General features: G+C 33.6%; 60 protein-coding genes, 1 pseudogene and 1 riboswitch (1 of these 62 running past the window's edge). Of the genes and pseudogenes, 9 read left to right on the top strand and 52 right to left on the bottom strand.

Annotated features, from left to right (window positions below; genetic code table 11):
- Positions 1-709, bottom strand: partial view of a potassium-transporting ATPase subunit KdpA gene (kdpA, locus tag IDG65_RS07605; RefSeq protein WP_000402661.1) — the 5' end (the start) only. It extends 968 nt beyond the left edge of the window; the window shows 709 of its 1,677 coding nt (coding positions 1-709); it begins with the start codon at positions 707-709; the stop codon falls past the left edge of the window.
- A 23-nt stretch (positions 710-732) separates the two neighbouring features.
- The gene (gene kdpF, locus IDG65_RS07600; RefSeq protein WP_001789641.1) at positions 733-843 is read right to left on the bottom strand and encodes a K(+)-transporting ATPase subunit F; all 111 of its coding nucleotides are present in this window, start codon (positions 841-843) and stop codon (positions 733-735) included.
- A gap of 137 nt (positions 844-980) precedes the next feature.
- Between kdpF and IDG65_RS07595 the strand changes: the two genes are divergently transcribed.
- The gene (locus IDG65_RS07595; RefSeq protein ID WP_000072270.1) at positions 981-3,638 is read left to right on the top strand and encodes a sensor histidine kinase; all 2,658 of its coding nucleotides are present in this window, start codon (positions 981-983) and stop codon (positions 3,636-3,638) included.
- Positions 3,638-4,333, top strand: a complete 696-nt coding sequence (locus IDG65_RS07590) for a response regulator transcription factor (protein WP_001190841.1) — start codon at positions 3,638-3,640, stop codon at positions 4,331-4,333. The genes IDG65_RS07595 and IDG65_RS07590 overlap by 1 nt, the downstream gene beginning before the upstream one ends.
- Before the next feature lie 368 nt (positions 4,334-4,701).
- Here the strand turns inward: IDG65_RS07590 and cshA are convergent, their stop codons facing one another.
- The 3 genes from cshA to IDG65_RS07575 all read right to left on the bottom strand — a co-directional run bounded on the left by cshA (position 4,702) and on the right by IDG65_RS07575 (position 9,181).
- Positions 4,702-6,222 (bottom strand): degradosome RNA helicase CshA, encoded by a 1,521-nt coding sequence (gene cshA / locus IDG65_RS07585; protein ID WP_001178942.1) that lies wholly within the window; start codon positions 6,220-6,222, stop codon positions 4,702-4,704.
- Positions 6,223-6,737: 515 nt separating this feature from the next.
- Positions 6,738-8,096, bottom strand: coding sequence for a UDP-N-acetylmuramoyl-tripeptide--D-alanyl-D-alanine ligase (locus tag IDG65_RS07580; RefSeq protein ID WP_000611469.1), 1,359 nt, complete (start codon positions 8,094-8,096; stop codon positions 6,738-6,740).
- Between the two features lie 14 nt (positions 8,097-8,110).
- Positions 8,111-9,181: a D-alanine--D-alanine ligase gene (locus tag IDG65_RS07575; protein WP_000159632.1), complete on the bottom strand. Its 1,071-nt coding sequence runs from the start codon at positions 9,179-9,181 to the stop codon at positions 8,111-8,113.
- A 317-nt stretch (positions 9,182-9,498) separates the two neighbouring features.
- On the opposite strand from IDG65_RS07575, the gene IDG65_RS07570 reads away from it, so the two are divergent.
- Positions 9,499-10,701, top strand: coding sequence for an FtsW/RodA/SpoVE family cell cycle protein (locus IDG65_RS07570; RefSeq protein ID WP_001109944.1), 1,203 nt, complete (start codon positions 9,499-9,501; stop codon positions 10,699-10,701).
- Positions 10,702-10,964: 263 nt separating this feature from the next.
- Here the strand turns inward: IDG65_RS07570 and IDG65_RS07565 are convergent, their stop codons facing one another.
- From IDG65_RS07565 to csoR, 3 genes are all read right to left on the bottom strand, one after another.
- A complete protein-coding gene (locus IDG65_RS07565) occupies positions 10,965-11,102 on the bottom strand; it encodes an Lmo0850 family protein (RefSeq protein ID WP_000828354.1) in 138 nt (45 codons plus the stop codon).
- Between the two features lie 127 nt (positions 11,103-11,229).
- Positions 11,230-11,439 carry a putative copper chaperone CsoZ gene (csoZ, locus tag IDG65_RS07560; protein WP_000581792.1) on the bottom strand — a complete coding sequence of 70 codons (210 nt, stop codon included), beginning with the start codon at positions 11,437-11,439 and terminating at the stop codon, positions 11,230-11,232.
- Positions 11,440-11,450: 11 nt separating this feature from the next.
- Positions 11,451-11,744, bottom strand: coding sequence for a copper-sensing transcriptional repressor CsoR (gene csoR / locus IDG65_RS07555; protein WP_000138928.1), 294 nt, complete (start codon positions 11,742-11,744; stop codon positions 11,451-11,453).
- Between the two features lie 165 nt (positions 11,745-11,909).
- Between csoR and cls the strand changes: the two genes are divergently transcribed.
- Complete coding sequence (gene cls, locus IDG65_RS07550; RefSeq protein ID WP_000571551.1) at positions 11,910-13,394, top strand: cardiolipin synthase; 1,485 nt, start codon at positions 11,910-11,912, stop codon at positions 13,392-13,394.
- A gap of 27 nt (positions 13,395-13,421) precedes the next feature.
- Positions 13,422-14,069 (top strand): HD domain-containing protein, encoded by a 648-nt coding sequence (locus IDG65_RS07545; RefSeq protein ID WP_001187617.1) that lies wholly within the window; start codon positions 13,422-13,424, stop codon positions 14,067-14,069.
- 477 nt (positions 14,070-14,546) lie between these two features.
- Here the strand turns inward: IDG65_RS07545 and yidC are convergent, their stop codons facing one another.
- The 7 genes from yidC to IDG65_RS07510 form a co-directional block, all read right to left on the bottom strand.
- Complete coding sequence (gene yidC / locus IDG65_RS07540) at positions 14,547-15,419, bottom strand: membrane protein insertase YidC (RefSeq protein ID WP_000725802.1); 873 nt, start codon at positions 15,417-15,419, stop codon at positions 14,547-14,549.
- An 85-nt stretch (positions 15,420-15,504) separates the two neighbouring features.
- Positions 15,505-16,146 carry a thiamine phosphate synthase gene (gene thiE, locus IDG65_RS07535; protein WP_000483153.1) on the bottom strand — a complete coding sequence of 214 codons (642 nt, stop codon included), beginning with the start codon at positions 16,144-16,146 and terminating at the stop codon, positions 15,505-15,507.
- 1 nt (position 16,147) lies between these two features.
- A complete protein-coding gene (gene thiM / locus IDG65_RS07530) occupies positions 16,148-16,939 on the bottom strand; it encodes a hydroxyethylthiazole kinase (RefSeq protein WP_001108482.1) in 792 nt (263 codons plus the stop codon).
- Entirely contained in the window at positions 16,923-17,753 is an 831-nt protein-coding gene (thiD, locus tag IDG65_RS07525; RefSeq protein WP_000594959.1) for a bifunctional hydroxymethylpyrimidine kinase/phosphomethylpyrimidine kinase, read from the bottom strand. Before thiD ends, thiM begins: the two co-directional genes overlap by 17 nt.
- Positions 17,746-18,435, bottom strand: a complete 690-nt coding sequence (gene tenA, locus IDG65_RS07520) for a thiaminase II (protein WP_000396069.1) — start codon at positions 18,433-18,435, stop codon at positions 17,746-17,748. The genes thiD and tenA overlap by 8 nt, the downstream gene beginning before the upstream one ends.
- A 79-nt stretch (positions 18,436-18,514) precedes the next feature.
- Positions 18,515-18,617: riboswitch (TPP riboswitch) on the bottom strand.
- A 204-nt stretch (positions 18,618-18,821) separates the two neighbouring features.
- Positions 18,822-19,517, bottom strand: a complete 696-nt coding sequence (gene sceD, locus IDG65_RS07515) for a lytic transglycosylase SceD (protein ID WP_000752002.1) — start codon at positions 19,515-19,517, stop codon at positions 18,822-18,824.
- A 388-nt stretch (positions 19,518-19,905) separates the two neighbouring features.
- Positions 19,906-20,301, bottom strand: coding sequence for a single-stranded DNA-binding protein (locus IDG65_RS07510; RefSeq protein ID WP_000932694.1), 396 nt, complete (start codon positions 20,299-20,301; stop codon positions 19,906-19,908).
- 193 nt (positions 20,302-20,494) lie between these two features.
- On the opposite strand from IDG65_RS07510, the gene IDG65_RS07505 reads away from it, so the two are divergent.
- Positions 20,495-20,935 (top strand): YwpF-like family protein, encoded by a 441-nt coding sequence (locus IDG65_RS07505; RefSeq protein WP_000846750.1) that lies wholly within the window; start codon positions 20,495-20,497, stop codon positions 20,933-20,935.
- A 57-nt stretch (positions 20,936-20,992) separates the two neighbouring features.
- Here IDG65_RS07505 and fabZ read toward each other — a convergent pair whose 3' ends face one another.
- From fabZ to fdaB, 28 genes are all read right to left on the bottom strand, one after another.
- Complete coding sequence (fabZ, locus tag IDG65_RS07500; protein WP_000447678.1) at positions 20,993-21,433, bottom strand: 3-hydroxyacyl-ACP dehydratase FabZ; 441 nt, start codon at positions 21,431-21,433, stop codon at positions 20,993-20,995.
- Positions 21,434-21,466: 33 nt separating this feature from the next.
- Positions 21,467-22,732: a UDP-N-acetylglucosamine 1-carboxyvinyltransferase gene (gene murA, locus IDG65_RS07495; protein WP_000358006.1), complete on the bottom strand. Its 1,266-nt coding sequence runs from the start codon at positions 22,730-22,732 to the stop codon at positions 21,467-21,469.
- A 110-nt stretch (positions 22,733-22,842) separates the two neighbouring features.
- Entirely contained in the window at positions 22,843-23,076 is a 234-nt protein-coding gene (locus IDG65_RS07490; protein WP_000384523.1) for a DUF1146 family protein, read from the bottom strand.
- A 131-nt stretch (positions 23,077-23,207) separates the two neighbouring features.
- Positions 23,208-23,300: a hypothetical protein gene (locus tag IDG65_RS07485; RefSeq protein ID WP_031789435.1), complete on the bottom strand. Its 93-nt coding sequence runs from the start codon at positions 23,298-23,300 to the stop codon at positions 23,208-23,210.
- Between the two features lie 451 nt (positions 23,301-23,751).
- Positions 23,752-24,156: a F0F1 ATP synthase subunit epsilon gene (locus IDG65_RS07480; protein WP_001094394.1), complete on the bottom strand. Its 405-nt coding sequence runs from the start codon at positions 24,154-24,156 to the stop codon at positions 23,752-23,754.
- Positions 24,157-24,175: 19 nt separating this feature from the next.
- A complete protein-coding gene (gene atpD / locus IDG65_RS07475; RefSeq protein ID WP_000511135.1) occupies positions 24,176-25,588 on the bottom strand; it encodes a F0F1 ATP synthase subunit beta in 1,413 nt (470 codons plus the stop codon).
- Positions 25,589-25,609: 21 nt separating this feature from the next.
- Positions 25,610-26,476: an ATP synthase F1 subunit gamma gene (gene atpG / locus IDG65_RS07470; protein WP_000157603.1), complete on the bottom strand. Its 867-nt coding sequence runs from the start codon at positions 26,474-26,476 to the stop codon at positions 25,610-25,612.
- 30 nt (positions 26,477-26,506) lie between these two features.
- Positions 26,507-28,015, bottom strand: coding sequence for a F0F1 ATP synthase subunit alpha (gene atpA / locus IDG65_RS07465; RefSeq protein WP_000974881.1), 1,509 nt, complete (start codon positions 28,013-28,015; stop codon positions 26,507-26,509).
- Positions 28,016-28,036: 21 nt separating this feature from the next.
- Entirely contained in the window at positions 28,037-28,576 is a 540-nt protein-coding gene (locus IDG65_RS07460) for a F0F1 ATP synthase subunit delta (RefSeq protein WP_000241353.1), read from the bottom strand.
- A complete protein-coding gene (locus IDG65_RS07455) occupies positions 28,576-29,097 on the bottom strand; it encodes a F0F1 ATP synthase subunit B (RefSeq protein WP_000140679.1) in 522 nt (173 codons plus the stop codon). Before IDG65_RS07455 ends, IDG65_RS07460 begins: the two co-directional genes overlap by 1 nt.
- Before the next feature lie 197 nt (positions 29,098-29,294).
- Positions 29,295-29,507 (bottom strand): F0F1 ATP synthase subunit C, encoded by a 213-nt coding sequence (gene atpE / locus IDG65_RS07450; RefSeq protein ID WP_001048816.1) that lies wholly within the window; start codon positions 29,505-29,507, stop codon positions 29,295-29,297.
- A 43-nt stretch (positions 29,508-29,550) separates the two neighbouring features.
- Positions 29,551-30,279, bottom strand: a complete 729-nt coding sequence (gene atpB, locus IDG65_RS07445) for a F0F1 ATP synthase subunit A (protein ID WP_052997663.1) — start codon at positions 30,277-30,279, stop codon at positions 29,551-29,553.
- 20 nt (positions 30,280-30,299) lie between these two features.
- Positions 30,300-30,752, bottom strand: a complete 453-nt coding sequence (locus tag IDG65_RS07440; RefSeq protein ID WP_001825751.1) for an ATP synthase subunit I — start codon at positions 30,750-30,752, stop codon at positions 30,300-30,302.
- A 67-nt stretch (positions 30,753-30,819) separates the two neighbouring features.
- A complete protein-coding gene (gene wecB, locus IDG65_RS07435; RefSeq protein WP_000723421.1) occupies positions 30,820-31,947 on the bottom strand; it encodes a non-hydrolyzing UDP-N-acetylglucosamine 2-epimerase in 1,128 nt (375 codons plus the stop codon).
- A gap of 23 nt (positions 31,948-31,970) precedes the next feature.
- Positions 31,971-32,600: a uracil phosphoribosyltransferase gene (gene upp / locus IDG65_RS07430; protein WP_000048712.1), complete on the bottom strand. Its 630-nt coding sequence runs from the start codon at positions 32,598-32,600 to the stop codon at positions 31,971-31,973.
- 27 nt (positions 32,601-32,627) lie between these two features.
- The gene (glyA, locus tag IDG65_RS07425) at positions 32,628-33,866 is read right to left on the bottom strand and encodes a serine hydroxymethyltransferase (protein ID WP_000120501.1); all 1,239 of its coding nucleotides are present in this window, start codon (positions 33,864-33,866) and stop codon (positions 32,628-32,630) included.
- Positions 33,867-33,892: 26 nt separating this feature from the next.
- Positions 33,893-34,417 carry a TIGR01440 family protein gene (locus IDG65_RS07420; protein WP_000654186.1) on the bottom strand — a complete coding sequence of 175 codons (525 nt, stop codon included), beginning with the start codon at positions 34,415-34,417 and terminating at the stop codon, positions 33,893-33,895.
- A 106-nt stretch (positions 34,418-34,523) separates the two neighbouring features.
- Positions 34,524-34,943 carry a low molecular weight protein arginine phosphatase gene (locus IDG65_RS07415; protein ID WP_000697331.1) on the bottom strand — a complete coding sequence of 140 codons (420 nt, stop codon included), beginning with the start codon at positions 34,941-34,943 and terminating at the stop codon, positions 34,524-34,526.
- Positions 34,940-35,986, bottom strand: coding sequence for an L-threonylcarbamoyladenylate synthase (locus IDG65_RS07410; RefSeq protein ID WP_000379886.1), 1,047 nt, complete (start codon positions 35,984-35,986; stop codon positions 34,940-34,942). The genes IDG65_RS07415 and IDG65_RS07410 overlap by 4 nt, the downstream gene beginning before the upstream one ends.
- An 83-nt stretch (positions 35,987-36,069) precedes the next feature.
- Positions 36,070-36,906, bottom strand: a complete 837-nt coding sequence (prmC, locus tag IDG65_RS07405) for a peptide chain release factor N(5)-glutamine methyltransferase (protein WP_000248735.1) — start codon at positions 36,904-36,906, stop codon at positions 36,070-36,072.
- Positions 36,893-37,969, bottom strand: coding sequence for a peptide chain release factor 1 (prfA, locus tag IDG65_RS07400; protein WP_000460242.1), 1,077 nt, complete (start codon positions 37,967-37,969; stop codon positions 36,893-36,895). The genes prmC and prfA overlap by 14 nt, the downstream gene beginning before the upstream one ends.
- Positions 37,970-38,569 (bottom strand): thymidine kinase, encoded by a 600-nt coding sequence (locus tag IDG65_RS07395; RefSeq protein WP_000273356.1) that lies wholly within the window; start codon positions 38,567-38,569, stop codon positions 37,970-37,972. It lies immediately after the preceding gene.
- A gap of 345 nt (positions 38,570-38,914) precedes the next feature.
- Positions 38,915-39,169: a type B 50S ribosomal protein L31 gene (locus IDG65_RS07390; protein WP_000808968.1), complete on the bottom strand. Its 255-nt coding sequence runs from the start codon at positions 39,167-39,169 to the stop codon at positions 38,915-38,917.
- Between the two features lie 117 nt (positions 39,170-39,286).
- Positions 39,287-40,603 (bottom strand): transcription termination factor Rho, encoded by a 1,317-nt coding sequence (rho, locus tag IDG65_RS07385; protein ID WP_001115101.1) that lies wholly within the window; start codon positions 40,601-40,603, stop codon positions 39,287-39,289.
- Positions 40,604-40,849: 246 nt separating this feature from the next.
- Complete coding sequence (locus IDG65_RS07380; protein WP_001206099.1) at positions 40,850-42,277, bottom strand: aldehyde dehydrogenase family protein; 1,428 nt, start codon at positions 42,275-42,277, stop codon at positions 40,850-40,852.
- A 237-nt stretch (positions 42,278-42,514) separates the two neighbouring features.
- Positions 42,515-42,850 carry a winged helix-turn-helix transcriptional regulator gene (locus tag IDG65_RS07375; RefSeq protein WP_052997664.1) on the bottom strand — a complete coding sequence of 112 codons (336 nt, stop codon included), beginning with the start codon at positions 42,848-42,850 and terminating at the stop codon, positions 42,515-42,517.
- Positions 42,851-42,938: 88 nt separating this feature from the next.
- Positions 42,939-44,198 (bottom strand): UDP-N-acetylglucosamine 1-carboxyvinyltransferase, encoded by a 1,260-nt coding sequence (locus IDG65_RS07370; RefSeq protein ID WP_000046602.1) that lies wholly within the window; start codon positions 44,196-44,198, stop codon positions 42,939-42,941.
- A 465-nt stretch (positions 44,199-44,663) separates the two neighbouring features.
- A complete protein-coding gene (gene fdaB / locus IDG65_RS07365; RefSeq protein ID WP_001131841.1) occupies positions 44,664-45,524 on the bottom strand; it encodes a class IIb fructose-bisphosphate aldolase FdaB in 861 nt (286 codons plus the stop codon).
- 217 nt (positions 45,525-45,741) lie between these two features.
- Between fdaB and IDG65_RS07360 the strand changes: the two genes are divergently transcribed.
- Positions 45,742-46,263 carry a DUF2529 domain-containing protein gene (locus tag IDG65_RS07360; RefSeq protein ID WP_000034998.1) on the top strand — a complete coding sequence of 174 codons (522 nt, stop codon included), beginning with the start codon at positions 45,742-45,744 and terminating at the stop codon, positions 46,261-46,263.
- Positions 46,264-46,371: 108 nt separating this feature from the next.
- Here IDG65_RS07360 and IDG65_RS07355 read toward each other — a convergent pair whose 3' ends face one another.
- The 3 genes from IDG65_RS07355 to IDG65_RS07345 form a co-directional block, all read right to left on the bottom strand.
- The gene (locus IDG65_RS07355; protein ID WP_000159960.1) at positions 46,372-47,982 is read right to left on the bottom strand and encodes a CTP synthase; all 1,611 of its coding nucleotides are present in this window, start codon (positions 47,980-47,982) and stop codon (positions 46,372-46,374) included.
- A gap of 335 nt (positions 47,983-48,317) precedes the next feature.
- On the bottom strand, positions 48,318-48,848 hold the full coding sequence (gene rpoE / locus IDG65_RS07350; RefSeq protein ID WP_000701486.1) for a DNA-directed RNA polymerase subunit delta: 531 nt from the start codon (positions 48,846-48,848) through the stop codon (positions 48,318-48,320).
- 111 nt (positions 48,849-48,959) lie between these two features.
- A complete protein-coding gene (locus tag IDG65_RS07345) occupies positions 48,960-49,820 on the bottom strand; it encodes a GNAT family N-acetyltransferase (protein WP_001040736.1) in 861 nt (286 codons plus the stop codon).
- A gap of 423 nt (positions 49,821-50,243) precedes the next feature.
- Here IDG65_RS07345 and coaW point away from each other — a divergent pair, with 423 nt between their 5' ends.
- Positions 50,244-51,047, top strand: coding sequence for a type II pantothenate kinase (gene coaW / locus IDG65_RS07340; RefSeq protein WP_000862728.1), 804 nt, complete (start codon positions 50,244-50,246; stop codon positions 51,045-51,047).
- Positions 51,048-51,176: 129 nt separating this feature from the next.
- Here the strand turns inward: coaW and IDG65_RS07335 are convergent, their stop codons facing one another.
- The 3 genes from IDG65_RS07335 to IDG65_RS07325 all read right to left on the bottom strand — a co-directional run bounded on the left by IDG65_RS07335 (position 51,177) and on the right by IDG65_RS07325 (position 54,624).
- Complete coding sequence (locus IDG65_RS07335) at positions 51,177-51,848, bottom strand: DUF2750 domain-containing protein (protein WP_000120549.1); 672 nt, start codon at positions 51,846-51,848, stop codon at positions 51,177-51,179.
- 398 nt (positions 51,849-52,246) lie between these two features.
- A complete protein-coding gene (gene ldmS / locus IDG65_RS07330; RefSeq protein ID WP_000183712.1) occupies positions 52,247-53,440 on the bottom strand; it encodes an L-aspartate--L-methionine ligase LdmS in 1,194 nt (397 codons plus the stop codon).
- Positions 53,440-54,624, bottom strand: a complete 1,185-nt coding sequence (locus tag IDG65_RS07325) for a M20 family metallopeptidase (RefSeq protein ID WP_001291497.1) — start codon at positions 54,622-54,624, stop codon at positions 53,440-53,442. Before IDG65_RS07325 ends, ldmS begins: the two co-directional genes overlap by 1 nt.
- Positions 54,625-54,934: 310 nt before the next feature.
- Between IDG65_RS07325 and IDG65_RS07320 the strand changes: the two genes are divergently transcribed.
- Positions 54,935-55,405: an S-ribosylhomocysteine lyase gene (locus IDG65_RS07320; RefSeq protein WP_000164420.1), complete on the top strand. Its 471-nt coding sequence runs from the start codon at positions 54,935-54,937 to the stop codon at positions 55,403-55,405.
- Positions 55,406-55,556: 151 nt separating this feature from the next.
- Here the strand turns inward: IDG65_RS07320 and IDG65_RS07315 are convergent, their stop codons facing one another.
- From IDG65_RS07315 to IDG65_RS07305, 3 genes and pseudogenes are all read right to left on the bottom strand, one after another.
- A complete protein-coding gene (locus tag IDG65_RS07315) occupies positions 55,557-55,907 on the bottom strand; it encodes a DoxX family protein (protein WP_001024035.1) in 351 nt (116 codons plus the stop codon).
- Between the two features lie 13 nt (positions 55,908-55,920).
- The gene (locus IDG65_RS07310) at positions 55,921-57,222 is read right to left on the bottom strand and encodes a pyrimidine-nucleoside phosphorylase (RefSeq protein ID WP_001242303.1); all 1,302 of its coding nucleotides are present in this window, start codon (positions 57,220-57,222) and stop codon (positions 55,921-55,923) included.
- Positions 57,223-57,501: 279 nt separating this feature from the next.
- Positions 57,502-57,671, bottom strand: a pseudogene (locus tag IDG65_RS07305) (deoxyribose-phosphate aldolase); the annotation flags it as partial.

Below are 57,671 nucleotides of genomic sequence, written 5' to 3'. Positions count from 1 at the left end.
CAGAATTTCCTGCTAAAAATCCTCCACCATTCGTACCAAGATGTTTTATTGATTCAAGTGATGCAATAGGTCCAAATGCAATATGTTGAATATGTCCGCTTAAAGTCCTAATCATTAAATTAGCATGCAACGTTTGTGGTACACCTTGAGTCATCAGTAAAATACTAATTAAACATGATAATGGTAAAAGTACTCGGACAATAAACCGAACAATATCTTGATAAAAATTACCAATGATATTAGTCAATCCAGTTAAACGTCTCAACATCGTTATACAAACGGCGTAACCTGATGCACTAGATGTAAACATTAAATATGTCATTACAATCATTTGCGTTAAATATGTCACACCTGATTCACCGTTATAGTGTTGTAAATTACTATTTGTTAAAAAAGATATTGCTGTATTAAACGCTAAATCTATCGATTGGTTTAAATTATGATTTGGATTTAAAAAAAGCCATTGCTGAACTATTAGCAATACAAATGATATACCCCCCATAAATCCATTAAATGCCAGAAAATGTTTGACATATGTTTTAGCTGACATGTGTTCTAAATCTGTGCCGATAATTTTAAAACACATATTTTCAAATCTAGTAAATATTAAATCTACTCTTGACGATTGCACCAATGCTACGCGATATAAATATCCACTAAAAACATACGTAATCATAACCATCATTGTTAGAAACAAAATTATTTCCATGATAACCCTCACTTAATATATTTCTAAAATTTTTCACTACGAATTAAGGCATAAAATAAATACAAAACTAATGCAATAACTACCAATAATAAAACGATGAGCATTGCCATAACCTCCTTACAACACAACAACATCGTAACAACTTGTTTATGAGAGAAATATTAATTTTCAAACTTAGTTATTAAGAAATCATTAAGATGTGTATGCAGAAATAAATTTTATAGCATTTAATTGTGAAGAATATTATGATATTGCTATCGAGGTGAAGGTTATGTCAAACACTGAATCGCTAAACATAGGAAAAAAGCGTGGATCTTTAACAATTTACATCGGTTACAGTCCAGGTGTTGGTAAAACATTTGAGATGCTTTCAAATGCCATTGAACTATTTCAAAGTAACGTTGATATTAAAATAGGATATATTGAACCGCATCAACGTGATGAAACAAATGCATTAGCTGAACAATTACCTAAAATCGCAACCAATTTTACTAAACATGGTAGTCATCATTTTCAATATTTAGATGTCGACCGCATAATCAAAGAATCGCCGACAATAGTACTTATCGATGAGTTAGCACATACGAACATTTCTAGAGATCGTCATGAGAAACGATATATGGATATTGAAGAAATTTTAAATCATGGTATCGATGTTCATACTACTTTGAACATTCAACATATCGAAAGTTTAAGTAGTCAAATTGAACTGATGACCGGTGTACATGTTAAAGAACGTGTACCCGACTATTTCATAATGAGCGCCGATGTATTAGAAGTCGTAGATATCTCACCTGAACAATTAATTAAGCGCTTAAAAGCTGGCAAGGTATATAAAAAGGATAGGCTAGATGTAGCATTTAGTAATTTCTTTACGTATACCCACCTAAGCGAACTGCGTACATTGACGTTAAGAACAGTTGCCGACTTGATGAGTGATAAAGAAAAAGTCCGACACAATCATAAAACGTCACTCAAACCTCATATTGCTGTGGCAATTAGTGGGAGCATTTATAATGAAGCAGTAATTAAAGAGGCATTCCATATTGCTCAAAAAGAACATGCAAAATTCACTGCTATTTATATAGATGTATTCGAAAAGAACAGGCAATATAAAGATAGTCAAAAGCAAGTGCATCAACATCTCATGCTTGCAAAATCTTTAGGAGCAAAAGTGAAAGTAGTTTATAGCCAAACCGTTGCATTAGGATTAGACGAATGGTGTAAAAATCAAGATGTAACCAAATTAATTATCGGACAACATATTAGAAATAAGTGGCGAGACTTTTTCAATACACCTTTAATTGACCATTTAATGTCCTTTGAACATAGCTATAAAATCGAAATCGTTCCAATCAAACAAATACCTGTTGAATTGAAAATGAACAAATCACCCTATCGTCCTAAAGGCAAACGTTTCGCCATAGATATGTTAAAAATGATTTTGATTCAAATAATTTGTGTAATGATGGGACTGTGGATTTATCAACTTGATAAGCATGAGTCTAGTACGATTATTTTAATGATTTTTCTCATCGGCATCATTTTATTATCCATTTGGACGCGGTCCTACATCATTGGCTTTTTAGCAGCAATTATTAACGTATTTGTTTTTAATTATTTTTTTACGGAACCTAGATATACATTTGAAGTATACCGCTTTGACTATCCTATTACATTTATCGTTAGCATTTTAACAAGTATTTTAACGAGTGCTTTATTAAAACAAATTAAATTCCAATACTCCATTACTAAAAAGCAACTTTATCGTACAGATTTATTATTTCAATTTAATGATTCGATTAAACAAACTTATACAGTTGAAAACTTACTAATAAATGCTGGATACCAAATTAATCAATTATTGCAACAATCAATTACTGTATACGTTATCAATCAATCGAAAGTAATTAAAACAATACCATTGCAAAACCATATCGATAATACGACTCAACAGCATGAACAAGCATTAAGCTGGGTAATTAAAAATGAAAGACAAGCTGGTGCAACAACAGATACATTTCCAGGCATTAATAAATGGTTGATACCAATTGGCACATCTCCGATTAAAGGCATTCTAGCCATTGATTACCAAAGTTCTCAAGTGATTAATCCATATGATGCATCAATATTAGAATCAATGTTAAATGAACTTTCTCTCGCCGTTGAAAATGTGTCGTTACTTAAACAAACGAGAGAATCCATGTTACAGGCTGAACGTCAACTGACACATTCAAATTTTTTAAGATCAATTTCGCATGACATACGTACACCGTTAACAACAATTATGGGAAATTTAGATATTTTAGTATCACATAGTAAAGATATGTCTATCATAGAAAAAGAACAATTACTTGTGCATAGTTTTCAAGAAAGTCAGTATTTATATCTATTAGTGACAAATATTTTATCATTAACAAAATTACAGTCATCAAATGTTCAGATAAAATTGCAACCTTATCTCGTTAGTGAATTAGTAGAAGAAATCGATATGATTCTAGAACGTCGCCATTTAAAAAAGCGTATAACTGTATCATCCTCAGTAGATTTACAGTTTATACACATTGACAGTAAGTTGATTTTACAAGCTTTATTCAATTTGATTGAAAATGCAGTTAAACACACTTCTACTGACACCAAAATCAATTTATCTATTCGTTATGCTAGCGATGAACAAATCGAATTTGCCGTTATAGACGAAGGACCTGGAATTAGTTTAGAAGAACAACAAAAGATATTCGAGCCTTTTTACACAGGATCAAATAAATATTTTAAAGATAACCAAAAAGAAAGCATGGGACTAGGCTTATATTTAGTACAGACTATCCTACACAAACATCAATCAAACTTACAATATAAACCGAACCAACCACACGGCAGTATATTCTATTTCAATATAGATACAGACTTTAATGAAGGAGACATATAATGCAATCTAAAATATTGATAATTGAAGATGATCACGCAATCACACATTTACTTGATGTTGCATTAACTTTAGATTATTACAATGTAACTACAGCCGACAATGCCACACAAGCACACTTTAAAATTCAAATTGATAAACCAGATGTCATTTTATTAGATTTAGGTTTACCAGATAAAGATGGATTATGTTTGATTTCAGAAATCAGGCAACATACTGACATTCCTATCATTGTAATAAGTGCAAGACAAGAAGAACAAACAATTATTCAAGCTTTAGATAACGGTGCGAATGACTATATGACTAAACCTTTTAATGTTGATGAGCTTCGGGCACGAATACGAGTCATCGAGAGAATCGCTAAGTCACATCAAGAAACTAACATTGTATTTACTAACGGTTTGCTAAGCATCGACTTTGGCTCCAAATCTGTTGTTATTAATAATCAGGAGGTACATTTGACACCAAATGAATTTAGCTTGTTAGAACTATTGTCAAATCATAAAGGAAAAGTACTCACTTATGAGATGATATTAAAACGAATATATGGCTATGTTAATAAGACTGAAATGCCTAGTTTAAGAGTGCATATGACATCATTAAGACAAAAACTTTCACAATGTCATGAGGACGCAAAAGATATTATTAAAACACATCCACGCATTGGTTATCAAATGTTGCAGTGGAAAGAGAAATAATTAAATAAAAAAGATCGCTGCCATTAAACGAATGATTGGCAGTGATCTTTTTTATATTCAACTTATTATTTATCGCGCACTAGTGTCAGCAAAATGCTCTATTGTTTTTTATAAGAACATGATACTGAAATTTCATAAAGTTTATTTATGTTCGATTATTCTTAATTTAAAAATAGTTCTTTAAATTATATACCCACCACATTTGGTGGAGAACCATATTTAAACAGAATGATATAACCGCACACAGATCTCAATCCAATCAAATATTTAACCTTTAAAACGTTAGTACTTTGATATCTACAGAGAATCAATTATTGAAAACAAAAAAGAGCTCAAGACATTACATCTTTAAGCTCTTAATCTATAAATTATTTTTGATGGTCAGCAAATGTGCGACCTTTCATAGGTCTGCTTCCACCGCTGCTCTTCTCTTTACGGTCGAATTTTTTTGTACTTTTCTTCTTACTTGAGTATCCTTTTGAACGTTTACTCTTACTGTCAAATTTAGGATTACCACGCTTACTATTTCTGTTACGAGAACCGCTTGGTTTACCATTACGGCCTTTGCGAGATAATGGTTTTTCAAAAGTTAATTGAACTTCAACTTCATCGTTCGCTTCTACTAACTCTTGTAAAAGTGCAGCAACTAAATCAACATCGTTATATTCATTTAACAACTCTGTAGAAATGCGTTTCAAGCGTGATTCTGACTCTTTAGACATCCAGTTTTCAACTTTTTCTTTGATGTCATCTTCACGTGCTTGAAGTACTTCTTTACGATGAGGTGGACGAAGTGCGCTCATTTTTCTACCATTAGCATCTTCAATTTGTCTGATATAATCCATTTCGATTGGATTAACAAACGTTACAGCGATACCTTCTTTACCAGCACGACCCGTACGACCAATACGGTGTGTATAGCTTTCAGTATCTTGAGGTATATCAAAGTTATAAACATGACTCACACCAGAAATATCTAGTCCTCTTGCTGCTACATCAGTAGCGACTAAAATATTAATTTGGTCATTTTTAAATTTCTTTAATACTTCTAAACGTTTCGCTTGTGTAATATCACCATGTAAGCCTTCAGCTTTATATCCTTTAGAAATCAAAGCACTTGTTAATTCATCAACACGACGTTTTGTACGTCCGAATACGATTGCTAATTCAGGTTGATGAACATCTAGGAAATTTGTAAATGTATCAAATTTCTCTAATTCTTTAACAATTGTATAGAATTCTTCGATTTGTGGATCAGACATTTCATTATTCATTGTCTTAATGATTTTTGGTGATTTCATAAATTGTTGTACTAAAGCTTGGATTGCTTTAGGCATTGTAGCTGAGAACAACATTGTTTGACGTTGTACTGCTGGAATTTTATCCATAATAAATCTCATATCATCGATGAATCCCATATTCATCATTTCATCAGCTTCATCTAAAATCAAAGTATGAATTCCGTCCGTTTTTAATGTGCGACGATTTAAATGGTCGATAACACGCCCAGGTGTTCCGACTACGATTTGTGGGCCTTTTTTCAAGGCTTTAATTTGGCGTTCGATAGGCATACCACCGAATACAGTAACAACTTGGACACCTTGTCCACGGCTAAATTCTCTTAATTGTTCAGCTACCTGCATTGCCAATTCTCTTGTAGGTGCTAAAATCAACGATTGAACCCCTTGTTTCCCTACTACTTTCTCAATTAAAGGAATACCGAATGCTCCTGTTTTACCTGTACCGGTTTGAGCTTGCCCAAGGATATCAATTCCTTGTAACGCATAAGGGATACTGTCTTTTTGGATAGGTGTCGGCTCTTTAAATCCCATTGATTCAAGTGACTGAACCGTATTATCCGAAATCCCTAGTTCTTTAAAATTTTGCAAAATAATTCTCCTTTTTACCTGTTTATTTCTCAATATACTTTTGCATATAAGTTCATTAATATTTCATCAACTTCTATATAGTACCACCAAAAAAATTTAATCGCAATAAAGCAATTTGCGAATATTTATTAGAATCACATTAATTGATTGTCATATTTTTGTCAAAAAGCTAGCATTAGATAAGATGTAAGCGTTATGCATCATTCGAATAATCATTATAAAAAATTTTTTATAAAATACGTATATCGTTAACATTTCACAACAAATTTTACTGAAACACATGTGAAATTAGACCTTATAATACAACATCTTTTTGTAAAATATTATATAAACATTCAAACTACTTCCTATATAAAGTGTGTACATAGAATTAACCTTGATTTAGTTTCAAATTTATAGATTTAACATAAAAAGAAAAAGGCAATTTTGTATTTACACACAAAACCACCTCTTCTTTGTAATCTTTTAGTATTAATTCAAATCATTTTCTAAGTAAAAGGTCGCTCGACTAATTTCTATGAAATTAAAGCATTTACAACTTCTTCTAACTTCATACCACGTGAGCCTTTAACTAATACACGGTCATGCGCTTTTAAATCGCTTGTTAAAACTTCTATCATATCGTCTTTAGAATTGAAGTGTTGTGCTTTTTCGACATGTTGCTGGCCCGAATCATAAATATACTTCGCTTCATTACCAAACGTATACAACACATCTATATGCTTTTCTTCTAAATAATTACCTACACTGATATGCATTTCTTTGCTATTTTCACCTAATTCTAAGACATCTCCTAAAATTAGAATGCGACGCCCTGTCAAAGTACTCAGTGTATCAATAGCTGCTCTCATACTTGTAGGACTTGCATTATAGGCATCATTTATCACAGTGATATCATTTTCTAATGTATGTTGCTCCATACGCATACCAGTTAAGCTGACATTTTTTAAATTTTGATAGATTGTGTTATATGTCAAACCTAATTCATGACCAACCGCAATGGCAATCGTCGCATTTTTCATATTATGCTTTCCTAATATTGGCAGATCGTAATGTTCTTTATTATTAATCGTAAATGAAATACCTGTAGTATCTCTATCATCAACAGAACAAACTAATGCATTATCAGCAGCAACACCAATACTAATACATTTTACATTTTCAACTTCTTTAACATGCGGTTTCAATAATGGTTCATCGCCATCATATATAAACGTACCATTATCTTTTAGACCTATTGTAATTTCAGATTTAGCTTTAGCAATCCCCTCGCGCGAACCTAAATCTTGCATATGTGACTCACCAATATTAGTTATAACTGCAATATCTGGTTGAGCAAGGTTTGACAGAAATTCAATTTCATGGAAACCTGACATCCCCATCTCTAATATTGATATTTCAGTATCATTATCTAATTCCAAAATAGTTAAAGGTAAACCAATTTCATTATTGTAATTACCTTGCGTTTTCTTAACTTTAAATTCGGTATGCAATACACTTTCAATCATATCTTTAGTCGTTGTTTTACCATTAGACCCTGTGACGGCAATTACTTTAGGGTTTACATGTCTCAAGTAAGCTTGTGCCAATTGTTGTAATGCCGTTAATGTGTCTTCAACCCATATAATAGGCCCGCTTACATTTTCATCTATAGGTGTCCCTCTTTGATAAAAAGCAGCCCCAGCACCATCTTGTAATGCTTTAGAGACAAAGCGATGACCGTCAACATTTTCACCTTTAAATGGTATAAATAACATATTTTTAGAAATTGCTCGTGAATCAATTGTGACTCCATTTATCTCTTGATTTAAAAATTGATCTTCAATTTCACAAGGAATCCATGATTGAATTTGCTTTAATGTAACATTAATCATAATAACAACCTCAGTTAGTCAATTTTGTATTTATTTTTCTGTTTATCCTGGTGACGTTCTTTAGCAAGCTCGATAAGTTTTGTAATCAATTCTGAATAAGATAAGCCCATATTTTCCCATAATTTTGGATACATACTGAAAGCCGTAAATCCAGGCATTGCATTTGTTTCATTAATATATATTTGGTTGTCTTCTGTTACAAAGAAATCAGCACGGACTAAACCAGAACAATCTGTCGCTTTGAATGCCTCTAATGCCATATTTCTAAGCGTTAATTGAACATCTTCGTCTAAGTCAGCTGGAATTTGTAATTGAACCTTACCATCTTTATATTTTGATTTGTAATCGTAAAACGCGACATCTTTTACGACTTCACCTGGCCATGTCGCTTCAGGATAGTCATTTCCTAAAACTGCTACTTCAATTTCACGTGCGTTAACGCCTTGTTCAATAACAAGCTTACGGTCAAATTGGAATGCTTCTTTAATACCTTCTTTAAGTTCCGCTTCATTATTACATTTACTGATACCTACACTTGACCCTAAGTTAGCAGGTTTAACAAAGACTGGGTAATTTAATTTATCATTTACTAATTTTAAAATGTTATGTTCATATTTTTCATATTCAGAACGTAAGAAACTAATATAAGGTAACTGTGGTAACCCTCGATGTTCAAATAATTGTTTCATTACAAGTTTGTCCATAGAACTTGCAGCTGACAATACACCATTTCCTACATATGGTACATCCAAAACTTCAAAAAGTCCTTGAATCGTGCCATCTTCACCATTAGGACCATGTAATAATGGGAATACTGCATCGTATGGTTGTCCTGAACTACTTTCTTTCAATAGCTGTGAAATCTCAAGCGCCTCTCCATTTTCTAAATGAAGCTCATCAGTAGATTTAATTTCAGCTGTAATATTATTTTGCTTTCTCCAATCACCATCATTGGTAATATAAATGATATCAACATGATATTTGTCTTTATCTATTGCATTTAATACATTTTGTGCTGTCAGAATCGATACTTCGTGTTCTGCACTTTTCCCTCCAAAAACGATACAAATATTTTCTTTTGTCATTTCGTTTTCCTCCAATGATATATCAGGGTTTGCTACCTTAATATAAATTAATATTGATTTAGTCCTATTGTTAATTGATTTATTCGCATCTTTGAATCTTAATAGTATCACATTTTAATACTATTTTGCATTTTAAAAACGAGGCGTTATGTGTCTGTATCTATGTTGATTCATTTATAATCAGAACAATATTCCCTTCTATTTTATTCCTAATTCAAATTGAAATCTATAGCTGATATCACTGTGATATTCTAGCTAATTTTTAAAAAGTCATGTAAAATTGATATAAACATTAGTGAGTATAAAAGGAGTTTGCAATGAATTATTCATCTCGTCAACAGCCGGATAAGCATTGGCTTCGCAAAGTAGACTGGGTATTAGTAGCCACTATAGCTGTTTTAGCAATTTTCAGTGTTCTGCTTATTAACTCGGCAATGGGCGGTGGTCAATACAGTGCTAATTTCGGTATCAGACAAATTTTTTATTACATTTTAGGTGCAATTTTTGCAGGTATCATCATGTTTATTTCACCTAAAAAGATTAAACATTATACATATTTATTGTATTTCTTAATCTGTCTATTATTAATAGGCTTGCTCGTTATTCCTGAGTCACCTATTACACCTATTATCAATGGTGCCAAAAGTTGGTACACGTTTGGCCCTATCAGTATTCAGCCATCTGAATTCATGAAAATTATTTTAATTTTAGCATTAGCGCGTGTCGTTTCTAGACATAATCAATTCACATTCAATAAATCATTCCAAAGTGATTTGTTATTATTTTTCAAAATTATTGGTGTCTCGTTAGTACCAAGTATTTTAATATTACTGCAAAATGACCTAGGAACTACATTAGTATTAGCTGCTATTATTGCAGGTGTGATGTTAGTAAGTGGAATAACATGGCGTATCTTAGCACCTATCTTTATTACAGGTATTGTTGGTGCAATGACAGTCATTTTAGGTATTCTATATGCACCTTCATTAATTGAAAATTTATTAGGTGTCCAACTGTATCAAATGGGACGAATCAATTCATGGCTTGACCCCTATACATATAGTAGTGGTGATGGCTATCATTTAACTGAATCACTTAAAGCTATCGGTTCTGGACAGTTACTAGGTAAAGGATACAATCACGGTGAAGTTTATATACCTGAAAATCATACTGACTTTATCTTTTCAGTGATTGGAGAGGAACTTGGTTTTATCGGTTCTGTCATATTGATCTTAATATTTTTATTTTTAATCTTCCATCTAATAAGATTAGCTGCGAAAATTGAAGATCAATTTAACAAAATCTTTATCGTTGGTTTCGTCACTTTACTTGTGTTCCATATTTTACAAAATATTGGTATGACAATTCAGTTGTTACCAATCACTGGTATTCCATTACCATTTATTAGTTATGGTGGTAGTGCGCTATGGAGTATGATGACTGGAATAGGTATAGTCTTATCAATTTATTATCATGAACCAAAACGATATGTAGATTTATACCATCCAAAAAGTAATTAATTTAAACTATTTTGAGTTTCAAATATCATAACTTTTCAAGATGACGTTATATAGTCTATTTATGTCGTCGATTTAAAATGTCATATATAGATATTACTCGATAATAACAATCCCTCTTTGAAGTACACATTGTAAAATGTACACTCTAAAGAGGGATTTTGTTATATAGTACTTGCTATCATTTTAGTAAATCCAGTCAAAAAAGCTATCATCGAATAGTCCGACGATAGCTTTAACGGTGTGTGATTCACAATCACAGTCAATTATTTTAATTCGTGACTTACTTTATTAGATGCTGGCAAAGTATTAATAATGTCTAAACGAGATTTAGTTTTTTTAATATTCACACCTAATGATGACAATAGTTTGACTACATTTTGAATCTTTTCAGGACGTTTCATTATTATCACCTCGTTTGGATCGCTTTCAATATTATCTTACCCTATTCGACATACCTTTACTACATCATTTACAAAATTTTTAATTTATTTTCAAAATTAAAATCTATAGCGCACTCTACATTATACCCTAAAATACAATTTTGTATCCTTCATCATAGATTTCTTTTTCAATACTATTCAAATTTGCTGGTGTCTCATACGATACAGTTACTTGACCGTCTATTATATTAATATTCACTTGATGAACACCTATCATATTTGAAATGCGTTCTGTCAATTGACTTACTTGTTCTTCTGTTTCAATTCCCGCTGTGTAAATCGTATTTTGATGTATCATCTTAAACTCCTTTAGTCTTTAATCAATTTTTGAAAAGTCACTAATAACTCTTCCATTGCCTCTTCCTGAGCACCTTGATTAACTTTATTCATAATACAACTTTTCATATGTTGTTCTAATAACTTTGTCGCAACACTGTTTAACGCCGAACGTGTCGCTCTTATTTGCGTAAGGACATCATCACAATAGACATCTTCTTCAATCATGCGATTAATCGCTCTCACTTGTCCTTCAATTCGATTTAAACGTGATTTAAGATTCGTTTTTATTTGTTCAGAATGATGTGCAATATCTTGTTCAGTCATAGCATTCACTCCTTCATTTACATTCCTTACTATACTATATCCCATAAAACACAACGTCAACACAAAGTGTGTTTTTCAAACTAAATTGTCATGATATTTAAATTGCTTCATGATACAATTAATAAGATATACTACTCGTTTAAGATTTTCGATGGGAGGTTTCAAATGATAGAGTTATTATCCATTGCACTCAAGCATTCTAATATTATTTTAAATTCAATATTTATTGGTGCATTTATTTTAAACTTATTATTCGCCTTTACCATTATTTTCATGGAAAGACGTTCTGCCAATTCTATCTGGGCTTGGTTACTAGTCTTAGTTTTCTTGCCTTTATTCGGCTTCATTTTATACTTACTATTAGGACGACAAATTCAACGTGACCAAATTTTCAAAATTGATAAGGAAGATAAAAAAGGATTAGAGTTAATCGTTGATGAGCAATTAGCTGCTTTAAAAAATGAAAACTTTTCAAATTCCAATTATCAAATTGTAAAATTTAAAGAAATGATTCAAATGTTGTTATATAATAACGCAGCATTTTTAACAACAGACAACGATTTAAAAATATACACAGACGGCCAAGAAAAATTTGATGACTTAATACAAGACATCCGTAATGCTACTGATTATATTCATTTTCAGTACTATATTATTCAAAATGATGAATTAGGTCGTACCATTTTAAATGAACTTGGTAAAAAAGCGGAACAAGGTGTAGAAGTTAAAATTCTTTATGATGACATGGGTTCTCGTGGACTGCGTAAAAAAGGCTTACGCCCGTTTCGCAATAAAGGCGGACATGCTGAAGCATTTTTCCCATCAAAATTACCTTTAATTAACTTGCGTATGAACAATCGAAACCATCGAAAAATTGTTGTTATAGATGGGCAAATTGGATATGTTGGTGGTTTTAATGTTGGTGATGAGTACTTAGGTAAATCAAAAAAATTCGGCTATTGGCGAGATACGCATTTACGAATTGTCGGGGATGCAGTAAATGCATTGCAATTACGATTTATTCTAGATTGGAATTCACAAGCCACACGTGACCACATCTCCTATGATGATCGTTATTTCCCAGATGTAAATTCTGGTGGAACAATTGGCGTTCAAATAGCTTCTAGTGGTCCTGACGAAGAATGGGAACAGATTAAATACGGTTATTTGAAAATGATTTCATCTGCTAAAAAATCGATTTATATTCAATCTCCCTATTTCATACCTGATCAAGCCTTTTTAGATTCTATTAAAATTGCGGCATTAGGTGGTGTTGATGTCAATATCATGATTCCTAATAAACCTGACCATCCGTTTGTTTTTTGGGCTACTTTAAAAAATGCAGCATCCTTATTAGATGCCGGTGTTAAAGTATTTCACTACGACAATGGCTTTTTACACTCAAAAACACTTGTTATAGATGATGAAATTGCAAGTGTTGGAACAGCTAATATGGACCATCGCAGTTTCACATTGAATTTCGAAGTCAACGCCTTTATTTATGACCAACAAATTGCCAAAAAATTAAAACAAGCTTTTATAGATGATTTAGCAGTATCTTCTGAATTAACAAAAGAACGTTATGCTAAGCGAAGTCTTTGGATTAAATTTAAAGAAGGTATTTCACAATTATTGTCACCTATCTTATAAAATAGAAATATGGGGAGTGTAACTTTAATGCAACAATCAGACATCATTAGTGCAGCCAAAAAATATATGGAATCTATTCATCAAAATGATTATACAGGCCATGATATTGCGCATGTATATCGTGTCACTGCTTTAGCTAAATCAATCGCTGAAAATGAAGGTGTTAATGATACTTTAGTCATTGAACTCGCATGTTTGCTTCATGATACCGTTGACGAAAAAGTTGTAGATGCTAACAAACAATATGTTGAATTGAAGTCATTTTTATCTTCTTTATCACTATCAACCGAAGATCAAGAGCACATTTTATTTATTATTAATAATATGAGCTATCGCAATGGTAAAAACGATCATGTCACTTTATCTTTAGAAGGTCAAATTGTCAGGGATGCAGATCGTCTTGATGCTATAGGCGCTATAGGTGTTGCACGAACATTTCAATTTGCAGGACACTTTGGTGAACCTATGTGGACAGAACATATGTCACTAGATAAGATTAATGATGATTTAGTTGAACAGTTGCCACCATCTGCAATTAAACATTTCTTTGAAAAATTACTTAAGTTAGAATCTTTAATGCATACAGATACGGCGAAGATGATTGCTAAAGAACGTCAAGACTTTATGATGATGTACTTGAAACAGTTTTTTACGGAATGGAATTATCACGACTAGACATTGGAGTTGTAGTATGATGATGCGATGTAATGGCGTATTGTTGTGGGAGCTTGGTGTTGATGCCATGCCGTTACGATTCTATGATATGTTGTTGGGACGTTGCAATGTGTATTATGCCGTTGTGACGTTATTATTTCACACTGTTACATGCATTAGTGAATTGCTGTGGACATGTTGCGTTACGACATATACTTCTACACTGATGAATCATTGTGTCAAGATGACATTGCGATGAAGAATGACAACTCTGTTATTAACCACTTTTTACATACTGAAATCTCGTTAATATTATTTCAAATAAAAACAGCAGTAGGATGACTTTCACATTTGAAATCATCTTACTGCTGTTTCTATTTATGACATATTGTATAATGTGACACTAAGTTTCGCTATTGAAGCGAAAAATAATGTGCGCCCTATAAAGTTAAAATTATCTTCAACTTTTAGGGTGCACATTATTTGGACTTGCTAAGGTTATTTCTTTTTCTTTTTAGACACTACTTGTGTGTTTTTGCCTTTTTTATTGCTGCCGCCGTTGTGCTCTCTTTCATACGCTTCAATGAAAGGTTGTACTTCTTTTTTAGCGACTTTTTCATAATAAATGTTCGCAAAGTGTGTTTGAACTACAAGGAACGCCGCACTGACTGACCAGTACAAACCAAGTGCTGATGCTGAGCTTAATGAAATCCAGATAATCATAATTGGTGAAATGACCATCATCATGTAACCCATTTGACGTTGTTCGTCTGGCATCGTTTTACTTGATACATATGCTTGGATAAAGTATAAAACACCGGCAATAATTGTAATCCAAATATCAGGACGTCCTAAATCGAACCATAAGAAGTGTGGATATTTAAACAAACCATCTACAAGTTGGTCTTTAAGTACAAAGTATAATCCCATGATGATTGGCAATTGGATTAGCATTGGTAAACAACCCAACATACTCTTAATCGGGTTCATGTCATACTTTTTATATACTTGCATTAATTCTTGGTTTGCAGCCATTTTTTCTTCTTGTGTACGCGCACGTTTCACTTTTTCTTGAATTTTTTCAACTTCTGGCTTTGCAACTTTCATTTTTTGACGCATCATATGACTATTTTTATAGTTTGACAACATGAATGGTAATAAAATAATACGAATTACCAATACAAGGATAATAATAGCTAAACCATAATTGTCGTTTAATAAGTTATTTCCCAACCAATCCAATACATTTTTCATTGGATCTACGAATGTATTGTAGAAAAACCCACTACGTTTTTCAGGTTTAGAATAGTCACAACCAGCCAAAAAGACCATAATACCTAAAAATAATGGTAGTAACGCTTTTTTCTTCATTTTTCCACCTCTATCATTATATTCACATAGGATTTATTCTATCACATTAATGAGTACGTATGAAACAATAAGTGGAAAAATTTAACTAATTATTAAAAAAATCTTTGAATCGATTAACAGTCTTTTCAATATTTTCACTTTTAGAAATGGCTGAAATGACTGAAATTCCATTGGCACCTGCTTCTACAATCGGCGCCACATTATTAGTATTGATACCGCCAATAGCTACAATCGGTAGTTGCGGATTCATTTCTTTAAACGTTGCAATCATTTCTGGACCTACTGGTATATGCGCGTCATGCTTCGACGGCGTAGGATAGATTGGTCCAACACCTATATAATCAACATGAGTTAAATCAGATTTTGCATACTCATCTAAATCACTAATACTAAGTCCAATAATTTTATCAGTGAAATATTGTGCTATCTCTTTGACTTTCGCATCATCTTGACCGACATGTATACCATCCGCGTTAATTTCTTTTGCCAAGGATACATCATCATTAACGATAAAAGGCACATCATATTGATGACAGAGATGCTGTAATTCTTTAGCTAATACAAGTTTATCGTTTCCTTTTAAAGCTGATTCACCCTTTTCTCGAAATTGGAAAAGTGTAATCCCTGCCTTTAATGCTGCTTCTAATACTTCATGAATAGTTCGATGACTCGGAACATCGGAGGTCCCACAAATAAAATACACATTTAGATACGATTGGTTAAACATATTATTCCACCTCTTGAATACGAATCCGTTGTTGATAGGTTGTTTCATTTAAATGATATAACGTATCAAGCAACAATGGTGAAAACGTACCAGGACCACCACAATTTTCATTTTCAGCAGCTACCTCAGCAGCAATATTAAATACGCTTACCGCTTCAATTAACGCTTCTATGTCTGGTTCTGTTTCTCTAAATAAAAATCCAGCAATAACGCCTCCTAATAAACAACCAGCTCCAGTTACTCGTGCTAATAATGGAGATCCATTAGCTAATACGATGGCTTTATTATCTTGAACAATAACGTCCTCTTTACCTGTGATTACTATTGCAGTTTTATATGTTGCGTAAGCCTTTTTCGCTATTGTAACCGCATCAAGATTAGCATCACTATCTGTACCTTTCATAGTTGCTGTATCATCAATCAACGCTAATATTTCAGATGCATTGCCTTTAATTACTGATACTTTCGCTGATTTCAATAATAATTTACAAAATTGCTTTCGATATGTAGAAGCACCAACAGCTACAGGGTCAAATACAATAGGTAAGCCTGCCTCATTTGCCGTTTGAGCAATCGCAATAATATCTTGTTCATTTTCTGCTGTTAAAGTACCGATATTGATTAATAGCGCTTGTGCAACTTTGTAAAATTCTTCAGCTTCTTCGGGAGCTTCACTCATTGCAGGGCTAGCACCAATACTTAATAAACCATTCGCTGTAAAATTTTTAACTACATCGTTTGTATAACAAATTGTTAATGGGTTTTCAATACGTATTTTATTTAGATAATTCATCGTCTAATCCCTCTTTCTTTAAATATGCAAAATGATTCACTGGACCTCTACCACGGCCGATTTCAGGCGTATATTGTATACTCATTGAAATAAACTTTTTAGCCTTGTGTACAGCCTCAAATAATGGTCTACCTTTTGCAAGTTCTGCCGTTATAACTGCTGAAAATGTACACCCTGTTCCATGCGTATGTTTTGTTTTAAATCGTTCATTTTCAAATGTTTGAACACCTTCGTTAGTAAATAAATAATCTTTTGCTATATCAGTATCATTTGAATGACCGCCTTTAATGATGACACCTTTACTACCAATCTCATTAATAAAGATGCGGCCAGCCTGCATAATTTTTTCTTCACTATCAATGGTTAGTCCCGTTATTTCTTCAGCTTCTGGTAAATTCGGTGTTACTACGTCAGCTAATGGCAATAACGTATGCTGCAAGTTTTGCTTTGTGTCATTATCCATTAATGAATCACCGCTTTTCGCCAACATAACAGGATCAATTACATATGGAATAGATTCATGTTGCATTAAATAATGACGAATCGTTTCCATAGTATCTGCTGTAGCAATCATCCCCGTTTTAATAGCATGCGGTAAGGTATCGTTGAAGACACTATCAAGTTGTTCATCTACCCATTGATGATTTAAATTATGAATATGTTGTACGCCCAATGTATTTTGAGCAACAATACTTGTAACGACGCCCATACCATATACACCACATGAATGAAATGATTTTAAATCAGCCATTACGCCGGCACCACCTGTTGGATCAGTACCTGCAATGGTTAATGCTATTTTAGGTTTAATCATTTACTTTTCCTCCAAATTCCCATTGTTCTAGTGTCATAGCCATATTGAAAAATCGACGCTCATGTATGCAACTTTCTAAAAATACTTGCTTTACTTGTTCCAATTCCTTGTCAGACATTGATTCGGCTAATTTATTCATTAATGCCTCAAATACGTTAATTATGTCATCCATTTCAGTACTATAAAAATCAAACCATTTTGCCGTATCTTTTTCTCTATTAAGCTTATGATCACTTTGAGAGCGCTTAGCTAATTCTGCATAAATATATGGACAAGGTGCCATTGCAGCAATTGTATAAATAGCATTTTCACGACTATGCGCTTGGAAATACATATGTTTTCTGTAATGGTCGCCACTTGGAGGCCAAACTTTTGTTTTAATGATTTCTTCGTATGATTCACCAACAATTTGCGCTAAAATATCATGCGCAAGTACTTCACCTTCAACCATAAACTCTATTTGCTCTACTAAAAATTTTACGTCATTCATGCTATTCATTTTTGGAATTAACAAAGCATATAAGTTTGTGAATTCTTTTAAATAAGCTGCATCAGCTTGTAAATAGTGACGTAATGCATCAGCTTGTATATTGCCTAATAACATTTTTTGAATAAAGTCATCCTCATAAATATCATTAATGATTGGCTTTGCAGCTTGGTACAATTTTTGTGAAAATTCCATTGTAAAAAATCCTCCCTAAATAAAAAAACTACTTCCAACATGAAAGTAGTTTGATGGCAATGTTGCTATACTAGCCCCATCACTTCAATAACTACTTTCCTACGTTGGTACTAACCAAATCAGGTCATAAGGGTCTGAACAATTCATCTCAGCCATATCATTAGGCTCCCCTAGTAGTTCCTTAGTATTCAATTGCAAATTAATCTTAGCAAACGGTTTCAACATTTTCAATTATTGTTGCTCAGTTGTATTATTATCTTTAAATAATAATTCTATAATGACATATATTTGCGAAATAAAAAAGACCGGAACATATCGAGAATTCCCCGATATATTCCAATCTAAAAGTTACTTATATAACTATTGATTAGCTATGCATAAATGGCTTATGCAGTAACCCAATGTCCAGCGCCACCAGTGTTATATAATTTTACTGCTGCGGCATCTTGAACACTTTCAGGAGCATTTGCTGGTGATACACCTTTATATTTAGCAGGTGCTACTGAATCCCAAGTTGATTGTAAGAATTGATACTTACCAGCTGCACCTGATGTTGGATTTACAGCATGAATATTGCCACCTGATTCACGTTGAGCAATTTGTTTTAGATGATCATTCACATTTACTGATGAACCTTCTGATGCTTTTGATTCAGTTGGTGTTGCAGTAACTTGTGAATTGTTTGATGTTGATGCTTGTGGTTGTTGAGTTTGAGCATTTTGTGGTGCTTCAACTTCTTGTGATTGTACTTGATTAGCTTGAACAGCTGATGGTGCAACATTATTAGTTGCAGGTGCTTGTGCACTCATGTCTGCTCCATTAGCACCTGTTGCATGGTAATTCCAAGCAAAGTGTGTACCATCTGATTCAAAGTGATAAGTAAACCCTTCATAGTCAAATGTATAATTATAAGCGCCAGCTTCAATTGGTTTTTGATTTAATGTTTGATCATTTGATTGCGCCATTTGCGCTAAAGATGCTTTATTTAAGTCCGCTTCACTTGCATGGGCTTCGTGACCTGCATTTCCTGCTACGATTCCTAAACCTACTGCTAATGATGATGCGAGTAATGTTTTCTTCATAATCTTAAAATCCTCCTACAAGTAATTTGTTTCTCTAAAAGTTTTACAGAGACTACTGTAACATCTGTAAAATCCGTGCAGGTTACAACAAAATAAAAAAATAGCCTTGTTTTTTACACAGTGATTACAACGAAATCCCCCACAATTTCAAATATGATTCTATCGAGAATTGTCATGACAGTAAAAATGTTTTTCATTTGCAATTTTTTATGTAATCGTTTTGCAATCTAAGTCTATTTTCTATTAGAAAAACTACACAAAAAGACGACCTACACAACAGTACTAGTCATGTAAGTCGTTTTTAAGTGAGTATATTTCAAGTTAATTAGATCTATAAAAAATTTAGGATGGATTAAATGTATATTAAGGATGTTTAGGATAATTGGATTTAAATTTCTAATAAGTCATGATTATCTATATTTTGAGAGTCAATATCTAAAATACTATCTGAGAGAATTTCATTATTTTGGGATTTAGGGGACATAAATTTTATTGTTTCAACATATAATTCAGTGACAAAGTGTGTTTGTCCGTCTTTATCATACTTTCTTGATCTCATTTGACCAGTTATACCAACCAATGTACCTTGATTAGTATATTTTTCTATATTAGAAGCTAACTTGCCAAATGCTTTACAGAATAAGTAATCACAGACGATTTCTCCATTTTCATCTTTATAATTTCGGTGCGTTGCAACACAAAACGTTGCAATTTTTCTATCCTCCTTTTCAAATATTTGTGCGTCTTTCGTCAGTCTCCCGACAATTACGATTTTATTTAGCATGTAGTGTGTGATTCACCTCCTATGCCTATATCTTAATTACTAGCTTAAAAATGGTCAAAATGGCAAATTTTATATAATTAATAGCTATAGCATCTCGTTATTTGTTATATTTAAAGAAATTAGTCATGAAATGACCTTAAATCTTCTAAATAATTCAAAAATCATAAATATTAAACTAATGGGATGTGGGAATATGAAAACTTTTAAAGCAGTAAGGTTTCAAATTGTGAATGAACACGGCAGAATTATAGAATATGAATTAGAAGATGGCGTAATAATTAATAAAGAGGAAAGTGGCACGGGTTGGTTGCTTGAAATTGTCATTTCTAATGAGCATTATGAAACATTTAAGGAATATCAAGACAGTGAACAGTTATTGGATATTCGTGTCGTCATCACGCGTCCAGCCAATGATCCAGCTTTATTTGAATCTACTGTGAAAAGTATTAAAAATTTTAAAACAACAATGTCTATCGTATTTGAATGTCATATTTACACTTTACGTCAACAGTATGCTGAAAGTTTATTAGAACAACTTATTGATGATGGATTATCTGGTGAAGAATTAAAAAAATCATTTAATCGAATGATGCAGTCTAAACCAAAGTTAAAGGATGAAAAATTAGAAGAGTAAAATAAAAAACATTCAAAGATTATGCCAACACATTAAATCTTTGAATGTTTTTTTGTTTTATTTTACATCTTGAATTGCAAATGTAAGTTCACAACTACAAGCAAGTTGACCATCGACAGTAGCTTTAGCATTACCTTTACCGATTGGTCCTTTAATTTTAGTGATTTCTACTTCCAACGTTAAAGTATCACCAGGTACTACTTGACGTTTAAAACGACATTTATCAATACCAGCAAATAAAGCGATTTTACCTTTATTTTCTTCACTATTTAAAATAGCTACCGCACCTGTTTGAGCTAACGCTTCAGTAATTAATACGCCTGGCATTACCGCATACTCAGGAAAATGCCCTTGAAAGAATGGTTCGTTTCCTGATACTTGTTTAATAGCCACACAACGTTGACCTTCTTCATATTCAACTACTTTATCAATTAATAAAAATGGCTGTCTGTGAGGTATAATTTGTTTAATTTGGTTATAATCAAAAATTGTTTCCATGGTTGAAATCCTCCATTATATTAATTTACTGAATTAATCGTTAATACGTTCAATGTCTGCACCTAATTGCTTCAATTTACCGTGTAAGTCAACATAGCCTCTATCTAGGTGCGTTAATTCAGTAACGCTTGTTTTACCATCAGCAACTAATCCAGCTAAAATTAAGGCTGCTGCTGCTCTTAAATCAGTCGCTTTAACTTGTGCACCTTGCAATTGACTTTTACCTTCAAGTTTAGCACTACGACCTTCTACATTGATATTAGCATTCATACGTTTGAACTCTGCAACATGCATAAAACGGTTTTCAAAAACAGTTTCGGTTACGACTTTATGACCATTTGCCGTTAATAACAATGCCATCATTTGTGATTGCATATCAGTCGGGAATCCAGGATGTGGTAGTGTTTTGATGTCTACAGGTTGTAATTCCCCTTCAGCACGTACACGAATACCATCTTCTTGATAGTCCAATTCAACGCCCATTTCTTCTAGTTTATAGACTAAACTCGCCATATGTTCTTTGATTGCACCACGTACAAAAATATCACCACGTGTTATAGCACCAGCGATTAGTAATGTGCCTGCTTCAATTCTATCTGGAATGATAGCATGTTCTACACCATGTAATGATTCTACACCATTGATTGTAATTGTGTCTGTACCAGCACCAGTAATTCTACCACCCATTTCATTAATGTAGTTTGCTAAATCGACAATTTCAGGTTCTTTAGCTGCATTTTCAATTAAAGTCTTACCCTTAGCTAATGATGCTGCCATAATAATATTTTGTGTTGCTCCTACACTTGGAAAATCTAAATGAATTGATGTACCTTTTAATCCATCTTTAGCATTAGCATAAATATTACCATTTTCAAGATGAATTTCTGCGCCTAAAGCTTCAAAACCTTTAATGTGTTGCTCAATCGGTCTACTTCCAATTGCACAACCACCAGGCAATGCAACAATAGCATGTCCTAGTCTTGCTAAAAGAGGTCCCATAACTAAAATACTTGCACGCATTTTACTAACATATTCATATGGTGCCTCTTCATTTAGAGTCTTTGTTGCATCAACGACAACAGCATTTTCGTCCTTTTTGTATGTAACGTCAGCATTTAAAGTTGTTAATACATTATTTATTGTTTCTACATCACTTAAAGCTGGAACATTAACTAATTTACTCGGTTTATCAGAAGCTAATAAAGATGCTGTCAATATTGGTAATACTGCATTTTTAGCACCTTCTACTTTAACTTCACCCGTTAATTTATTTCCACCTTTGATTACTATTTTATCCATCGTAAATCCTCCACTTAGAACTCCTATTACTTTACATTTCCCTATTTTAAAATTATTTTAAGTCATTATTTAATTATATCTAGTTTTGATTACAAATCATAGAGTTAGACTTATTTTATTAAATATTTTACCTGCGTCGAGTATTGTAACAAATCTACAATAAAATTGCTTACTGCAGTGCCTAATAAAATAGCAACAAATATCATACACACTTGTAATTGAGTGGCGTATCCCTTTTTAAAAAATTGATCTAATCTAATTGATTGTAAAGCCCAATAGGCAATACAAATACATACAACATGTAACACTAAATGGATAACTGCATATTGTCCGATATAATCCATTTTATCACCTCATAAGATTACTGTATTACATTGTACATGAAAAATTTAAATAATGATACAAAGTTTAATACCCGTTTTTAGTAAAGTTTAAGCTAACTTACTATATAATTCTTTTTACATAAATATCATAACTATAAAGTATCTTGGCATGAAAAAATGTAGCTACTTTCAAAAAATGAAATGTCGACTGTAGATAGTGGTGAAGGAAATTTTGATTTTAGCAATCTAGTAGTGATTGTAAAAAGTAAAACTATTTTTGGGAGTCGGACATAAATCAACGTCTAGACTCTATAGTGTTATATTTGGCAGTAGTTTGCGGGGCCCCAACACAGAAGCTGGCGGAAAGTCAGCTTACATTAATGTGCAAGTTGGGGGTGGGGCCCCAACATAAAGAAATTGGAACACCAATTTATACAGACAATGCAAGTTGGGGTGGGCCCCAACATAAAGAAATACTTTTTCTTTAGAAATTAGTATTTCTTATACATGAGTTTTACTCATGTATTCCTATTTTTAAATACACATTAGCTGTGTTTAATGATAAAGAACCACTACATCATAAATCTTTAATGGTTCTTTATCAATTCCTTCCCCCTCTCATGTTTTGTATCTTTAAATCAATATAATTCAAAAAAGGGTCGAAGATATGAAATCACATCTTCGACCCTTTATTTACTATTTTAATTCAGCCACACGCAAACGGTTATTTGCTCTCTCTAAAGCTCTTTCGGCTCTATGAATATCAGTATTGTCGTCATCATTTTCCAAGTGAGACTCTGCTCTTGCTTTGGCTAATTTAGCTCTTTCAACATCAATTTCTCTTGCAGTTTCTGCAGTCTGAACAATGATTGAAACTTTATCTTTTCTAACTTCAACAAAGCCATCGCTTACAGCAATATATTCAGTTCCATCGTGAAATTTCACTTTTACAAAGCCTGTTTTTAAAGCAGCTACAGTTGGAATATGTCCACTCATGACACCTATCTCACCAGCTGTTGTTTGCATAACAACGAGTTCAACATTATCACGATTGTAAACAGAACCATTAGGAGTGACAATATCTAGGTTTAATGTATTCATTATCCATTCCTCCTAATTGTTATACTTCAACACCCATATCTTTAGCTTTTGCAATAACATCATCCATGCTACCAACTAAACGGAAAGCATCTTCTGGAATATGGTCATATTTACCATCTAAGATATCTTTAAAGTTTGCAACTGTTGTCTTAACAGGTACATAAGAACCTTTTTGACCAGTAAATTGTTCCGCTACGTGGAAGTTTTGAGATAAGAAGAATTGAATTCTACGTGCGCGTTCAACTGTTTGTTTATCTTCATCAGATAATTCGTCCATACCTAAGATAGCAATGATATCTTGTAATTCACGGTATTTTTGAAGTGTTGATTGTACATCACGAGCTACTTCATAATGTTCTTGACCTACAATTGATGGTTCCAATGCTCTTGATGTAGACGCTAATGGATCCACGGCTGGATAAATACCCATTTCAGTTAATTTACGTTCTAAGTTTGTAGTTGCATCTAAATGGGCAAACGCTGTCGCTGGAGCTGGGTCAGTATAGTCATCGGCAGGTACGAATACCGCTTGAATAGAAGTAACTGATCCTTTTGTTGTAGACGTAATACGTTCTTGTAATTGTCCCATTTCAGTAGCAAGTGTTGGTTGGTAACCTACTGCAGAAGGCATACGACCTAATAATGCAGATACCTCAGAACCAGCTTGTGTAAATCTGAAAATGTTATCGATGAATAATAATACGTCTTGACCTTGTTCGTCACGGAAATATTCAGCCATTGTTAAACCAGATAATGCAACACGCATACGTGCACCAGGTGGCTCATTCATTTGCCCGAATACCATGGCTGTTTTCTTAATTACACCACTGTCACTCATTTCGAAGTATAAATCGTTACCTTCACGAGTACGTTCACCTACACCGGCGAATACAGAAATACCACCGTGCTCTTGAGCGATGTTGTTAATTAATTCTTGGATTAATACTGTTTTACCTACACCGGCACCACCGAACAATCCGATTTTACCACCTTTAATATAAGGTGCTAGTAAATCTACTACTTTAATACCTGTTTCTAAAATTTGAACTTCTGTTGAAAGTTCATCGAATGCTGGTGCTTGACGATGGATAGGATCGCGGCGAACAGAATCACTAATTTCTTCTTTAAGGTCAATTGTTTCACCTAGTACATTAAATACACGACCTAATGTTTCGTCACCAACAGGTACACTAATTTCTTTGCCTGTATCTTTTACATCCATGCCTCTTTGGACACCATCAGTTGAATCCATCGCAATTGTACGAACAACGTCGTCACCTAATTGCAGCGCAACTTCTAATGTTAGTTGTATTGTACCTTCTTCTTTAGGCACATCAATAACCAAGGCGTTATTAATTTTAGGAACTTCGTTATGTTCAAATCGAACATCAATTACAGGACCCATAACTTGAGTTACACGGCCAATTCCCATGCTATTTTCCTCCTTTAAATATTATTCAAGCGCTGCGGAACCACCAACAATTTCAGTAATTTGTTGCGTAATTTCAGCTTGTCTCGCTCTGTTATATTCTAATGATAAGTCATCAATAAGTTCAGTTGCATTATCAGTGGCATTTTTCATCGCAGTCATACGTGTTGCATGCTCACTTGCTTTTGCGTCTAATATTGTTCCGTAAATCAAACTCTCAACATATTGAGGCAAGATTACACTTAAGATAGATTCTTTATCTGGCTCAAATTCATAAGAAGACAAATGACCATGTCCCTTACTAGAATCCTCTTGAGATAATGGTAATACTTGTCTAGATGTAGGCTTGTTTTCAAGAACGCTGACATAATGACTATAGTATATATTTAATTCATCAATTTCTTCTTCACTGTATAAGTCTATAGCATGGTTAGCTAGTGCTTGAACAGATTTGAAAGAAGGTTGATCAGGTACGTCTACTTGAGAATACTCAATGTCATAACCTCTATTTTTTAGGAAATCAACACCTTGTTGCCCTAAAACTACAATACTGTATTCGCTACTATCTTGATGTTTCGCTTCAATATCAGTAATCAATTTTTTAAGCACGTTTGCACTATATGCACCTGCTAAACCTTTATCACTCGTGATAACTAAATATCCACTTCTAGTAATTTTACGAGGTCTTAGCATTGGATGGTTTGTATTGCTACTTGCCCCTGCAACTGCAGTAATTGCATCTTGCATTTTATCCATATATGGTGTGAATTGTTTTGTATTTTTTTCAGCTCTACGAAGTTTTGAACTTGATACCATGTTCATCGCTTTCGTAATCTGCTTCATTTTTTTGGTTGATTTTATTCGAGTATCTATTTCTTTAAGAGAAGCCACTATCTCACCACCTTATACTAAACTTGTTTATTATTCAGATTTGCTAAAGCTTTTTTTGAATTCGTTAATTGCTGTGTCAAACTTCTCAGCATCTGGTAAGCCACCAGTTTCTCTGATTTCATTTAACAGTTCAGTAGCATTTGATTCTGCCCAGTGGTTTAACTCGTCTTCAAAACGTGTGATATCTACAACTGGAATATCATCTAAATATCCTTTTGTTAATGCATAAATAATCAACACTTGATGTTCAACTGGTAATGGTTTGTTTTGATCTTGTTTTAAGACTTCAACAGTACGTTTACCACGTTCTAATTTACTTGCAGTAAATTCATCAAGGTCTGAACCGAATTGTGCAAATGATTCAAGTTCTCTGTATGACGCTAAGTCAAGACGTAACGTACCAGCAACTTTCTTCATTGCTTTAATTTGTGCAGATCCACCAACACGAGATACAGATTGTCCGGCATTAATCGCTGGTCTTACACCTGAGAAGAATAAATCAGATTGTAAGAAGATTTGTCCATCTGTAATTGAAATAACGTTTGTTGGTACATAAGCTGAAATATCACCAGCTTGTGTTTCGATAATTGGTAATGCAGTAATTGAACCGCCACCTAAGTCATCGTTTAATTTTGCTGCTCTTTCTAATAATCTACTATGTAAGTAGAATACGTCACCTGGGTATGCTTCACGACCTGGAGGTCTACGTAATAATAATGATAACTCACGATAAGCTGCTGCTTGTTTAGTTAAATCATCATAAACGATTAAAACATGTTTACCGTTAAACATGAATTCTTCACCCATTGTTACACCTGAATATGGTGCAATATATAATAATGGAGAAGGTTCAGAAGCTGATGCTGCTACAACAATAGTGTAGTCTAAAGCGCCTGCTTGTCTTAACTTTTCAACATTTGCTCTTACTGTTGAATCTTTTTGACCAATAGCAACATAGATACAAATCGTACCTTGATCTTTTTGGTTCAAAATTGTGTCAATTGCAATTGTTGTTTTACCTGTTTGACGGTCACCGATGATTAACTCACGTTGACCTCTACCAATTGGTACTAAAGCATCAATTGCTTTGATACCTGTTTGTAATGGCTCATCTACTGATTTACGATCCATTACACCAGTAGCTTTTTTCTCTACTGGACGTGTTTTAGTTGTGTTAATCGGTCCTTGTCCATCAATAGGTTGTCCTAATGGATTAACAACTCTTCCGATTAGTTCTTCACCTACTGGTACTTCCATGATACGACCAGTACGTTTAACTTCGTCACCTTCAGTAATACCTGTATATGGTCCTAAAATAACCACACCCACGTTTGACTCTTCAAGGTTTTGGGCTAAACCAAGTACGCCGTTATGGAATTCTACTAGCTCACCAGCCATAACGTCATTTAATCCGTGAATTAATGCAATACCATCACCAATTTGTAATACAGTACCTACATCAGTTACGGACATTTCTGACTCATAATTTTCAATTTGTGAGCGAAGTAATGCACTGATTTCTTCAGCTTTTATGGCCATCTATGTCACTCCTCTTTATAATTAATTAACTCTTCTAAATTTTCTTTGTAATTGGACAAGATCATTTCTAACACTACCATCTAATACAGTTGTGCCGACTTTAACTCTAAATCCACCAATTAAATCTGGATTAATTTTTGTATCTACAATAACTTTAGATAACTTCGTTTGTTGAGTTACTAGTTTGACAATCTTATCTAACTCTTCTTGACTCAATTCATATGTTGACTCAATTGTTGCAAAATCTTGATTGTAGTGTCCGTTATATAAGCTTTGGAACGCCTTGAATACGTCAGCTATTAATGAGATATGTCTATTATCTGCTAAAACGTACATCATATTTTTAATGTATGGATTAATGTCAGTAAATACACCATTAATCAACTCACGACGTTGTTCTGCTGTTTGAGTTGGATTACTGTCAACCATTTTCAATTGCTCAATTTTATCTTTTACTGCTTCATTTATAACTGTTAATTCTTGATTAATAGTTTCTAAATTATTTGTATCTAATGACACGTCAAATAATGCTTTAGCATACTTGTTAGCTACTTTTACCATTATTTATCGCCTGCCTCTTTTAGATACTTGTCAACCAATGCTTTTTGGTCTTGTTCAGAAATTTCTTTTCTAAGAACTTTAGAAGCAATTAACACTGATAGTTCAGATACTTGATTATTAATATCTGCAATGGCACGTTCTTTTTGGCTATTGATTTCACTTTGTGCTGTTTCAATCATACCGTTTGCACGTACGTTTGCTTCATGAATAATTTGTTCTTGCTGTTGACGTGCTTGAACCTTAGCATCTTCTAAAATCTTTTGAACTTCTTCTTGTGTTTCTTTAAGTTTTTGTTTATTTTCTTCTTCAAGTTTCTGTGCATTTAACTTAGCTTGTTCTGCGTCATCGATATCTCTGTTAATATCTCTTTCACGTTTATCCATTACATCTTTCAATGGACCCCATGCGAACTTTTTAAGTAACGCAAGTAACACGATGAAAGTTAGGACCTGTACAATCACAGTACCCCACTCAACGCCTCCAGCTGCACCAAGAACGAATAAGTTAGCTGTTTCAGTCACGGGTTCATGACACTCCTTTCATTAAAATAATCGCTAGTGTTATATAGAAAAAAACGACGAGGTTAGGACCTACTGAATTTATGCGATAGGCATGGTGCGTTCATATCTCAACTATTTAATAAAGTTCAAAGATATTACTATATATGCGTCATGAATTATGTCCTATGCGCTTTGTCCCGACCTCTTTTATCTGTTAATTATCCAGCAAATGTCATGAATGCAATTACTACACCGATGATAGGTAATGCCTCAACTAAACCTACACCAATGAACATGATACCCATTAATTGACCACGTGCTTCTGGTTGACGTGCTACACCTTCAACTGTTCTTGAAACGATTAAACCGTTACCGATACCTGCTCCTAATGCTGATAAACCAATTGCGATTGCTGCTGCGATTAAATTCATAATTTAATTTCCTCCTGTGATTGTATATAATTATTGAAATTTTTTAGTGTTCATCTGCCACTTTATGTGACATATAAACCATCGAAAGCATAATAAAGATATATGCTTGGATTGTTCCTACAAATATTGAAAATGCTTGCCAAACAATTAATCCTGGGATACTTATAATCCAACCCCATGCTGGTTCGTTAAAGAATAAGCCAGCAAGTAATGTTAATAGTATCTCACCTGCAAATATGTTACCGTACAAACGCAGACCAAGCGTTAATGTTGAAGTGAACTCTTCAAAAACATTAATAATTGCCAATGGCCAAAACGGCTGTACATAACCTTTAAGATATTGTTTCGTACCACGCATTTTAGTTCCATAAAAGTGAGTTAACAGTATTATCGTTGTAGACAACGTTAAAGTCACTGTTGCATCAGCTGTTGGTGATTTCCACCACAATGTGTGATCTTTCGTTACTATAGAAAACGGAAGACCTAACATATTAGCTATAAAAATGTACAGAATCAGCGTTACTGCTAAGAAGTGGAATTGACCACCTTTTTTCCAAGCCATGTTACCTTCAATGATTCCCCTCACGAAATCAAAAATCCATTCAACGAAATTTTGTTTGCCAGTTGGTCTTTTTTTCAAATTACGCGTACAAATGATAGCAAGTAGAAAAACAAGAAACGCCGTAACAAGTATCATCAATATACTTGATAAATTGAAAACGATATCAAAACCGAATAAATTCCAACTCACGAGCGGGGATTTGTGATCCATAATCTCACCTCTTTCTTAATTTATTTGCTCACCTTTAGTAAAGGACGTATGATAACTACAACATATGAAATCATTAAACCAATAATTATACCGATTATACTTACATGCGATTTATTAAAGTACCAAATCATACAGGCAATAATTGCAACTAAGTATCGCCACATATTTCCAGTTGAAATATGCATAGTGTCTGGTCTTTTAGCTTTGGCTAAGTAGCTCTCAAATATAACAGTATTGATTGCAGAACCAGTAACACCAATGATTAATCCTAAGATAAATGCATGGTGTGTAAAAAGGTATAATCCTCCCAATATTATTAATAAATACAAATAATATTGAATGAACTGTTTAAAAATGTTGTAGAAACGACTCATTTTATATGCCTCCGTGTGACTGATATCAATCATGAAAACCGTTCCACTCATACAAACTAAATGATAATATAGGCGATTTGTGGTGTCAATTCTATTCAAATTGTTGTAAAAAAATAAGCATGTTCAGACACAATTTAGACACAATTAGACAAAAAGTCTATTTTTCTTAGAAATCGCTTGGTTTTTCAGTGATTAAATTCAAATAATACTTAATATGATTAACTATTCTTTCTGAAGCAAATCCATCACCGTAAGGATTAGATGCTTCAGACATTTGATGATATAATCTCTCATCATCGATTAATTCTTTTGCAGCTTGATACACATTTTGCTTATTTGTTCCAATGACTTTTAATGTGCCAGCTTCAACACCTTCAGGACGTTCTGTAACGCTTCGCAAAACTAAAACTGGCTTATTAAATGATGGCGCTTCTTCCTGAATTCCACCTGAATCTGTCAAAATAAAATAAGATTTTTTAGCAAAATTATGGAAATCTACTACATCCAAAGGTTCAATCAATTCAATTCTGTCATGACTACCTAAAATCTTTTGAGCCACCTCTCGAACTTTCGGGTTTTTATGCATTGGATATACTAGTGCTAAATCAGTATACTCATCTATTAAGCGTCTAACCGCTTTAAATATATTTTCCATGGGTTGCCCGATATTTTCTCGTCGGTGTGCTGTCATAAGAATGAATTTTTTGTCATGATATTTATCCATGATGTTAGATTTATAATTGTCATCAACTGTATATTTCATAGCATCAATCGCTGTATTACCAGTGACAACAACACTTTCTGAATATTTCCCTTCACTTAACAAATGCGATGCAGCATTTTTAGTAGGTGCAAAATGTAAGTCAGCTAATACACCAACTAATTGTCTATTCACCTCTTCTGGAAAAGGTGAATATTTATCATAACTTCTAAGCCCTGCTTCAACGTGTCCAATCGGCACTTGGTTATAAAATGCCGCTAAACCACCTGCAAATGTCGTCATCGTATCACCATGTACAAGTACCATATCTGGTTTTTCTAATTGAATCACTTGTTCTAATTGAGTGATTGATTTAGAAGTTATCTCAGAAAGTGTCTGTCCTGATTTCATAATATTCAAATCGTATTTTGGTTTGATTTCAAAGGTACTTAATACTGAATCAAGCATTTCTCTATGCTGTGCTGTAACAACAACAATTGGCTCGAGCATTTTTTCTTGTTCCAAAGCTTTAACTAAAGGAGCCATCTTTATGGCTTCGGGTCTTGTTCCAAATATGGTCATAATCTTTTTCATCAAACTACTTATCTCCGATTCTTCTATTTAGTACCAAACAATCTATCTCCAGCGTCGCCTAACCCTGGTGTGATATATGCTTTATCATTTAGCTTTTCATCAAGTGCAGCAATATAAATATCTACATCTGGATGTGCTTCATGCATCTTTTCTACGCCTTCTGGTGCTGCAATTAAACACATGAAGCGAATATTTTTAGCGCCACGTTTCTTCAATGAAGTAATAGCTTCAATTGCTGATGCGCCTGTTGCTAACATAGGATCAACAACAATGATTTGTCTTTCAGTAATATCTTGAGGTAACTTAGCAAAATACTCTACAGCCTTTAATGTTTCGGGATCTCGATACAAACCGATATGTCCAACTCTGGCTGCAGGCACTAAACTTAAAATACCATCAGTCATACCTAAACCAGCTCTTAAAATTGGAACGATAGCTAATTTTTTACCAGCTAATCGTTTAGCCGTCATTTTAGTTACAGGCGTTTCAATATCAACATCCTGAAGCTCTAAGTCTCTAGTTACTTCATATGCCATCAACATACCAACTTCGTCTACAAGTTCTCTAAATTCTTTAGTACCTGTATTTACATCTCTAATATAGCTTAGTTTGTGTTGAATTAATGGATGATCGAAAACGTGTACTTTACTCATAAAAATTACTCCTATCTTTGTGTATGTTTATTGATATAGAGGATATTCAGCTGTTAATTTCGCAACGCGTTCTTTAGCTTGTTGTAATTTTTCTTCATCTTTACTATTTTTCAATGCTAAACTGATGATTTTTGCAACTTCCTCAAAAGCTTTTTCATCAAATCCACGCGTTGTTGCAGCAGGTGTACCTAAACGTATACCACTCGTTACAAAAGGTTTTTCTTGATCGAACGGAATGGTATTTTTGTTACATGTGATACCAACTGAATCTAAAGTCTCTTCAGCTTCTTTACCAGTAAGTCCTATAGACCCTTTTACATCAACAGCTACTAAGTGATTATCTGTACCGCCAGAAACAATTCTAAATCCTTCATTAATTAATGCTTCTGCAAGAACTTTTGCGTTTTTAACCACTTGTTGTTGATACGTTTTGAAATTATTTTCTAACGCTTCTCCAAAAGCAACTGCTTTTGCTGCAATAACATGCTCAAGAGGTCCACCTTGAATACCAGGGAAAATTGTTTTATCTATGTCTTTTTTATATTCTTCCTTACATAAAATCATACCACCACGTGGTCCGCGTAATGTTTTGTGTGTTGTAGTTGTTACAAAATCAGCATATTCTACTGGATTTGGATGTAAACCTGCCGCTACTAATCCTGCAATATGTGCCATGTCTACCATTAACTTAGCGTTTACTTCATCTGCGATTTCTTTAAACTTTTTGAAGTCAATTGTTCTTGAATATGCTGATGCTCCTGCCACAATAAGCTTAGGCTTATGCTCTAACGCTAATTTACGAACTTCATCATAATTGATTCGTTCTGTGTCTTTATCTACTCCATATTCAACGAAATTGTAGAATTTACCACTAAAATTAACAGGCGCTCCATGTGTCAAGTGACCACCATGACTCAAATTCATACCTAAAACCGTGTCGCCCATTTCTAATGCAACTAAGTAAACAGCCATGTTCGCTTGCGAACCTGAATGTGGTTGAACATTGACATGTTCAGCTCCAAACAATGCTTTTGCACGATTAATTGCGATGCTTTCAGTAACATCTACAAACTCACAGCCACCATAATATCGGCGTCCTGGATAGCCTTCAGCATACTTATTAGTCAACACTGAACCTTGTGCTTCCATAACCGCTTCCGATACAAAATTTTCCGATGCGATTAACTCTATGTTGCTATTTTGTCTCTGAAATTCTCTCTCGATTGCTTCTGCGATAACTTTATCTTGCTTGGTGATATAAGACATAAAATCTCCCCTTCTTTCAAAAAAACTTATTGGTATTTAGCACGTTCGCCACCAATCTTTTTCGGCCTAGATGTGGCAATAGTTACAATTGCCTGTCCTACTTGCTTTACTGAGGTCCTTACAGGTACACATACATGTTTAATATGCATGCCTATTAATGTTTGACCAATATCAATTCCACAAGGAACAGTAATATGTTCGACCACGATCGGATCCTTCATATGCTGAAAAGCGTATGTTGCCAAACTCCCTCCAGCATGTACATTTGGAACGACGGAAACTTCTTCCATTGTTAATGGATTATACTGAGATTTTTCTATTGTTATCGCTCTGTTGATATGTTCACATCCTTGAAAAGCAAAAGTAACGCCTGTCTCTTTACTCACAACATCTAATGCATTAAAAATAGTTTCTGCAACTTCCATCGAACCGACAGTCCCAATTTTTTCGCCAATGACTTCCGATGTTGAACATCCAATTAAACATATATCTCCTTTGTTAAAAAAGGACATATCTTTTAATTCGTCTAATAACATTGTCAAATCTTTCATAAAAGCCCACCCTTCCTAAAAATAAAAAAGGAATATAGCAAAGTGCTACACTCCTCTATTATAACTTATTTAACTGTTAACATATACTAATTATACAGAATTCCTACTAGCAAATAATATCTTTTAATTTTAAAATTAAACTCACAAGTTCTTCATAGGTATGTACATACATTTCTTTTGTTCCACCGTATGGATCTATAACTTCTCCTGCTTCTTTTACATATTCATGCAATGTGAAAACATGATTTTGCAAACCAAATTGTGCCTCTATTAATTCTTTGTGCGAATACGACATCGTCAAAATAATATCTGCTTTCAAATCTGCTTCAGTAAATTGTTGCGATAAGGTCGTTTCAGCTAAATGATGTTCTTCAACTATGTCTTCAACATAATTCGAAACACCTTGATTGTTCACAGCGAATATACCTCTTGATTCAAATTGATGATTTGGCATAACCTCTTTTGCAATACTTTCCGCTAATGGGCTACGACATGTGTTACCTGTACAAACGAATAAAATCTTCATAGTTCACACCCTTTAACAATGTGATTACCTGCAGCTTTTAACATGCGATTCATAATTGCTTCTGTATTATCATTCAGCTCAAAGCCGTATATATACGCCGCTGAAATATTTTCATTTTCATCAAGTGAATGTAACACATCATAAAGATTATGACTTGCTTGTTTAACATCATTGTCATCCTGACACAATTGAATGAATTGCGCTTCACTTGGTATAAACGCCACCTTATTACTCGGCACAATAAAAGCTATAGAAGACCAATCTTTACCGTCATTTCCAATTTTGCTCTCAATATCTGTAATAATTGTAAGTGGTGTATTGGGTGAGTAATGCTTATACTTCATACCTGGTGCAATTGGCTGTTCAGTATCATTATAATCAGCATGGGTGATACTATTCGGAAGTATATCTGTAATCATTGCTGCTGTTATAGAACCAGGTCTTGCAATTTTATAAGGAAAAGATGTGCAATCTAAAACCGTACTTTCTAATCCTTCTTCACTTTGTTCAGCTTGAACGATACCATCTATACGGCCATTCAAATCTTGATATACATGATTGAAAGTTGTTGGTGAAGGTCTACCACTTAAATTAGCACTTGGAGCAGCTAGAGGTTCATTTATGATTTGTAATAATTGTCTACCTACAGAATGGCTTGGCATTCTAACAGCAACTGATGATAAACCTCCAGAAACTTTTCGACATAGATAGCCTGGCTTTAACGGCAATATAAACGAAATAGGGCCCGGCCAGAATGCCTGCATTAACTTTTCTACGGGTGCATCTAAAATATATGTAAAATCTTTTAATTGATCTTTACTGTGTATATGAACAATAAGCGGATTATCAGATGGACGGCCTTTAGCTTCATATATTTTAGCTACAGCTTCTTCATCTGTCGCATTTGCTGCAAGTCCATAAACTGTTTCAGTTGGTAAACCTATTAAACCACCGTTTAAAACAATGTCTTTTATTTCATTAATTTTAGGATATTGCTGTAAATCTTCATTATATTCTCTAACATCCCAAATTTTAGTATCCAACTTAATCACGCCTTTCTTATTTATCATAATATAAAGCAAAAAGCTATGCACTTAACTAATCATAGCAAAGGCATAACTTCTAATTACCATTTAAATGAGACGATTCGATCGTGGCCATTTATATCTTTAATAATGTCGATTTTTTTGTCAGGAAATTTATTTAAAATTATTGATTTAAGTGCCTCACCTTGATTGTAACCAATTTCAAAAACAACTGGGCTGCCTTTTTCCATAACGTGAGGTAAATCTTCAATGATTGATTCATAAATAGCATATCCATGGTTATCTGCAAACAATGCCTGATGTGGTTCGAATCTCGTAACCGTTGGAGACATCGTAACCATATCTTTTTCATCTATATATGGTGGATTAGATATCAAGCCGTTCAACTTGATACCTTCATTAATTAAGGGCTTTAATGCATCCCCTGTTAAAAATTGTATTTGTGATTGATGCTTCTCAGCATTATTACGAGCCATATTCATTGCTTCAAGTGAAATATCAGTAGCAATAACATTTAAATCCGGCTTTTCACATTTCAAAGTAATTGCAAGTACACCACTACCCGTTCCGATATCTACGATTGTTGCATCATCTTCTAACTGTTGTAAGAAATGCAACATTACTTCTTCGGTTTCAGGTCTTGGTATCAAACAATTTGAGTTTACATCAAACGTTCTACCATAAAATGAGGCAAAGCCAACTATATACTGTATAGGCTCTCCTAATAACATACGTTGTAATGCTAAGTCGAACTTCATAATCATCGCTTTCGGCATATCATCATGCATGTGGACTACAAAGTCCGTACGCGTCCATTGAAATACATCTAACATTAACCATTCAGCTCGTGTTTGTTCAAACCCTTTTTGTTGTGTTAAATGAATTGCTTCATCTAACTTTTCTTTATAATTCACCATTATTAAGTTCTTTCAATTTATCTGTCTGCTCTGATAAAGTCAGTGCATCTATAATTTCTTCTAAATGGCCTTCCATAATTTGCCCTAATTTTTGAAGCGTTAGACCTATACGATGGTCTGTTACACGGCTTTGTGGATAATTATAAGTTCGAATACGTTCTGAACGATCACCAGTACCGACTGCTGATTTACGTTGTGACGCATACTTTTGTTGTTCTTCTTGAACTTTCATATCGTATAAACGTGCTTTTAACACTTTCATTGCTTTTTCACGGTTTTGAATTTGAGACTTCTCAGAAGATGTTGCAATGACACCAGTTGGTAAATGGGTAATACGTACTGCAGAGTCAGTTGTGTTTACGTGCTGACCACCCGCACCACTTGAACGATACGTGTCGATTTTTAAATCTTCATTTCTAATTTCAATTTCTACATCTTCAACTTCTGGTAAAACTGCCACTGTAGCTGTTGAAGTATGAATACGTCCACCTGATTCTGTTTCAGGTACACGTTGAACGCGGTGCGCACCATTTTCAAATTTCAATTTACTATACGCGCCATTACCAGAAACTGAGAAACTAATTTCTTTGTAACCACCATGGTCACTTTCAGACGCTTCTACTATTTCAGTTTTGAATCCTTGTGATTCAGCATACTTTGAATACATACGCATTAAATCACCAGCAAAAATCGCAGCCTCATCACCACCTGCTGCTGCTCTTATTTCTACAATAACGTCTTTGTCATCATTAGGATCTTTAGGAATCAATAATATTTTAAGCTCTTCTTCAAGATTTGGAAGTTCAGCTTTAATACCATTACTCTCCTCTTTTAACATTTCTACTTCTTCTTTATCATCAGTCTCACTTAACATTTCTTCAATATCAGCTAATTCTTCTTTTTTAGCTTTATAGTTACGATAAACATCTACAGTTTTTTGTAAATCAGCTTGCTCTTTAGAATATTTACGTAATTTATCTGAATCATTTACAACATCTGGGTCACTTAACAGTTCATTTAACTGTTCGTATCTTTCTTCTACAATATCTAATTGATCAAACACTTATAATTCCTCCTTATTATTATCACTAGGTGCTACGATATGGTGCGCGCGACAACGTGGCTCATAACTTTCATTGGCACCTACTAAGATAATCGGATCATCGATTTTAGCTGGTTTACCATTTATTAATCGTTGCGTTCTACTAGATGAAGAACCACAAACAGCACAAACTGCTTGAAGTTTCGTTACTTGTTCACTGACAGCCATCAATTTAGGCATTGGTTCGAACGGTTCGCCCCTAAAATCCATATCTAATCCAGCAACAATAACACGGTGTCCATCTGCTGATAGTTTTTCTACTATACTTACAATTTCATCGTCAAAAAATTGCACTTCGTCTATTCCTATAACATCAACATTAGTTAAGTCGTGCGTCATAATTTCACTTGCTTTAGAAATATTAATCGCTTCAATGGCATTACCATTATGAGAGACCACTTTTTCTTTATGATATCGATCATCAATCGCCGGTTTAAATACAACGACTTTTTGTTTAGCGTATATACCCCTTCTTAGACGTCTTATTAGTTCTTCGGATTTACCGCTAAACATACTACCTGTAATACATTCTATCCAACCGGAATGGTAAGTTTCATACATTGAGAGTTCCACCTTTTTCAAAACATAATCGCTTTATTATATCATATTTCAAATATTCATAAATGTCTTTTTCATAATTATATCGATATTGTACATGAACAATTATTTTATAAATTTGTCTTGCATATTTATATACAGCTATTCTAATTTGTTGCTTCTTATTCGTGCGTTGTTTCTACTCAATACAAACTTTAATAAAGGGGAAATTTATCATTATGTATTAACAACATGGTATTGAGTCACTTCTTTGAACACAGTCGTAAGTATATACCCTTACTACGCTTATAAATAAAAAAGCTGTCTACAATTCCATTATAGGATGCAGACAGCTTAACGATTACTATATTAGTTGTTTGATTTAAGACCAAACTTTTTGTTGAAACGTTCCACACGTCCATCCGCAGCAGCGAATTTTTGACGTCCAGTGTAGAATGGATGTGAATCAGATGAAATATCTAAACGAATAACTGGGTATTCTTTTCCATCTTCCCACTCCATCATTTCTGAAGATGTTTTTGTAGAACCGCTTAAGAATTTGAAGTTTGTAGTAGTATCTAAAAAGATTACTTGGTGATACTCAGGATGAATTCCTTGTTTCATTATTTTCAGCTCCTTTGCCCTGAACCATCTGGAACAGAGTTATTTGTGAGTTTTTACCCAATACTGTGTAATTATAAAGGTAATTAATTCAAAACGCAAGCCCCTATATAATGTTTATTAAATTATAGGTCGACCCGTTTTAGTACTTTCTTCTGCAGACTTTTGTAGCTGCTTGAAGAAATCTTCATTATTCTTAGACCTTTTAAGTTTGCGAATAAATCTTTCAGTAAAGTCTGTTGAGTCAGTGAATAGATTTCTTAATTGCCATAATGTGTCTAATTCAGATTTACTTATCAACAATTCTTCTTTACGCGTTGAACTTCTGCCAATATCAATTGCAGGGAAAATACGACGTTCAGACAATTTACGATCTAAATGTAACTCCATGTTACCTGTTCCTTTAAACTCTTCGTAAATCATATCGTCCATACGTGAACCCGTATCAACTAATGCAGTTGCAAGTATTGTTAAACTTCCACCCGCTTCAATATTTCTCGCTGCACCGAAGAATGCTTTTGGTTTGTGTAAAGATGCAGGATCTAAACCACCTGATAATGTACGACCACTTGGTGGAATAACTAAGTTATAAGCGCGTGCTAATCTCGTTATAGAATCCATTAAAATAATGACATCTTCCCCAATTTCTACTAAACGCTTTGCACGTTCAAGTAATAATTCAGCTACTTTAACATGGTGTTCTGGTGGTTCGTCAAACGTTGAATGAACGACTTCAGCAGCTTCTACTGAGCGTTCTAAATCTGTTACCTCTTCAGGACGCTCGCCAACTAACAAAATAAATAGCTTTGCATCTGGTTTGTTCGTACTGATTGCATTCGCTATCTCTTTTAATAACGATGTTTTACCTGCTTTAGGTGGCGCCACTATTAAACCACGTTGACCTAAACCAATCGGTGTTACTAAATCCATGATGCGCGTTGAATAATTTTGTGTTTCTGTCTCTAATTTAATACGCTCATCTGGATAAAGTGGTGTCAAAGCTTGGAAATGCGGACGTTTCTTCACTTCTTCTGCGTTATGGTCATTAACAAAGTCAACTTGTAATAAGCCATAATATTTTTCGTTATCTTTAGGTTTTCTAACTTTCCCAGTTACTTTATCCCCACGTTTAATTTCAAAACGACGAATTTGGCTAGCAGATATATAAATATCTTTTTCCCCTTTAGAATAGTTCACTGTTCTTAAAAAACCATAACCATCTGGTTGTATATCATCTAAGATACCTTCCATATAATAGTTACCATCTTTTTCCATTTGTGCTTCCATAATAGCTAGAACAAGTTCTTTTTTATTTAATTTACTATAGTTCGTCAACTTAAGAGTTTTAGCTTTTTGAGTGAGTTCCTTGGTAGTATAGTTCTTGTACAATTCGTGGAATGATTCATACTGAGGAGATGTACGTTCTCTTTCAGGCATATAGTTTACACCCATTTCATTATTTTTTAGTTAGTAAGTAATAGATAGGCATGACAATGCATAAATAACTGTGCTAGCACAATCCCATTATGCTAATCCCCAACCTTTTAAATACATGAATAACTATAGCAAATTTTTATTTTAATTACAAAATCTATTTATAAAAATTGCAAAATTAAAACAGTACACAAAACTTAATTAGTCATGTGCACTGTTTTATTGCGATTTTTAATTCAAAAATCAAATTTATTTAAAATAGCCAGCTATAGATTTCACTTCTAAGAACTCTTCAATACCATAATCGCCCCATTCACGACCTAAACCAGATTGTTTATAGCCACCAAATGGTAAGTCTGGCTTTCTGCCTGCTTCATTTATTTCTACTGTACCTGCTTCAATAGAACGAGCTACTTTATGCAATGTTTCTTTGTTCTTACCAATAACATATCCTGCCAAACCATATTTTGTATCATTTGCAATTTGAATCGCTTCATCTAAATCGTTATAAGTGATAACTGACATTACTGGCCCAAAAATTTCTTCTTGTGCTATCGTCATTTGATTATCTACATTAATAAAAATTGTCGGACGTGCAAAGTATCCTTTTTCAAGTCCTTCTGGTTTACCAGGACCACCATAAAATAATTCAGCACCTTCTTCAATACCTTTATTAATATAATTTTGTACTTGATCAAATTGTTTTTTACTAATGATAGGGCCTACTTGTGTACCATCTTCTCTTGGATTACCGACACGCACTTGGCTAAATTGTTCTTTTAATTCAGCTAAGAATGCATCTTTAATTTTGTTAGGCACTAAAACACGTGTACCAGCTGTACATACTTGACCAGTATTATTAACAACTTTGCCTGTTGTTGCTTTAGCCGCTTCTTTAATATCTACGTCATCTAGGACGATGTATGGTGATTTGCCACCAAGCTCTAATGATACCTTTTTAAAATATTTAGCAGCTTTTTCCATAATTTTAGAACCAGTAGGGCCTGATCCTGTAAATGACATCATGCGTACTTTAGGATGCTCAGATAAAGGATTCCCAACGCCAGCACCATCACCATTAACAAGGTTAAATACACCTTTAGGAACACCGACTTTATCAAAAATCTCAGCTAAAATAACAGCTGCAAATGGTGTTTCTTCAGATGGTTTAAGTACAACTGGACTACCAGCCGCAAATGCTGCTGCTAATTTTAATGATGTTTGGTTTGTAGGGAAGTTCCACGGTGTAATTAAGCCAGATACACCGATTGCTTCTTTAACAACTAAATCATCTCCGCGGCGTTCTTCAAATTCGTAGTTATCTAATGCGTCTCTCGCTGCAACAAAATGGTTTAGTCCCATTTGATAATGGACACGCTCAGATAATGATAAAGGAGCACCTAATTCATCCGTAATAGCTTGTACAATATCGTCTTTTCTGTTTTCATATTCTTTTACAATTTTATCTAATAACGCTTGTCTTTCTTTCACAGATGTATGACGGAACTCTAAATAAACATCGTCTGCCGCCTCGACGGCTTTATCAACATCAGCTTTATTACCTTTAGCAACTTTCCCGATTACTTCTTCGGTTGCTGGATTTATAACTTCTATCGTTTCATTACTATTACTTTCTACCCATTCGCCATTAATGTATTGCTTTGTGTAGTCTCTCATTATTCTTTCACTCCTCAAGAATGATTTATATATTATTTATCCGTAATGCATACGATATAAACATTACATTCCATTATGATACGCTCCCTTTTAATATGTTCAAAATAAAATGCTTTAAAATTTTGCTGCATCTAATTTTTTATATTTTTAAATAAAAATAACTATTCCTTCATCATCGCAAATAATGCGAAGACTTAGAAATAGTTATAATCAATGCTATGTTTAAACGTCATGTAATTATTTAGCAGTACGTTGATCTGTTAAATCGACATATGATTGCGCCCATGCTTCAATTGGATGTAAAGCCTCTGCTAACGCTTTACCTTTTTCAGTTAGTACATAAATAATTTGTACTGGACTCGTAGAAATGATTTGCTTCTCAACTAACTCCCATTGTGCAAGCTCTGACAACTTAAGACTTAAAGCACGTGGCGTTATTGTTTTCAAATCTCTTTTCATATTGGAAAAGTGTGCTGAACAGTCATTACATCTTGAGAGATAATTAATGATTAATCCATTCCAACTTCTACCAAGTATTTTAAAAGTTTCTTCGAGATACGGACATACTTCCATCATCTTCACCTCTCATCAATAAATTTAGAATGTAAACGAACACCCTTTTTTAATCAGTATAATTATTATACCACAAAACAAGATAAATCTATACAGTTTCCGTCCAAATATCTGCACCTAAAGCTTTTAAGTGTTCTACAATATCTGTATAACCTCTATAAATATGTTTTACATTGTAAATTGTAGTTACACCCTCAGCAATTAAACCAGCAATAATTAAACAAGCTCCTGCTCTTAAATCGCTAGCATAAACTTCAGCACCATGTAATGTTGATGGTTTTATCGTTGCTGTGCCTTCGTCAACTTCAATATTTGCACCCATGCGCTTTAATTCTTCAACATGTTTAAAACGCTCCGGATAAATCGTATCAGTTACAAATGAAGGACCATTTGCCATAAATAATAATGGTGTAATAGGCTGTTGTAAATCAGTAGCAAAACCTGGATATACTAGTGTTTTAATATCAACAAATTGATATGGTGCATTATTATTGATACGAATTCTTTCGTCTCTTACATCAACATTCACACCTAATTCACTAAATTTAGCAGTTAATGTTTCTACATGTTTCGGAACAATATTATTTAATATAACATTTTCTCCACATGCTGCAGCGATACACATATATGTGCCTGCTTCAATTCTATCAGGTATAACTTGATACTCAGAACCATGTAATTCTTTGACACCATTGATTTTAATCGTTGATGTACCCGCTCCCTTAATATTAGCTCCCATACTTGTTAAGAAGTTAGCAACATCAACTACTTCCGGTTCTTTAGCAGCATTTTCAATTACAGTTTGTCCTGTTGCATAAACTGCAGCTAGCATAATGTTAATTGTTGCACCTACGCTAACCATATCTAGAAAAATATGTGCACCTTTTAACTCTTTAGCTTCAATTTTCATTGATGTCGTACTTGATTCATCAATTTCAGCACCTAAAGCTTTAAATCCTTTAATATGTTGATCAATTGGACGTGGCCCAAGTGGACATCCTCCCGGTAAACCAATCACACATTTTTTAAATCTACCTAACATGGCACCCATCATATAGTATGAAGCACGTAATGATTCAACTTTATTATTTGGTAATGCAGCATTTTGTATTTCAGTTGTATCAACTTCTAATTCCGTACCATTTAGTGATGCCTTAATATTTAAATCTTCTAATAAACTCACTAAAGTTTTAACATCAGAGATTTGCGGTAACCCTTCTAATTTCACATGTCCTTGAGCTAATAATGTTGCAGGAATGATAGCTACAGCACTGTTTTTCGCGCCACTGATATTAACTTCCCCATTTAGTGTGCGTCCACCTCTTATTTTTATTACCTCTTGAGCCATATCATTTATCTCCTTTGTCCATTACTTTTTAATTTTTTGCATTATTAGCATTATAAATTAATTTTACTTTATTTGTAAAATAGTTTATTTTAATCGTTAAAATCTTGTCTTTCTATTACGATTGATTAATAACGCATCATTCACCTTAATTAATATATGATGTTATTACCCGCTTGACCATGGTCTAAAGTCTGATTGTTCGCTCAAATATTGACATTATTTTGACAGCCAATTCAGCTTTAGTGGGATTGCTTTTGTATGTTTTTATTCATCAACTACAGCATTTTCTATATAATTATAGCACAATCATTTTTTGTATATTTCATCATTTTTAGCTTCAACTTTTAAAATGTGCTGTATCAATTCGTGCCTTAACAACATAAAAAAGAAGCAAACACCATTCTGTCTGCTCCTTTTTGAAATTAATATCCCTACGTTATTAATAACTTAAAAACTAAATATTAATTATTTAGCACGGTTTGAAGTACCGAACTCTTTAATTTTACCTTTAACTGTTTCTTTGATAGCTTCACGTGCAGGTCCTAAGTATTTACGAGGATCGTAAACTTCTTTGTCGTTATTTAAAACGTCACGAACTGCTTTTGCTGAAGCGATTTGGTTTTCAGTGTTTACGTTAATTTTAGCTGTACCAAATGGAATTGCTTTTTGGATATCTTTAGTCGGGATACCAGTACCACCGTGTAATACTAATGGTAAACCTGTAGATAAACCGATTTCTTCCATTTCTTTAAATCCTAATTTTGGTTCACCTTTGTATGGACCATGAACTGAACCTAATGCTGGCGCTAATGCATCGATACCAGTTTTTTCAACTAGTTCTTGACATTCTTTAGGATCAGCATAAATGATACCGTCTGCTACAACATCATCTTCTTGTCCACCAACAGTACCTAATTCAGCTTCTACAGAAACACCTTTTTCATGAGCGTATTCAACAACTTTTTTAGTTGTTGCTACGTTTTCTTCGAATGGGCTGTGTGAAGCATCGATCATTACTGATGTGAAACCAGCATCGATAGCTTCTTTACATTTTTCGAAGCTTGAACCATGGTCTAAATGGATTGCTACAGGAATAGTGATGTTTAAGTCATGCATTAACCCTTCAACCATTTTAACAATTGTGTAGAAACCGCTCATGTAACGAGCAGCACCTTCAGAAACACCTAAAATTACAGGTGCATTTTCTTCTTGTGACGCTTCTAAAATTGCTTGAGTGAATTCTAGGTTATTAATATTGTATTGACCTACCGCATAACCATTTTCTTTTGCATCAATTAACATTTCTTTCATTGAAACTAAAGGCATGAAAGTTCCTCCTTGAGTGCTTACGCACGTATTTTTCAAAGTAATTATATCAAAAAAATAGCGTCAATGCATTGAAATACTGCAGATTAAATGTGTATTTTTTGAAAAATGCGATAGTTATAATAAATGCAAACGTATACATTTTTATACAATTTAAGCCGTTGCATAATATGTAGTCATTAATTACAATATTTTATAAGTAGATTGGAGGATAAAGATGTCAAAAATCTTAAACACACAACTAATAGGTATCTTTAATAGGCTAGAAAAACAATCTTTGGAAATTCAAATGGCTGCCCAATGTTTAATTCAAGCAATTGGTGGCGAAGGTTATGTTTATGTAAAAGGTTATGATGATTTACAGTTTTTCGAAAGTTTCATTCTACATGGTGATGAGCGTTTAAAATCTAGCCGAAAACTTGACGCTATTAAAGACTTTAAAGAAATTGACTCAACTGATCGTGTATTATTATTCGCACCATTTTATAATGATCAAGTTGCATTAGATATTCAAAAACTTATCGACTTAGATATCGATGTGGTCTTAATAAGCAACAAACCTAAAACAGATGATTTCCCTGATCATCTCGTACATTTTATCGATTTATCTACACCAAGACCTATAGTCTACACTGAAGATTACGATAAGATTGTCCAACCACATGCGATGGCATTGAATTATGTATACTATGACATTTATACACAAATGATTGAAATGACAAGAGACTTAGAATTATAAAAGTCACTATTGTTATTTCATACCTTGTCACTAACATAATATTAAAATTATACGAAAAACCGGTACTTTCAATGTTTAACAATGAAAGTACCGGTTTTATTAGCAAATTTATTTATTTTGTTGATATTTTAATGAAGCTTCAATAAATGATTTAAAAATCGGGTGCGGACGATTTGGTCTAGATAAGAATTCTGGGTGGAATTGACAAGCAATAAAGAAATCATTTGTCGGAATCTCTACCATTTCTACTAAACGTCCATCTGGACTTGTACCAGAAATTACCATACCATTTGCTTCTAATTGTTCTCTATAGTCATTATTAAATTCATAACGATGACGATGTCTTTCTTCAATTTCCGCTTTACCATAAACATCTTGTGCCAATGTACCTTCTTTAATTGAACATGGATATAAGCCTAAGCGTAATGTACCACCTAAATCTTCGATATCTTTTTGTTCTGGTAATAAATCTATAATTGGGTATGGTGTTGCTGGGTCTAGTTCAGCTGAATGTGCGCCTTCAAGGCCTAATACGTTTCTTGAAAATTCAACTGTTGCAAGTTGCATTCCTAAACAAATACCAAAGAATGGTACATTGTTTTCTCTAGCATACTTAATTGCACTAATTTTACCTTCACTTGCACGGAAACCAAATCCACCTGGTACTAAAATACCGTCGACATCTGCAAGGTATTCGGCTGCATTTTCATCTGTTACTTCACTTGAATCAATCCATCTAATGTCAATATCTTTGGCAAAAGGATATCCAGCATGTTTCAATGATTCAACAACTGATAAATATGCATCTTGTAAGCTAACATATTTACCTACTAAACCAATTGTAATTTTACCATCTAAATTATTAACGATATCTAACAACTGTTTCCATTCATCAAGCTGTGTTTCATATTTCGCGTTTAATTGTAAACGTTTAATAACGATATCATCCATATTTTGTTGGCTTAATTGTAATGGAATTTCGTATAAAGAGTCTGCATCACGACATTCAATAACACTTTCTTTATTAATGTCACAGAATAATGCAATTTTATCTTTTAAATCTTGTGTCATTTCATATTCAGTTCTTACAACGATTAAGTCTGGTTGAATACCTAAACCTCGTAATTCTTTAACACTATGTTGTGTTGGCTTCGTTTTCATTTCTCCAGCAGCTTTAATATAAGGCAGTAATGTACAGTGAACATACATAACATTTTCTCTACCTAAATCACTACGAATTTGACGAATCGCTTCAATAAACGGTAATGACTCAATATCACCTGTTGTACCGCCAATTTCAGTGATAACAACGTCTGCATTCGTACTTTCCCCTGCAAGTAATAAACGTTCTTTAATTTCATTTGTAATATGCGGAATAACTTGAACTGTTCCGCCTAAGTAATCACCACGACGTTCTTTTTTCAGTACGTGTGAATACACTTTACCGGCTGTTACATTTGAAAACTTGTTTAAATTAATATCAATAAATCTTTCGTAATGTCCTAAGTCTAGGTCAGTTTCTGCACCATCATCCGTTACGAATACTTCACCATGTTGATAAGGACTCATTGTACCTGGGTCAACATTTAAGTATGGATCGAATTTTTGAATTGTTACATTAAGACCTCTATCTTTTAATAATCTACCTAGAGAAGATGCTGTAATACCCTTCCCTAATGATGAAACTACGCCACCTGTTACAAAAATAAATTTTGTCATGTCTTGACCTCCTAATTATTAAAGGGAATGCTTCCTCATCAATTGTAAAAATTACGTAAAACATAACATTTGAGTAAGCTCATTCAAGTTGTTTGTTTGTCGAATTCGACAAAATTAAATTCTGTTTACTTACCGTTTCCATACTGCTATGTCACTATGTATATCATTTACAACTTTGATTATTGCGTTATCATTTCTTGATTTACTCAATTAAATAAAAAAACGCTCCCTCTCACAAATTTTGTAAGGGGAGCGTATAAATTTTATACACGTGTCCTATTTAAAGGAGCCCGAATAAAATTTTATCATCTTTCAACTAAAAGTCAAACAAAAAATTATGCTTTGAAGTCTTCTTCGTCTTCAAAATCTTCTTCGTCTTCATCTAGTTCATCTTCATCTTCTTCAATGACTATATCCGAATGATTGATTTCTTCTTCAACTTGCTCATCTTCAGGATCATTTAATTCTTCTTGATCATCAGTTTGAGCTGGAATATCGTCATCATCATCCAATTCATCTTCACCCAATAATTTTAAGTTTTGATCTTCTTCATCATCGGCGTCTAAAATATCAAATTTTTGAATTGTTGGTGCAATTTTCTCTTCGATATCATCTACTGAGTACCAGTCACGTAATCCCCATAAGTTTTCACCAACATTTAAAAAACGTCCATCTGTATTTAAATCTGTGTAAAATTGTACAACACGAGTTTCAATTTCCTCATACTCATAATCACCTAATGCTCTAAATTCATCGATGATATCATATAAGTTCATTGTTTCACCTTTATCATTCAATAATGTATAAGCCATATCAATAAATGATTTTTCATCAACCATTTGTTTTGTATAATCTTGAATTTTCATTGCCCAATACTTCCTTTCGAAGGATATAATCTAAATTTATACGTCTGAATTCATTTATATATAGTAACAAAACTAAATTATAAATGACAATATCATATTTCGCAATCACTGTTAGTAATTTAAATATTTTTCGAAAACGACATAATCATCAGTTTGTTCGATTTCAACGAAATTACTATTTAGACATAATGGTTTAAAATCATTATTCTCTCCAAACAGAATCATCGTAATCACATTAAGGTTGTCATAGTTTTTTCTTAAGTAAGTTGGCAATTGTCGCAGCGCACTTGAACCAATACCATTAAAGCGATATGATTTATCCACTTCAATAGCAGCAATGTTCATGCGTTCACCAATCTGCTCCAATGCGATAAAGCCAACCTTTTGACCATCAATCATTAAATTAATGATATGTACATTGGTCACTTCTGAACGACTTTCTTCTTCAAGCTTTAATGACGAAACATGTTTTGAATCTAAGTCCAAGTAATATAGTCGTTCTTTGCCGATTGGTCCTTCTTCTTTAGTCGCTGTATGCATGAATCCAGCACGTTCGTATAGGTTCCAAGCATTGTCATTTTCCGCATCTACTACTAGATATAGATGATTAAAATCAGGAAATACACCTTGAACATATTGCGGCAATGACATCATTATTTTCGTGCCATATCCAAAACCTTGATATTTTTCATTAATCGATAATGAACGAATATAAACGACATTTTCAGGTGTATCATAACCTTCATGCTGATAGTAACGATGTAATACAAAAAAGCCCACCACTTCATTTTTATCGTTTATTGCTACGTTAGCAATCCTATCAGCATCATTAATTGCATCATCAATAACTTCTTTAGGTAAAGATGAATATATTTGTTGTCTTTCATTCAAGTCAAAATCATTAATTGCTGAACGATATTGTTCATCAAATGCTTTTAAAGTGATACCTTCAAAACAAAGTTCTTTAGCCATATATTTAACCCCTATCTTTTTATATATGAAGCATGAATCCCCATATTATTTTACCTATTATTTCACTACGATACCATTATTTACTCTAAGTTAAATAAATTACTTATTTATATTTTTTAATTTTTAAAATTAATGTGCTATTCCTCATTACTTATCATTTTAATCAGAGACTTACAAATACACTGCGTACGAACTACTTTTAATATTGCGTCACTAACTAACAATCCTATACAACTTCAAAATTCCTAGAAAATAATATATATAACTTAACGTCTACGTTTGTAATACATTAATTGCGATACGCTTACAATGTTGAAATACAATGGCATCAAATTTGTTAATAATTACTATTATTACTTGTTTTTTAGTCATTTTACTATACTATTATTTAAGGATAGACATTAATAATGAGGTGGGAATCTTATGAAAGTTGGCATTGACGCTGGCGGTACACTAATTAAAATCGTTCAAGAGCAAGATAACCAACGTACTTTTAAAACTGAATTAACTAAAAATATTGATCAAGTTGTGGAATGGTTAAACCAACAGCAAATTGAAAAATTATGCTTAACTGGAGGTAATGCAGGTGTCATTGCTGAAAACATCAACATTCCTGCACAAATTTTTGTAGAGTTTGATGCTGCATCTCAAGGACTAGGTATTTTGTTAAAAGAGCAAGGCCATGACTTAGCAGATTATATTTTTGCAAATGTTGGTACCGGTACGTCACTACATTATTTCGATGGCCAATCACAACGTCGTGTAGGCGGTATCGGTACAGGTGGTGGCATGATTCAAGGACTCGGTTATTTACTAAGTCAAATCACTGATTATAAACAGTTAACTGACATGGCACAACACGGTGATCGTAACACTATCGATTTAAAGGTTAGACATATTTATAAAGATACCGAACCACCCATTCCCGGTGATTTAACAGCAGCTAATTTTGGTCATGTACTACATCATTTAGATGCTGATTTTACACCTAGCAATAAATTAGCAGCCGTTATTGGTGTCGTTGGCGAAGTTGTTACGACAATGGCCATTACTGTTGCACGTGAATTTAAAACTGAAAATATCGTTTATATCGGTTCTTCATTTCATAATAACGCTTTATTACGCAAAGTTGTGGAAGATTATACTGTGTTACGCGGTTGCAAACCGTACTATGTTGAAAACGGCGCATTTTCAGGTGCTATTGGTGCATTATATTTAGGAAAATAGAAAAAGACCATTTATATGAGCGTTGTTTTAAATAAACGCTATATAAATGGCCTTTTATTTTATGGTCTACGTGTTTTGAATACGTATTGTTCCATTTATTATCACTTAATTACTTACAACTCAATTCAATTAAAATGTAAGTTCATTAGACAATTTTTGCGCTGAAACAATTGTACCAACCACGCCAGTTTTTAAATCTATCGCAACGGCTTTATGATCATCTCTAAGTTCATCTAGCCATTCTCCGAAAACAGAACCTTCAATCGTAATTAAATCACACTCTTCAAAATCTTCATCTCGAACTTTTAACGCTCTGTTTTTAATACTCCATACAGGCATAATATGCGGCTTTTTTTCGTCGCTATCATTTTCACTAATGAGAATAAACTGCTTACTACCTTTTTTAGTTAAGCCGTATACTTCATCATATTTCGCTACATCTTGGACAAATTCTTTGATTCTAATTTTATCTAATTCCGTCATCACTTCTTGTGTAACAGCTACAACGTTTAGTAGATGCCCTTCTTCTTCCATTGTTTGATTCATAATAATATGGTCTTGTTCATCAAACAATTCATCTAATTCATAAGTAGCAAAACGATCAACGTCCATTTTTACAACTTTATCAAATGGAATATCACGACTTGTTAAAAATGATACGGCCACACTTTCTTCTGTCCAAACGCCTACATACGCTTCACTTTTATAATTTAGGCGTACTAGTTTTTTATTTTTAGAGGCGAAATAAATACATTCATTTATTAATATATCTCTAAAGAATGGATATGCTTTATAAGACATGCTTGACCCTCACTTTTTAAAATATGTCATACATAAAATAGTAAATGACTCCAACAAGTTAGTCAATTAGACATATTATGAATTCAATTTAATGTCATGTTTTTCATTTTAAAAATTCAATAGCATTAAATTTTACGTATACACAAATTCGGTCTATAACACGAAACATATCTAGTTACTAAAAATTTCAAAACGATAACCTTTAGTATACCTTTATCAACAAAATGGCAACTCTTATAACATAGTGAAATAAAAGTCGCCATTTAATATTAGTATTACAAAGTATTGCCATATCATAAATTTAATTATTGTTGACTAGAATCGAAAAAAGCTTGTTACAAGCGCATATTCAGTCAACTACTGGCAACATAACATTGTAGCGCCTTATGTTCCGAACTCTAATAGTGTTCAAGTTCAGCTAAAAATGCGCGTTCATTCTCCAGTACTGTTTCTTTTGAATCTCCATGCCAAATACAGCCAAACCTTGATTTAACTTTATCTTCACCGTACCAATCACCATCATAATAAGATAACGGGTATAAACTACCTTCTTTGACATATTTCAAAATCGTATTGAAGAAATGTGTGTTATCACCTTTTGAATGATAACTATAAAACTTTTGATATCCTGAATTCAACTCATTAGCAAGTAATAACATGCTCGTTGAACCATTTTGTCTAAAGTTTAAATCAATCGCATAAACGTTATCATCCTCATCGACGAGTAGGTCAAAACCAGCTACACCAAAGAATCCTTGATTCACACCGTTTTCCATAATTTGTCTACCTGCTTCTATAACGTGCTCTGGTACATTAGTAGTATTTTCATTTCCGTTATAAAATCCGTACTTATCCGTTAATTGCGTTGCCGCACCAAGATATTGAATGCCTAGCGATTCCGAGTATGCAAACTGAACGCAATAATTCGCTTTTTCTTCAATCTTCTGTTCGATAATAAGCGAATTCGTTTCAGCAGTTGCCTCTTTAATACGCGTTATCGCTTTTTGTAAATCTGCATCATGATAACAAATCATAACGCCATAGCCACCTGCTGTCGGAAGATCATCTCCCGGCTTAATTACAAACGGGAATTCCCAATTCTTAATCTCGTTTTCGAATTGCTCAATTTTTACAACTTTTCTTTTTGGTAAAAACTTCCCATTTGTCCATTCAGGTATTCTTGCTTTATTATTTAAAGCAACAAATAACGTTTTATCTAATGCATAATATTGCTGATTCAAGATTGTTTCATCATGAATATATTGAAAATAAATCTTTTTATTTTCCTTATGTGCCAATTGTTTAATCAAGTTTTCGTAAGATTGCTGATTGTTAAATGTATAAATTGAGTTCGGTACATCCTTACCAATAACTTGAAATAGCTGATGCAATTTATCTGTCGCACTAGCTTCGTGAACAATAACAGGTAATTGATTTGCTATTAATAACTCCCTACCAGTTAAAAAATTAGATTGATGTTCGTCCGGTTTCAACCATGGATTCGATATATACGAAGGTCTTGACGTATAGACAACATCTTTGTCATATAAATCACTTAACGTTAAGTTCGGCTCATTACCATTATTTGTCATTACTTCCCATTCCCTTTCAAATGCGCATGCTCTTCAATAATGTCTTGATAAACGTCTTGATTTGTAATTAACTCTAACCCCATCAACGCCATTATTTTAGCACCTTTAATTAATGCTTCATCACCATGTACACTCGCAGCTGCTTCTCTAAATCTATGCGTATGTCCTACTAAATTACGTGATCCTATTTTAATATGAGGATGTATTGTTGGCACAACATGACTTACGTTCCCTGTATCCGTAGAGCCATAACCAAAATCATCATCAATAACTGCTTCACCAACTTCTTCAGCATATTTAGCAAATAAATCATCTAATTTCGGCGTTTTAATGAATTCATTCACACCGTTTTGAATTGGACCAAATTCATAATCACAACCAGTCTGTATCGCAGCTCCACGTGCGATTTGATTTACTTTTTCTGTTAATATATCCAATTCTTTACGCGTCATTGCTCTAGTATAAAAACGAGCATGTGTATAGTCTGGAATAATATTAGCTGCTTTCCCGCCATCTAGAATCACACCATGCACACGTTGATCTTTTTTAATATGTTGTCGTAGTTGTGCTACACCATTAAAATAACTAATCATAGCGTCTAATGCATTTAACGCTTCATCTGCATTTTCAGAGGCATGAGCACTTTTTCCGTAAAATTTAACATCTAAAACATCCACTGCCAAAGTATCAATCGTTTTATAAGTTTCATTTCCCGGATGAATCATTAAGGCAATGTCTATTTGATCAATCACACCAGCCTTGACATAAGAAGCTTTAGCGCTACCATTTTCCCCACCTTCTTCAGCTGGACATCCAAGAACGACTACTTTACCACCAATTTGGTCAATCACTTGCTTCAAACCAATTGCACCAAGCACACTTGCAGTTCCAATGATATTATGACCACAAGCATGACCCAATCCTGGCAAAGCATCGTATTCTGCTAAAAAACCTATAGCTGGCCCGTCAAGACCTGAATCATATGTCGCTATAAACCCAGTTGCATGCCCAGCAATCTCGGTTTCAATTTCAAAATCATGCTCTTTCAAACGATCTATTAAAGTTCGAGACGCAAATATTTCTTCATTACCAAGTTCAGGACGTTCATGAATTCTATGACTGATTTCGATATAACTATATTTATTTGTTTCTATATAATCGAGAATTTGTTGTTTTTCACTCATTTTTTACTATCTCCCTTTTACCCTACACTCATTTTAATCATCCACAATATTTTGTTCTTTCAAAATGAATTATTACTTATTCTATCGGTTTTATCTCATGATGTCATCTAGTTTTTCTTTATTTACAAAATTTTCTAATAACTAAAAGCCTTTCATAAATTTATAAAACAGTTTCAAATTGTAAAACATAAGCCCTATTGTTACAATTTAAGTATTGTTAGAAACACAACTTACAACAAACTTAAGTTTTATAATGCAACAAATCATAAGCGTTTTATAGTTTTGAGTAGTTAATAGGAGGAAATTCAAAATGACAAAAATGAATGTTGAAAGTTTCAATTTAGATCATACTAAAGTGGTTGCCCCATTTATTAGATTAGCGGGAACGATGGAAGGATTAAACGGAGATGTCATTCACAAATACGACATTCGTTTCAAACAACCAAACAAAGAACATATGGATATGCCCGGACTACATTCATTAGAACATTTAATGGCTGAAAATATTAGAAATCATAGTGACAAAGTTGTTGATTTAAGTCCTATGGGTTGCCAAACTGGTTTCTATGTATCATTTATTAATCATGATAATTATGATGATGTATTAAATATTGTTGAAGCAACTTTAAATGATGTGCTAAAAGCTACTGAAGTGCCTGCTTGTAATGAAGTACAATGTGGCTGGGCAGCAAGTCATTCATTAGAAGGTGCTAAAACTATCGCTCAAGCATTTCTAGACAAACGAAACGAATGGCATGATGTTTTCGGTACAGGAAAATAAATCTTAGTCGATCAAGTTAATCAGAAAAGCAGTCGAACAATGATGTTACAATCGCCATTGTCCAACTGCTTTTTATTATGCTTCAAAGTCAAAAAATCGAACAAATGAAAAAGTAAAATCTTTAACATTTGTCCGATTTATTTAAGAACCACTATAATTTCTTAATTAGTCCCATTAACACGAACTGCATAGGTAACCTTAAATATAGTTGCCATGTTGGCAATTGTTTATCTCCTAAAGGTAACTTTTTAACTGCCATATAGATATTAGCTGGGAATACAGCTAGCAAGAATAGATTGATTGTATTTTTCAAGCATTGAGATGGTCTTTTAATTAAAAGTGCAAGTCCAAATAATATCTCAAAGATTCCTGTAACAAGAACCGCTGTTTTTCGAAGTGGCAAACATTTCGGTATGATATTTCTAAATTGTCGTTCTCGTGTAAAATGCAATACACCTATTACACTAAAACCTATTCCTAATAAATATCTTAGTATGTTCAATCAGCTTCAACTCCTACTCTGTAATGATTTTATGAATTAATGTAGGCGATACAACATGATCAGCAATTGTTATGCTTGAATCTAATTTTTTAACAACATCGTCTACATCTTGGCGATTACTGTGAATCGTTAATAATGATTCTCCTTCTTCTACTTTATCACCAATTTTTTTATTTAAAACAATACCAACCGCTAAATCAATATCATCCTCTTTTGTTAAACGTCCCGCTCCTAACATCATCGAAGCGACACCTATATCGTTAGAGACTAACTCAGTCACATAACCTGATTTTTTAGCTTTATATTCGATTTGATATTGAGCTTGTGGCAAACGCTCTGGATGGTCAATAACTGTTTCGTCGCCACCTTGGTTTTTAATAAATGTTTTGAATTTTTCTAATGCTGCACCTGAATCAATTGCCTCAATTAGCAATGCTCTCGCTTCTTCAAGCGTTTCAGCTTTGTTTGCAAGTACAACCATTTGAGAACCTAATGTTAGTACAAGTTCTGTTAAATCTTTCGGACCATGTCCTTTCAACGTATCAATTGCTTCTTGTAACTCAAGCGCATTGCCAATCGCACGTCCAAGTGGCTGATTCATATCAGAAATAATCGCCATCGTATTACGTCCCACATTATTACCAATACGTACCATTGCGTGCGCTAATGCTTCAGCATCTTCTAATGTTTTCATAAATGCACCGCTACCAGTTTTTACATCTAATACAATTGCATCTGCACCAGCAGCAATCTTTTTACTCATAATTGAAGAGGCAATTAATGGTATTGAATTGACAGTACCAGTAACATCCCTTAAGGCATATAATTTTTTGTCTGCAGGAGTTAAATTTCCTGATTGTCCTACAACTGCCACTTTATTTTCATTAACCAATTTCACAAATGTTGCTTCATCTATTTCAACATGAAAACCATCAATTGCTTCTAATTTATCAATCGTACCACCTGTATGACCTAATCCACGCCCACTCATTTTTGCAACAGGAACATCTACAGCTGCTACTAATGGTGCTAAAACCAACGTAGTTGTATCTCCTACACCACCTGTTGAGTGCTTATCTACTTTGACACCTTTGATATCACTCAAATCTATCATATCACCAGAATTAACCATAGCCATCGTTAATGCTGCACGCTCATCATCATTCATATCTTGGAAATAAATCGCCATTGCTAAACTTGATGCTTGGTAATCAGGAATATCCCCTTTAACATAGCCGTCAATAAAGAAATTAATTTCTTCCGTTGTTAGCGTATGACCGTCACGCTTTTTCTCAATAATGTCTATCATTCTCATTTTTATCATCCTTTTCTTAAAAAGCTTAGGACAAAGCATCTGCGCTTTCTCTAGTCCATTTTTAAAAGCACAAGCGAAAATTATTATAGCAAGCTATCGATTTCATTTTTAATATCACAATTTAAATGCGATGTTATTATTCTTAAATAGATTGGTTATAACGTCAAAGTCCCTATTAAATTATCTTAGAATCATCATGGCATTTATGATGTCTTAAAGCTGATATCGACATACTTATATATGGTTACGATGTCCCATGCTTACATGTTTTTTATAAAATTAGTAATCTGAATCTGCTTCTAAACCTTGCATAATTTGAACGCCTGCGCTCGCACCAATACGTGTCGCACCTGCTTCAACCATTTTATTGAAATCTTCTAAATTACGTACGCCACCTGATGCTTTTACTTCTACATCAGCACCTACTGTATCTTTCATTAATTTAACGT

It is taken from the genome of Staphylococcus sp. EG-SA-17 (assembly GCF_017151845.1).
Classification (GTDB): Bacteria; Bacillota; Bacilli; order Staphylococcales; family Staphylococcaceae; genus Staphylococcus; species Staphylococcus aureus.
This window is presented reverse-complemented; position numbering and strand designations above follow the sequence as displayed.

What these genes read in the sequence shown, in the direction of transcription:
- kdpF (WP_001789641.1), bottom strand. Translation starts at nt 843, where the DNA reads ATGTTGTTGTGTTGTAAGGAGGTTATGGCAATGCTCATCGTTTTATTA.
- IDG65_RS07595 (WP_000072270.1), top strand. Translation starts at nt 981, where the DNA reads ATGTCAAACACTGAATCGCTAAACATAGGAAAAAAGCGTGGATCTTTA.
- IDG65_RS07590 (WP_001190841.1), top strand. Translation starts at nt 3,638, where the DNA reads ATGCAATCTAAAATATTGATAATTGAAGATGATCACGCAATCACACAT.
- IDG65_RS07580 (WP_000611469.1), bottom strand. Translation starts at nt 8,096, where the DNA reads ATGATTAATGTTACATTAAAGCAAATTCAATCATGGATTCCTTGTGAA.
- IDG65_RS07575 (WP_000159632.1), bottom strand. Translation starts at nt 9,181, where the DNA reads ATGACAAAAGAAAATATTTGTATCGTTTTTGGAGGGAAAAGTGCAGAA.
- IDG65_RS07570 (WP_001109944.1), top strand. Translation starts at nt 9,499, where the DNA reads ATGAATTATTCATCTCGTCAACAGCCGGATAAGCATTGGCTTCGCAAA.
- IDG65_RS07565 (WP_000828354.1), bottom strand. Translation starts at nt 11,102, where the DNA reads ATGAAACGTCCTGAAAAGATTCAAAATGTAGTCAAACTATTGTCATCA.
- csoZ (WP_000581792.1), bottom strand. Translation starts at nt 11,439, where the DNA reads ATGATACATCAAAATACGATTTACACAGCGGGAATTGAAACAGAAGAA.
- csoR (WP_000138928.1), bottom strand. Translation starts at nt 11,744, where the DNA reads ATGACTGAACAAGATATTGCACATCATTCTGAACAAATAAAAACGAAT.
- cls (WP_000571551.1), top strand. Translation starts at nt 11,910, where the DNA reads ATGATAGAGTTATTATCCATTGCACTCAAGCATTCTAATATTATTTTA.
- IDG65_RS07545 (WP_001187617.1), top strand. Translation starts at nt 13,422, where the DNA reads ATGCAACAATCAGACATCATTAGTGCAGCCAAAAAATATATGGAATCT.
- yidC (WP_000725802.1), bottom strand. Translation starts at nt 15,419, where the DNA reads ATGAAGAAAAAAGCGTTACTACCATTATTTTTAGGTATTATGGTCTTT.
- thiE (WP_000483153.1), bottom strand. Translation starts at nt 16,146, where the DNA reads ATGTTTAACCAATCGTATCTAAATGTGTATTTTATTTGTGGGACCTCC.
- thiM (WP_001108482.1), bottom strand. Translation starts at nt 16,939, where the DNA reads ATGAATTATCTAAATAAAATACGTATTGAAAACCCATTAACAATTTGT.
- thiD (WP_000594959.1), bottom strand. Translation starts at nt 17,753, where the DNA reads ATGATTAAACCTAAAATAGCATTAACCATTGCAGGTACTGATCCAACA.
- tenA (WP_000396069.1), bottom strand. Translation starts at nt 18,435, where the DNA reads ATGGAATTTTCACAAAAATTGTACCAAGCTGCAAAGCCAATCATTAAT.
- sceD (WP_000752002.1), bottom strand. Translation starts at nt 19,517, where the DNA reads ATGAAGAAAACATTACTCGCATCATCATTAGCAGTAGGTTTAGGAATC.
- IDG65_RS07510 (WP_000932694.1), bottom strand. Translation starts at nt 20,301, where the DNA reads ATGCTAAATAAAATCGTAATTGTCGGGAGACTGACGAAAGACGCACAA.
- IDG65_RS07505 (WP_000846750.1), top strand. Translation starts at nt 20,495, where the DNA reads ATGAAAACTTTTAAAGCAGTAAGGTTTCAAATTGTGAATGAACACGGC.
- fabZ (WP_000447678.1), bottom strand. Translation starts at nt 21,433, where the DNA reads ATGGAAACAATTTTTGATTATAACCAAATTAAACAAATTATACCTCAC.
- murA (WP_000358006.1), bottom strand. Translation starts at nt 22,732, where the DNA reads ATGGATAAAATAGTAATCAAAGGTGGAAATAAATTAACGGGTGAAGTT.
- IDG65_RS07490 (WP_000384523.1), bottom strand. Translation starts at nt 23,076, where the DNA reads ATGGATTATATCGGACAATATGCAGTTATCCATTTAGTGTTACATGTT.
- IDG65_RS07480 (WP_001094394.1), bottom strand. Translation starts at nt 24,156, where the DNA reads ATGAATACATTAAACCTAGATATTGTCACTCCTAATGGTTCTGTTTAC.
- atpD (WP_000511135.1), bottom strand. Translation starts at nt 25,588, where the DNA reads ATGGGAATTGGCCGTGTAACTCAAGTTATGGGTCCTGTAATTGATGTT.
- atpA (WP_000974881.1), bottom strand. Translation starts at nt 28,015, where the DNA reads ATGGCCATAAAAGCTGAAGAAATCAGTGCATTACTTCGCTCACAAATT.
- IDG65_RS07460 (WP_000241353.1), bottom strand. Translation starts at nt 28,576, where the DNA reads ATGGTAAAAGTAGCTAACAAGTATGCTAAAGCATTATTTGACGTGTCA.
- atpE (WP_001048816.1), bottom strand. Translation starts at nt 29,507, where the DNA reads ATGAATTTAATCGCAGCAGCAATCGCAATTGGTTTATCAGCATTAGGA.
- atpB (WP_052997663.1), bottom strand. Translation starts at nt 30,279, where the DNA reads ATGGATCACAAATCCCCGCTCGTGAGTTGGAATTTATTCGGTTTTGAT.
- wecB (WP_000723421.1), bottom strand. Translation starts at nt 31,947, where the DNA reads ATGAAAAAGATTATGACCATATTTGGAACAAGACCCGAAGCCATAAAG.
- upp (WP_000048712.1), bottom strand. Translation starts at nt 32,600, where the DNA reads ATGAGTAAAGTACACGTTTTCGATCATCCATTAATTCAACACAAACTA.
- glyA (WP_000120501.1), bottom strand. Translation starts at nt 33,866, where the DNA reads ATGTCTTATATCACCAAGCAAGATAAAGTTATCGCAGAAGCAATCGAG.
- IDG65_RS07420 (WP_000654186.1), bottom strand. Translation starts at nt 34,417, where the DNA reads ATGAAAGATTTGACAATGTTATTAGACGAATTAAAAGATATGTCCTTT.
- IDG65_RS07415 (WP_000697331.1), bottom strand. Translation starts at nt 34,943, where the DNA reads ATGAAGATTTTATTCGTTTGTACAGGTAACACATGTCGTAGCCCATTA.
- prmC (WP_000248735.1), bottom strand. Translation starts at nt 36,906, where the DNA reads ATGGTGAATTATAAAGAAAAGTTAGATGAAGCAATTCATTTAACACAA.
- IDG65_RS07395 (WP_000273356.1), bottom strand. Translation starts at nt 38,569, where the DNA reads ATGTATGAAACTTACCATTCCGGTTGGATAGAATGTATTACAGGTAGT.
- IDG65_RS07390 (WP_000808968.1), bottom strand. Translation starts at nt 39,169, where the DNA reads ATGAAACAAGGAATTCATCCTGAGTATCACCAAGTAATCTTTTTAGAT.
- rho (WP_001115101.1), bottom strand. Translation starts at nt 40,603, where the DNA reads ATGCCTGAAAGAGAACGTACATCTCCTCAGTATGAATCATTCCACGAA.
- IDG65_RS07380 (WP_001206099.1), bottom strand. Translation starts at nt 42,277, where the DNA reads ATGAGAGACTACACAAAGCAATACATTAATGGCGAATGGGTAGAAAGT.
- IDG65_RS07375 (WP_052997664.1), bottom strand. Translation starts at nt 42,850, where the DNA reads ATGGAAGTATGTCCGTATCTCGAAGAAACTTTTAAAATACTTGGTAGA.
- IDG65_RS07370 (WP_000046602.1), bottom strand. Translation starts at nt 44,198, where the DNA reads ATGGCTCAAGAGGTAATAAAAATAAGAGGTGGACGCACACTAAATGGG.
- fdaB (WP_001131841.1), bottom strand. Translation starts at nt 45,524, where the DNA reads ATGCCTTTAGTTTCAATGAAAGAAATGTTAATTGATGCAAAAGAAAAT.
- IDG65_RS07360 (WP_000034998.1), top strand. Translation starts at nt 45,742, where the DNA reads ATGTCAAAAATCTTAAACACACAACTAATAGGTATCTTTAATAGGCTA.
- IDG65_RS07355 (WP_000159960.1), bottom strand. Translation starts at nt 47,982, where the DNA reads ATGACAAAATTTATTTTTGTAACAGGTGGCGTAGTTTCATCATTAGGG.
- rpoE (WP_000701486.1), bottom strand. Translation starts at nt 48,848, where the DNA reads ATGAAAATTCAAGATTATACAAAACAAATGGTTGATGAAAAATCATTT.
- IDG65_RS07345 (WP_001040736.1), bottom strand. Translation starts at nt 49,820, where the DNA reads ATGGCTAAAGAACTTTGTTTTGAAGGTATCACTTTAAAAGCATTTGAT.
- coaW (WP_000862728.1), top strand. Translation starts at nt 50,244, where the DNA reads ATGAAAGTTGGCATTGACGCTGGCGGTACACTAATTAAAATCGTTCAA.
- IDG65_RS07335 (WP_000120549.1), bottom strand. Translation starts at nt 51,848, where the DNA reads ATGTCTTATAAAGCATATCCATTCTTTAGAGATATATTAATAAATGAA.
- ldmS (WP_000183712.1), bottom strand. Translation starts at nt 53,440, where the DNA reads ATGACAAATAATGGTAATGAGCCGAACTTAACGTTAAGTGATTTATAT.
- IDG65_RS07325 (WP_001291497.1), bottom strand. Translation starts at nt 54,624, where the DNA reads ATGAGTGAAAAACAACAAATTCTCGATTATATAGAAACAAATAAATAT.
- IDG65_RS07320 (WP_000164420.1), top strand. Translation starts at nt 54,935, where the DNA reads ATGACAAAAATGAATGTTGAAAGTTTCAATTTAGATCATACTAAAGTG.
- IDG65_RS07310 (WP_001242303.1), bottom strand. Translation starts at nt 57,222, where the DNA reads ATGAGAATGATAGACATTATTGAGAAAAAGCGTGACGGTCATACGCTA.